Source organism: Rahnella sp. BCC 1045 (assembly GCF_019049615.1).
In the GTDB taxonomy this organism is placed as follows: Bacteria; Pseudomonadota; Gammaproteobacteria; order Enterobacterales; family Enterobacteriaceae; genus Rahnella; species Rahnella contaminans.
In genome coordinates this window covers 1-53018 of record NZ_JAFMOZ010000108.1, presented here as the reverse complement: position 1 = coordinate 53018, position 53018 = coordinate 1, and the positions used below count along the sequence as shown (strand labels likewise).

General features: G+C 51.9%; 52 protein-coding genes. 26 read left to right on the top strand and 26 right to left on the bottom strand.

The genetic code is table 11. The features are described 5' to 3' along the window. Positions 1-52: 52 nt before the first annotated feature. The 5 genes from J1782_RS06215 to galU all read right to left on the bottom strand — a co-directional run bounded on the left by J1782_RS06215 (position 53) and on the right by galU (position 5516). Positions 53-820 carry an ABC transporter permease gene (locus J1782_RS06215; RefSeq protein WP_217152669.1) on the bottom strand — a complete coding sequence of 256 codons (768 nt, stop codon included), beginning with the start codon at positions 818-820 and terminating at the stop codon, positions 53-55. A 112-nt stretch (positions 821-932) separates the two neighbouring features. After that, a complete protein-coding gene (locus J1782_RS06210) occupies positions 933-1853 on the bottom strand; it encodes an NAD-dependent epimerase/dehydratase family protein (RefSeq protein WP_217152668.1) in 921 nt (306 codons plus the stop codon). A 354-nt stretch (positions 1854-2207) separates the two neighbouring features. Beyond that, a complete protein-coding gene (gene rfbA / locus J1782_RS06205) occupies positions 2208-3077 on the bottom strand; it encodes a glucose-1-phosphate thymidylyltransferase RfbA (protein WP_217152667.1) in 870 nt (289 codons plus the stop codon). 17 nt (positions 3078-3094) lie between these two features. Beyond that, the gene (gene rfbB / locus J1782_RS06200; protein WP_217152666.1) at positions 3095-4159 is read right to left on the bottom strand and encodes a dTDP-glucose 4,6-dehydratase; all 1065 of its coding nucleotides are present in this window, start codon (positions 4157-4159) and stop codon (positions 3095-3097) included. Between the two features lie 469 nt (positions 4160-4628). Next, positions 4629-5516 carry a UTP--glucose-1-phosphate uridylyltransferase GalU gene (gene galU, locus J1782_RS06195; protein WP_217152665.1) on the bottom strand — a complete coding sequence of 296 codons (888 nt, stop codon included), beginning with the start codon at positions 5514-5516 and terminating at the stop codon, positions 4629-4631. Positions 5517-5979: 463 nt separating this feature from the next. Between galU and J1782_RS06190 the strand changes: the two genes are divergently transcribed. Beyond that, positions 5980-7566 carry a TerC family protein gene (locus J1782_RS06190; protein ID WP_152325833.1) on the top strand — a complete coding sequence of 529 codons (1587 nt, stop codon included), beginning with the start codon at positions 5980-5982 and terminating at the stop codon, positions 7564-7566. 75 nt (positions 7567-7641) lie between these two features. Here J1782_RS06190 and asmA read toward each other — a convergent pair whose 3' ends face one another. The 4 genes from asmA to apbC form a co-directional block, all read right to left on the bottom strand. Next, entirely contained in the window at positions 7642-9492 is a 1851-nt protein-coding gene (gene asmA / locus J1782_RS06185) for an outer membrane assembly protein AsmA (protein WP_217152664.1), read from the bottom strand. 44 nt (positions 9493-9536) lie between these two features. Further along, positions 9537-10118 (bottom strand): dCTP deaminase, encoded by a 582-nt coding sequence (gene dcd, locus J1782_RS06180; RefSeq protein WP_152325831.1) that lies wholly within the window; start codon positions 10116-10118, stop codon positions 9537-9539. Between the two features lie 38 nt (positions 10119-10156). After that, positions 10157-10798 (bottom strand): uridine kinase, encoded by a 642-nt coding sequence (udk, locus tag J1782_RS06175; protein WP_120506638.1) that lies wholly within the window; start codon positions 10796-10798, stop codon positions 10157-10159. A 145-nt stretch (positions 10799-10943) separates the two neighbouring features. Then, positions 10944-12056, bottom strand: coding sequence for an iron-sulfur cluster carrier protein ApbC (apbC, locus tag J1782_RS06170; protein ID WP_152325830.1), 1113 nt, complete (start codon positions 12054-12056; stop codon positions 10944-10946). A 152-nt stretch (positions 12057-12208) separates the two neighbouring features. Here apbC and metG point away from each other — a divergent pair, with 152 nt between their 5' ends. Then, the gene (metG, locus tag J1782_RS06165) at positions 12209-14239 is read left to right on the top strand and encodes a methionine--tRNA ligase (RefSeq protein WP_208950267.1); all 2031 of its coding nucleotides are present in this window, start codon (positions 12209-12211) and stop codon (positions 14237-14239) included. A gap of 64 nt (positions 14240-14303) precedes the next feature. Continuing rightward, positions 14304-15458 (top strand): iron-containing alcohol dehydrogenase, encoded by a 1155-nt coding sequence (locus J1782_RS06160; protein WP_152325828.1) that lies wholly within the window; start codon positions 14304-14306, stop codon positions 15456-15458. Between the two features lie 65 nt (positions 15459-15523). Here the strand turns inward: J1782_RS06160 and J1782_RS06155 are convergent, their stop codons facing one another. Further along, entirely contained in the window at positions 15524-15787 is a 264-nt protein-coding gene (locus J1782_RS06155; RefSeq protein ID WP_217152663.1) for a DUF1127 domain-containing protein, read from the bottom strand. A gap of 168 nt (positions 15788-15955) precedes the next feature. On the opposite strand from J1782_RS06155, the gene J1782_RS06150 reads away from it, so the two are divergent. Next, entirely contained in the window at positions 15956-17374 is a 1419-nt protein-coding gene (locus tag J1782_RS06150) for a PLP-dependent aminotransferase family protein (RefSeq protein WP_152325826.1), read from the top strand. Positions 17375-17398: 24 nt separating this feature from the next. Beyond that, a complete protein-coding gene (locus J1782_RS06145) occupies positions 17399-18289 on the top strand; it encodes a LysR substrate-binding domain-containing protein (protein WP_217152662.1) in 891 nt (296 codons plus the stop codon). A gap of 56 nt (positions 18290-18345) precedes the next feature. On the opposite strand, the gene J1782_RS06140 is transcribed toward J1782_RS06145, so the two are convergent. Then, positions 18346-18621, bottom strand: a complete 276-nt coding sequence (locus J1782_RS06140; protein ID WP_152325824.1) for a cyclic nucleotide-binding protein — start codon at positions 18619-18621, stop codon at positions 18346-18348. Positions 18622-18839: 218 nt separating this feature from the next. Here J1782_RS06140 and J1782_RS06135 point away from each other — a divergent pair, with 218 nt between their 5' ends. The 5 genes from J1782_RS06135 to J1782_RS06115 are packed head-to-tail and all read left to right on the top strand — an operon-like array spanning position 18840 to position 25874. After that, positions 18840-20423 (top strand): ABC transporter substrate-binding protein, encoded by a 1584-nt coding sequence (locus J1782_RS06135; protein WP_217152661.1) that lies wholly within the window; start codon positions 18840-18842, stop codon positions 20421-20423. After that, on the top strand, positions 20423-21370 hold the full coding sequence (locus J1782_RS06130; RefSeq protein ID WP_152326341.1) for an ABC transporter permease: 948 nt from the start codon (positions 20423-20425) through the stop codon (positions 21368-21370). Before J1782_RS06135 ends, J1782_RS06130 begins: the two co-directional genes overlap by 1 nt. Before the next feature lie 12 nt (positions 21371-21382). Beyond that, positions 21383-22210 (top strand): ABC transporter permease, encoded by an 828-nt coding sequence (locus J1782_RS06125; RefSeq protein WP_208950264.1) that lies wholly within the window; start codon positions 21383-21385, stop codon positions 22208-22210. Continuing rightward, entirely contained in the window at positions 22207-23850 is a 1644-nt protein-coding gene (locus J1782_RS06120; protein ID WP_217152660.1) for an ABC transporter ATP-binding protein, read from the top strand. Before J1782_RS06125 ends, J1782_RS06120 begins: the two co-directional genes overlap by 4 nt. Further along, positions 23847-25874 (top strand): CocE/NonD family hydrolase, encoded by a 2028-nt coding sequence (locus tag J1782_RS06115; protein ID WP_217152659.1) that lies wholly within the window; start codon positions 23847-23849, stop codon positions 25872-25874. The genes J1782_RS06120 and J1782_RS06115 overlap by 4 nt, the downstream gene beginning before the upstream one ends. A 46-nt stretch (positions 25875-25920) precedes the next feature. Here J1782_RS06115 and J1782_RS06110 read toward each other — a convergent pair whose 3' ends face one another. Next, complete coding sequence (locus tag J1782_RS06110) at positions 25921-26367, bottom strand: helix-turn-helix domain-containing protein (protein WP_208950262.1); 447 nt, start codon at positions 26365-26367, stop codon at positions 25921-25923. A gap of 112 nt (positions 26368-26479) precedes the next feature. On the opposite strand from J1782_RS06110, the gene J1782_RS06105 reads away from it, so the two are divergent. Beyond that, entirely contained in the window at positions 26480-27274 is a 795-nt protein-coding gene (locus J1782_RS06105) for an SDR family oxidoreductase (RefSeq protein ID WP_217152658.1), read from the top strand. Positions 27275-27366: 92 nt separating this feature from the next. After that, entirely contained in the window at positions 27367-28056 is a 690-nt protein-coding gene (locus J1782_RS06100) for a fumarylacetoacetate hydrolase family protein (protein ID WP_208950261.1), read from the top strand. A gap of 28 nt (positions 28057-28084) precedes the next feature. Here the strand turns inward: J1782_RS06100 and J1782_RS06095 are convergent, their stop codons facing one another. The 8 genes from J1782_RS06095 to J1782_RS06060 all read right to left on the bottom strand — a co-directional run bounded on the left by J1782_RS06095 (position 28085) and on the right by J1782_RS06060 (position 37953). Next, on the bottom strand, positions 28085-28891 hold the full coding sequence (locus J1782_RS06095) for a hypothetical protein (protein WP_152325816.1): 807 nt from the start codon (positions 28889-28891) through the stop codon (positions 28085-28087). Beyond that, positions 28891-29088: a hypothetical protein gene (locus tag J1782_RS06090; protein ID WP_152325815.1), complete on the bottom strand. Its 198-nt coding sequence runs from the start codon at positions 29086-29088 to the stop codon at positions 28891-28893. The genes J1782_RS06095 and J1782_RS06090 overlap by 1 nt, the downstream gene beginning before the upstream one ends. Positions 29089-29238: 150 nt before the next feature. Further along, complete coding sequence (gene ansP / locus J1782_RS06085; RefSeq protein ID WP_152325814.1) at positions 29239-30720, bottom strand: L-asparagine permease; 1482 nt, start codon at positions 30718-30720, stop codon at positions 29239-29241. A gap of 232 nt (positions 30721-30952) precedes the next feature. Beyond that, positions 30953-31801, bottom strand: coding sequence for a transcriptional antiterminator BglG (bglG, locus tag J1782_RS06080; RefSeq protein ID WP_152325813.1), 849 nt, complete (start codon positions 31799-31801; stop codon positions 30953-30955). 166 nt (positions 31802-31967) lie between these two features. Then, positions 31968-33338 (bottom strand): carbohydrate porin, encoded by a 1371-nt coding sequence (locus tag J1782_RS06075; RefSeq protein ID WP_165058659.1) that lies wholly within the window; start codon positions 33336-33338, stop codon positions 31968-31970. 211 nt (positions 33339-33549) lie between these two features. Beyond that, complete coding sequence (locus tag J1782_RS06070) at positions 33550-34947, bottom strand: glycoside hydrolase family 1 protein (RefSeq protein ID WP_217152657.1); 1398 nt, start codon at positions 34945-34947, stop codon at positions 33550-33552. Positions 34948-34969: 22 nt separating this feature from the next. Continuing rightward, positions 34970-36847, bottom strand: coding sequence for a PTS beta-glucoside transporter subunit IIABC (bglF, locus tag J1782_RS06065; protein WP_217152656.1), 1878 nt, complete (start codon positions 36845-36847; stop codon positions 34970-34972). Positions 36848-37143: 296 nt separating this feature from the next. Next, a complete protein-coding gene (locus tag J1782_RS06060; RefSeq protein WP_217152655.1) occupies positions 37144-37953 on the bottom strand; it encodes an SDR family NAD(P)-dependent oxidoreductase in 810 nt (269 codons plus the stop codon). Between the two features lie 115 nt (positions 37954-38068). On the opposite strand from J1782_RS06060, the gene J1782_RS06055 reads away from it, so the two are divergent. The 4 genes from J1782_RS06055 to J1782_RS06040 all read left to right on the top strand — a co-directional run bounded on the left by J1782_RS06055 (position 38069) and on the right by J1782_RS06040 (position 40353). After that, positions 38069-38974: a LysR family transcriptional regulator gene (locus J1782_RS06055; protein ID WP_206738741.1), complete on the top strand. Its 906-nt coding sequence runs from the start codon at positions 38069-38071 to the stop codon at positions 38972-38974. A gap of 178 nt (positions 38975-39152) precedes the next feature. Further along, complete coding sequence (locus J1782_RS26460) at positions 39153-39323, top strand: ash family protein (protein ID WP_256443880.1); 171 nt, start codon at positions 39153-39155, stop codon at positions 39321-39323. 73 nt (positions 39324-39396) lie between these two features. Then, positions 39397-39663 carry a helix-turn-helix transcriptional regulator gene (locus tag J1782_RS06045; protein ID WP_152325807.1) on the top strand — a complete coding sequence of 89 codons (267 nt, stop codon included), beginning with the start codon at positions 39397-39399 and terminating at the stop codon, positions 39661-39663. A 291-nt stretch (positions 39664-39954) separates the two neighbouring features. Beyond that, complete coding sequence (locus tag J1782_RS06040) at positions 39955-40353, top strand: fibronectin type III-like domain-contianing protein (RefSeq protein ID WP_254302943.1); 399 nt, start codon at positions 39955-39957, stop codon at positions 40351-40353. A gap of 77 nt (positions 40354-40430) precedes the next feature. Here J1782_RS06040 and ruvB read toward each other — a convergent pair whose 3' ends face one another. The 6 genes from ruvB to aspS form a co-directional block, all read right to left on the bottom strand. Continuing rightward, positions 40431-41438, bottom strand: a complete 1008-nt coding sequence (ruvB, locus tag J1782_RS06035; RefSeq protein WP_015696866.1) for a Holliday junction branch migration DNA helicase RuvB — start codon at positions 41436-41438, stop codon at positions 40431-40433. A gap of 8 nt (positions 41439-41446) precedes the next feature. Beyond that, positions 41447-42061 carry a Holliday junction branch migration protein RuvA gene (gene ruvA, locus J1782_RS06030; protein ID WP_152325805.1) on the bottom strand — a complete coding sequence of 205 codons (615 nt, stop codon included), beginning with the start codon at positions 42059-42061 and terminating at the stop codon, positions 41447-41449. A gap of 87 nt (positions 42062-42148) precedes the next feature. Beyond that, positions 42149-42670 carry a crossover junction endodeoxyribonuclease RuvC gene (ruvC, locus tag J1782_RS06025; protein ID WP_015696865.1) on the bottom strand — a complete coding sequence of 174 codons (522 nt, stop codon included), beginning with the start codon at positions 42668-42670 and terminating at the stop codon, positions 42149-42151. Positions 42671-42779: 109 nt separating this feature from the next. Further along, the gene (locus J1782_RS06020; protein ID WP_152325803.1) at positions 42780-43523 is read right to left on the bottom strand and encodes a YebC/PmpR family DNA-binding transcriptional regulator; all 744 of its coding nucleotides are present in this window, start codon (positions 43521-43523) and stop codon (positions 42780-42782) included. A 25-nt stretch (positions 43524-43548) separates the two neighbouring features. After that, positions 43549-43995 (bottom strand): dihydroneopterin triphosphate diphosphatase, encoded by a 447-nt coding sequence (gene nudB, locus J1782_RS06015; protein ID WP_152325802.1) that lies wholly within the window; start codon positions 43993-43995, stop codon positions 43549-43551. Continuing rightward, complete coding sequence (aspS, locus tag J1782_RS06010) at positions 43995-45791, bottom strand: aspartate--tRNA ligase (RefSeq protein WP_217152654.1); 1797 nt, start codon at positions 45789-45791, stop codon at positions 43995-43997. The genes nudB and aspS overlap by 1 nt, the downstream gene beginning before the upstream one ends. A gap of 338 nt (positions 45792-46129) precedes the next feature. Here aspS and J1782_RS06005 point away from each other — a divergent pair, with 338 nt between their 5' ends. The 10 genes from J1782_RS06005 to J1782_RS05960 all read left to right on the top strand — a co-directional run bounded on the left by J1782_RS06005 (position 46130) and on the right by J1782_RS05960 (position 52803). Beyond that, positions 46130-46705: a hydrolase gene (locus J1782_RS06005; RefSeq protein ID WP_217152653.1), complete on the top strand. Its 576-nt coding sequence runs from the start codon at positions 46130-46132 to the stop codon at positions 46703-46705. Between the two features lie 74 nt (positions 46706-46779). Beyond that, a complete protein-coding gene (locus tag J1782_RS06000) occupies positions 46780-47598 on the top strand; it encodes a DUF72 domain-containing protein (RefSeq protein ID WP_217152652.1) in 819 nt (272 codons plus the stop codon). Positions 47599-47707: 109 nt separating this feature from the next. Beyond that, positions 47708-48103: an MAPEG family protein gene (locus tag J1782_RS05995; protein WP_152325798.1), complete on the top strand. Its 396-nt coding sequence runs from the start codon at positions 47708-47710 to the stop codon at positions 48101-48103. A gap of 115 nt (positions 48104-48218) precedes the next feature. After that, positions 48219-48962 carry a carboxy-S-adenosyl-L-methionine synthase CmoA gene (gene cmoA, locus J1782_RS05990; RefSeq protein ID WP_152325797.1) on the top strand — a complete coding sequence of 248 codons (744 nt, stop codon included), beginning with the start codon at positions 48219-48221 and terminating at the stop codon, positions 48960-48962. Beyond that, positions 48959-49930, top strand: coding sequence for a tRNA 5-methoxyuridine(34)/uridine 5-oxyacetic acid(34) synthase CmoB (cmoB, locus tag J1782_RS05985; RefSeq protein WP_217152651.1), 972 nt, complete (start codon positions 48959-48961; stop codon positions 49928-49930). The genes cmoA and cmoB overlap by 4 nt, the downstream gene beginning before the upstream one ends. Positions 49931-50096: 166 nt before the next feature. Beyond that, a complete protein-coding gene (locus tag J1782_RS05980; RefSeq protein WP_104922452.1) occupies positions 50097-50300 on the top strand; it encodes a hypothetical protein in 204 nt (67 codons plus the stop codon). 427 nt (positions 50301-50727) lie between these two features. Beyond that, a complete protein-coding gene (locus tag J1782_RS05975) occupies positions 50728-50970 on the top strand; it encodes a hypothetical protein (protein WP_152325795.1) in 243 nt (80 codons plus the stop codon). Positions 50971-51168: 198 nt separating this feature from the next. Beyond that, entirely contained in the window at positions 51169-52272 is a 1104-nt protein-coding gene (locus tag J1782_RS05970) for a site-specific integrase (protein WP_217152650.1), read from the top strand. Positions 52273-52314: 42 nt separating this feature from the next. Continuing rightward, entirely contained in the window at positions 52315-52557 is a 243-nt protein-coding gene (locus J1782_RS05965; protein WP_217152649.1) for a DinI-like family protein, read from the top strand. A 9-nt stretch (positions 52558-52566) separates the two neighbouring features. Further along, positions 52567-52803, top strand: coding sequence for a DinI-like family protein (locus tag J1782_RS05960; protein ID WP_217152648.1), 237 nt, complete (start codon positions 52567-52569; stop codon positions 52801-52803). The last annotated feature ends 215 nt before the right edge of the window (positions 52804-53018 follow it).

The following is a 53018-nucleotide window of genomic DNA, read 5'->3' as shown; positions in this document are numbered from 1 at the left end:
TGATAGAGTGGATATCTCTTTGTGACATTATCAAATTCAATAACAGTATTCATTATAAAATCTCTGCAAAACGATATTTCAATTTATTAAATATGGCGCTACCAATTAAAATTGAAATTATTCCGTAGCCATATAATTTCGCAATATCATTATAGTTAACAGTATTGTTCATGAATAAATCCCTCCAGCTAAGTATCATGTTAGCTAAAGGATTATAATCAATTAACCAGCGATACTGTTCAGGTATCATATCTCCCGAATAAAGAATCGGGGTACAGTAGAAAAGTAACATAATACCAAGAGTGATGAATCTTTCTAGATCACGGAAGAAAAGATTGAGGGTTGATAAAGTCAATGCAACACCTAGCATTAATAAAATCTGAGCAAAACCTATCAGAGGGATCCCCCATATCCACTCCCATGAAGGATACATATTATATATATAGAGAAAGACAATAATAACGGGGATTGTGCAAAGAAAGTGCAGGCATTCCATTAGTACATTGCTCATTGGTATCACTGAGCGTGGAAAGACCGTTTTTTTTATAATTTGAGCATTCGCCAGGAATGAAAATAATGAGTTTGACGTTGAACTAGCGAACCATTGCCATGGAAAGAGGCCTGTAATAATAAATACCGTATAATTTGGTATCTGCACCCTCATAATTAACTTAAATATAAAATAATAAATCATCGCAAATAAGAGTGGATTTGCTATGGACCATAGATACCCAAAAAAACTACTCTTATAGCGTACTTTAAGCTCTTTTTCGGTGATTACAGTTGCTAAATCAAATAAATAACCCAGGCTGTACTTCATACAAATCTCTGATTGATAGTGACGCATTAATATTTATTTCACAAAAAGCACGCGGCTAAAACATTAGTGAAATTCCGACAGCTAAAAATATAGTTATATAAAGCGGTTTACTTTAGTCTGAGTGTGTGATTTTGCAGACATAATCGTACATATCTCGCATTCCTGTTTCAACGGAGATAAATTCATACTTATTGATGTCATTTTTCATCTTATCAATATCAAGTATATTGTACGAAACGTCTCCTGTCTTTTGATCAAAATACTTAATTGAAAGACTTTTACCTACTATTAATTGTGCATATTTCAAAATATCTTTCGTACTCGTACCAACCCCAGAGCCAATATTGTAAACTTCGTTCCATTTTGAAGATTTAATTAATTTTTCTGTGATCTCGCAAAAATCGTCGATATGTATGTAATCCTTTTGAGTATGAATATCTCCATAGATATTCATAGGATTACCTTGAATTGCATTAAATAATGCAACACCGATAATTCTTTCTATTTTTTGATATTTTCCGTAAACGTTCGCTGGTCGAAGAATAAGATAATTAAATTTAGGTTCTAATCTTGCAGCAAATTCTAGATATCGCTCACATGCTTCTTTCATCCATCCATAGAAACTAACTGGCGATATCTCATGCGTTTCTTTTATAGGTGCATCAGCGATACCATATATCGCCCCCCCAGAAGAAATATAAACTAATTTATTGACATTATGTTTTTTAGCTAAGTTAACCAGATCAATGAAAGCGGAAAGATTCGTGGAGAGTAGACCCTGACACGAATCAATAGTATCCATGACAGTAAAACTTGTAAGTGAGTGTATGACCACATCAATCTTATAGGTTTCAAAGATACTATTCAGGGCAGTTATATCCTTACAATCACCGCAAACATTAATGATGTTTTCATGTTTAATTTTAGTTGGAGACCTACTGAAATTAATTATTTTTATGTCTTTCTGGCTAAAGTATTCACTCAGATTAGCTCCTATAAACCCTGAACCACCCAAAATAAGAATAGTATTCATTTTTTTCCTCTTGAAGCTTGCAATCATTAATCAACATTTATTTTATTTTATTTTTTGACTAAAGATTATATATAGGCATTCTATTATTAAACATACATTAAACCACATTAGCCTCAATTAAATTCTTGACGTTTAACGGTTTGGATTATTGTCTTTTTGGCAATAAAAAATATCACGCTACCGCCCTTGGCTTAACAGCTACCAATGTACTGAATTGTCACTAAAGCCGCTTGTGAACTATCGAAAAATCCGTGTCTTACACGTTAATACATTACTAATAACTACTAGTTATTCAGAGTTGCTCATGTACATACACACCCGAGCAACTCAAATTAAGATATAAAATTTGTTGAATTAGTCTTCTATAAGCAACTTTTTAAGGTACTGTCCGTACGGAGTCTTCTCCATCGACTTTGCCTGAACCTCTACTTGATCACGATTTAACCAACCCTTTCTGTATGCAATTTCTTCAAGGCATGCGACTTTAAAGCCTTGTCGCTTTTCAATCGTATGAATAAATTGTGATGCTTCAATCAAGCTGTCATGTGTACCTGTATCTAACCATGCAAATCCACGGCCCAACAATTCAACCTTTAACTTTCCTTTTTTGAGATACATCTCATTCAAGGTGGTGATTTCTAACTCACCTCGTTCCGAAGGTTTAACTTGCTTTGCCATTTCAACGATATCGCTATCATAAAAGTAGAGCCCGGTTACTGCCCACTGAGATTTGGGCTTAGCAGGTTTCTCTTCTATGGATAATGCGTTGAAATTCTCGTCAAAATGCACAACTCCAAAACGTTCTGGATCAAGCACCTGATAGCCAAAGACAGTTGCACCTTCATCCCGGGAAGCAACGTCTTCCAATTTTTTCCCAAAACCTTGCCCAAAATAAATATTGTCACCGAGAACTAAAGCGCAACGTTCTCCGTTAATAAATTCTTCTCCAATAATGAAGGCTTGAGCTAAGCCATCAGGTGAGGGTTGTTCAGCATATTGAAGCTTAATACCGAATTGAGAACCATCTCCCAGCAATCGCTTAAACGACGGCAGATCATCTGGAGTAGAAATCAGCAAAATATCATTAATTCCTGCTAACATTAAAACTGAAAGAGGGTAATAAATCATAGGCTTATCATAGACAGGTAGTAACTGTTTCGATATCCCAAGAGTGATGGGATGCAAACGTGTGCCCGCACCTCCAGCTAAAACTATACCTTTCATTTACGGAAATCCTATTTTTAGTCTTTTAAACCAAGACGTTCACCCGCATATGATCCATCCTGAACCCTACGCCACCAGTTCTCATTTCCCAGATACCATTTGACCGTTTTTAAAATCCCACTTTCAAATGTCTCTAACGGTTTCCAGCCTAGTTCACGTTCAATTTTGCTGGCATCAATGGCATAGCGCATATCATGACCAGGTCGGTCAGTAACATAAGTGATCAATTCGTTAAAATGAGTAATCCCGGCTGGTTTAGCATCCACTAGCTGATCTAAAATCGCACAGATAGTTTTTACAACATCAAGGTTCTTTCTCTCATTATGACCACCAATGTTGTAAGTTTCCCCAACAACACCCTTAGTTACTACCTGATATAAAGCACGAGCATGATCTTCGACAAACAACCAATCTCGAACTTGTGCGCCATTGCCATAGACAGGTAACGCCTTCCCGCTAATTGCGTTCAAAATAACCAGTGGAATCAGCTTCTCAGGAAAATGATATGGACCATAGTTATTAGAACAATTCGTCACCAACGTTGGGAAGCCATAAGTACGGTTCCAGGCTCGAACAAGGTGATCACTGGCAGCTTTGGTTGCAGAATACGGACTGCTAGGAGCGTATGACGTCGTCTCGGTGAACAGATCATCAGTGCCATGTAGGTCGCCATAGACTTCATCAGTGGAAATATGATGGAATCTAAAATTGTTTTTATATGACTCTTCAAGACCAGACCAATACTGACGAGCAGCTTCCAGAAGCGTATATGTACCAACAATATTTGTTTCGATAAATGCAGCAGGGCCATCGATCGATCGATCAACATGACTCTCGGCAGCCAAATGCATAACTGCATCCGGTTTGAACTCAGAAAACAATGCGTCGAGTGAGGGTCTGTCGCAGATATCCACTTTGGCAAAGTGATAACGCGAATCATTTTCAACAGATTTCAATGACTCAAGATTGCCAGCATAGGTTAAGCAATCAACCACAAGTACATTATCAGTAGTTTCCGAAATAATGTGACGGACGACGGCAGAACCGATAAAACCTGCCCCGCCTGTAATCAGTATATTCATTTATAAACGTTCTCAAGTGATTAACTATTCTCATGTGCCTGAACTGACAGGCCAAGAACTGCAGCATAAGTTCTCAAATAGAAGCAAAACGCTAAAAAATATAATTAATCTATATTTTTCAAGAAGATACTTTCAATCTAGGATGAGTATATACAGCATTCAATGAGCATATAATATCATATACCTGCTTTGATGAACCGCTGCCTTTTCGACAGTGTTTTAAATCCAAAAATCAATAGTCATTTTTTAACCTGATCTTTACTATCTGTTTAAAATAGCACGCTAAATAACGGCTAAGCTTTAGCCAGGCCATATTCCAACATTCACACTATGTTATTAATATAGTTAGGTTAATGTTAGCACCATAGCAGATTAGTCTCACTTGCATTTTTTTAAGAAAATTGATCCCATTAACTAAAATTTCAAAAAAAAACACCGACGCATCGGTGTTTTTTAAGCAAAAAAAAATTTACTCGATCGAAAACTCTTTCAACCACGCCTTGAACGCTTCACCTTGTGAGTTATGGCGAATGCCATACTCAACAAACGCTTTCATATAACCGAGTTTGTCACCACAGTCGTGTGAACGGCCAGTCATGGAGAAAGCTTCTACAGTTTGTTTTTTCATCAGCATAGCAATGGCATCCGTCAACTGGATTTCATTACCTGCACCGTATGGCGTTACTGCCAGCAGTGGCCAGATAGCTTCGGAAAGAACATAACGCCCCACAACCGCGAGGTTAGATGGCGCATCTTTCAATTCAGGTTTTTCAACGATGGCAGTCATTGGCGCACTTTCGCCCGGCTCAACTTCCGCACCATTACAGTTCACGATACCGTATTTGGACACGTCTTTTTCAGGCACTTCTTCAACCATAACCTGGCTGTTGCCGGTCTCTTTGAAACGGCGAAGCATTGCTGCAAGGTTGTCTTTACGCAGATCGCTGGTTGAATCATCCATCAGAACGTCTGGAAGGATAACCGCAAAAGGTGAGTTACCAATCAAAGGTTTAGCACACAGAACGGCATGTCCAAGGCCTTTAGACTGCCCCTGACGCACGTTCATGATAGTCACGCCTTTCGGACAGATTGACTGCACTTCTTCCAGCAACTGACGCTTAACGCGGGTTTCCAGCATGCTTTCCAGTTCGAATGAAGTATCGAAGTGGTTTTCGATGGCATTTTTGGAAGAATGCGTGACGAGAATGATCTCTTTGATGCCCGCCGCCGCACATTCATTAACGATGTACTGGATTAAAGGCTTGTCGACGATAGGCAACATTTCTTTTGGAATGGCTTTCGTCGCTGGCAACATACGTGTGCCCAGACCGGCAACAGGGATAACAGCTTTTAACATTGTAGAAGATACTCCTTGAAACCTATTGGTGTGTAAATTCAGTCAGTTGGGGAGCCAAACATGTCAGGGCATTCACTGAACTGAAATTGTATAAACAAATTAATTTCCCAGCACGATATTTTCTTCCCTGAGTATAGTCCCTGTGATTTCGTTTAGGGAGACTATACTGCTGACTTTAGGACTCCAGCACCATTCTGTGTATGCCATTACGATACCAGCAAGCAGCACATAACGGTAAGCTAAAGACTTAAAATTAGGAATGTTGAACCTGTTCGCTGATTTTCTGCACACAATTTGCTGCTTTCCAAAACATCCCGTTAAACTTTACCGCACAGCAACCGCACCTGTTTCATTTCCATCACGCTATGCGGTAGCACGCTGATTTAGATTTGAAATTTCGCCCTCTGACGCCCATTATTCAACGTGCGACAATCGTCGTGTAACTAAAGGTGAAACAAGCAATATGGAATGGATCGCCGATCCGTCAATCTGGGCCGGGCTGGCTACCCTGGTAATCCTTGAAATTGTCTTAGGGATAGACAACCTGATTTTCATCGCCATTTTGGCAGAAAAGCTTCCCCGCCGGCAGCGCGACAAAGCCCGCGTCACAGGGTTAATGCTGGCATTAGTGATGCGCCTGTTGTTACTGGCGTCAATTTCCTGGCTGTCGACCCTCACCCGCCCTCTCATCACTTTACTCGGGCATCCGTTCAGCGCCCGAGACATGATTATGCTGACCGGCGGCGTGTTCCTGCTGTTTAAAGCCACCATGGAGCTCAATGAGCGCCTGGAAGGTAAAGATGAAGAGCAGAGCCATCAGCAAAGCGGTGCCAGATTCTGGCCTGTCGTGGCGCAGATCGTGGTGCTCGATGCGGTATTTTCCCTCGACTCGGTGATTACCGCCGTTGGTATGGTGGATCATCTGGCCGTTATGATGGCGGCAGTCTGTATCGCCATCGGGCTGATGCTCCTGGCCAGCAAGCCGCTGACTAAGTTTGTGAACGCGCATCCCACCATCGTTATTTTATGTCTGAGTTTCCTGCTGATGATCGGCTTCAGTCTGGTCGCCGAAGGCTTTGGCTACGCGATTCCTAAAGGCTATTTGTACGCGGCTATCGGTTTCTCGGTGATCATCGAAGCGCTCAATCAGCTGGCACAATTTAACCGCAAACGCTTCCTGTCATCGCGTCGTTCTTTGCGTGAACGCACGGCGGAGACGGTTCTGCGCGTTTTACGCGGCAAGCATGAAGAGGCTGAACTGGATGCCCATTCGTCCAGCATGATTGCGGATAGCACTGAAGAAGACGCCATTTTCAACCAGCAGGAACGCAACATGATTGAACGCGTTCTGGGGCTGGGGCAGCGCACGGTCAGCAGCGTAATGACCTCGCGTCATGACGTCGATAATCTCGAACTGAATGACCCCATTGATGTCCTGAGAAATCAGATTGCCGAGAATCAGCACACGCGCATTCTGGTGACGGAAGACAGCTCGACCGACGAGCCGCTGGGTGTTGTTCATGTTGTTGACTTGCTTAAACAGCAGCTGCTGCAAAATGAGTTAGATCTTAAGGCACTGATCCGCCAACCCTTGATCTTCCCGGAGCAGCTTTCATTGCTGATGGCGCTTGAACAGTTCCGTCAGGCGAAAACGCACTTTGCTTTTGTCGTGGATGAGTTTGGTTCTGTCGAAGGCATCGTGACGCTGACTGACGTGATGGAAACCATTGCCGGGAATCTGCCGGAATCTGATGAGTTGCCGGATGCACGCCACGATATCCAGCAGCAGGAAGACGGAAGCTGGATTGCGAATGGCTATATGCCGCTCGAGGATCTGGCAATGTACATCCCCCTGCCGCTCGATGATAAGCGCGAATACCACACGCTGGCCGGTTTACTGATGGAATATACCCAGAGCATTCCGCAGGTCGGCGCACAGATAAAAATTAACGATTATTTGTACGAACCACTGGAAGTCAGCAGTCACCGGATTTTAAAAGTGAAGATCACCCCGCTCAATCCGCCGGTGTCCGACGATTACGAAGTCTGATTTCTTCGCGGTAAGCGTGACCAAAAAAACGGGGTGCCATTGAGCACCCCGTTTTTATTCCCGGCTAATCCGATGTTACTTCTTCAATATCTTCTGAACTTCATCACCGGCTTTACTGTCTTTGCGTTTATCAATCCAGTTCTGGATAGCGCTGCGGGCGCTCTGCTCCAGTGACTGACGCAATATCTGGTCAACCTGCAACTGATAATGCATCTGCGACCACGGCCCGTACACCCGCAGCGGAATATCGGTCGTTTTCAGCGTATTGATCAGATTACTGTCGCCCTTCCAGCCGCCGGTTACGCGGATCAGCAGATTCAAATCCACCTGCTGTGCAGCCATATTAATGGTGCCGTCACCTTTGCCGGTGACCATCGGCGACACTCCTTCCATATTGCTCAGCGTCAGCGTGCCATCGGCAAGATGACCTTTCGCATTCAGCGTATCAATCTGGCTGTAGTGCTCGTAACGGTCGAGGCCCTGAACTTTATCGCTGTTTCTCGCAATAGCCTGCTGGATAAGCTGCTGAATATTCATGCCATTCAGACGCGCATTATCCATTGAAATCTGGCCATCGCCCTGCCAGTGCCGCGCGAAATCAGCGGCTGAAAGGCCTTCACCGCTCACATTACCCTTCAGCGAGAAGTTGCCGGTCAGCGCCTTAGGCAACTCATATGCCGAAAGCAAATCGCCCAGCTCAATCTTGTTGACGTCAGGCACCAACTGAACCTGAATTTTCTTGCCCGTCACATCCATTTTGCCTGGCAGTGAGAAATTGCCGGTACCCATGTTGCCGCTGAACGTCGACAGCGAAACCTGCCCTTGCTGATTATCAGCTTCGAGCGCCAGGTTCTGAATTTTCATTCCACGGTAAGTAAGATCAGCCACTTTCAGCGCCAGGTGCGCATTGAATGTCTGAAGTTCACTCAGCCCGTTGGGTTGTTCATCTATGTCGCGCGCAATAACCGGCGCCGACGTAATGGCCTGAGAAGTCGTGGCTGTCTCTTCCGTTGTTTTCGGCTGCCAGCCGGAAAGCGCATCCAGATCGAGTTTTTCCGCGTTCAGGTTCAGCTGATAATTCGGTTCATCGCCCAGCGTGGCCGAAGCCGTACCGGAGATCTGATTATCATTGGCGGTCAGCGCCATCTGGCTGAGCGTCACAGCATTAGTCTCCCGCTGATAACTCGCCTGCATCGAACCGTTGCCCTGAATGCCTTTAACCGGAATATCCGCGCCGCTCAGCTGATAGGTAAATTTGCTGATGTTGGCAGCAAAGGCCTGCGGATAATGCTGCATATCCAGTTCCGCATTCATCGTGAAGGCTAAATCACGCTGATTACGATTGATGCGGCTGGAAAGCTGGACAGAGGCCTGCCGGTTGTCGTCTTTATCAATTTCGAGATTAATGTCGCGCACATTGATTTGTTCATCGTCGCCACGCTGCCAGATAAGCAAACTGTCAGCGATGCTGATTTTATCAATGTCGAACTTCCAGCCAGCGTCCAGCTCAGACGCACCGGGCGCCACAGGAACCGGAGAAGATGGAGCAACCGGCGCATCGGGCTGATTCTCTTCGGTATCCGGCGTTAACCGGATAATCGCATTTTTAAACAAAACTTGCTTTACGGCGAGCTGATGAGAAATGAGAGGCCAGAGTTTGACATCCAGTCGCATATTTTCAGCACTGACCACCGGTTCTTTCGCACTCGGCGCGGTGAGCGATGTCTGCCCGGCAATAATGCTCAGCTGCGGCCAGACGTGCCAGCGCAGCGAACCATTAATGGCCAGCTTGTAACCGCTTTTCACCTCAACCCTTTCCACCATGTACTGACGGAAATCGTTCGGGTTGATCAGAAATACCAGCGAAGTCATGCCGGCAATGATAACCACCAGTAAAATCACCAGTGTTGTCAGTAGTCTTCTCATGCCTTCCTCACGTTTTCATCCGCTCACGCCGATAAAAAACAGAATCAGTCTTTATCAATACGACTGGCAATTGCACTTTGCTGGTCGCGGTATTTCGCATCCTGACGGCTGTTATAAGGGCGTGCAGCTGAACCGGACAACGGTTCAAAGCTTAACGCGCCAATCAGCATACCCGGGCGAAGCGCCAGAGGCAGTTTACCGGAATTGTAGAACTCAAGGACGATGCGACCTTTCCAGCCCGGATCGATGCGGTGTGCCGTGACGTGTACCATCAGGCCCAGACGCGCCAGTGAAGAACGGCCATCGAGCCAGCCCACCAGATCATCCGGAATAGTGACGGATTCAAAAGTGACCGCCAGCGCCAGTTCGCCGGGATGCAGGAAGAAAGCTTCACCTTCCGGCAGAACGATTTCGTCGCTCATCACTTTGTCCAGCGCCGCGCTTACTTCGTCTTTCGGGCCACTCAGATCGATAAAGCCAGCGTTATGGCCGAGGAAAACGCGAAAACCGTTACCCAGACGCACATCTACCGTTGCACCGTTAATCCGCTCAACCGGCGGACGGGGTGAAATGCCTAATTTGCCGCTGTCCAGCCAGGCTTCTATGTCTCGATCGCAAAGTCTCATCGTATCTCCGGTGTGGTTTTCTACGGATTGTTCCGCGATTAGTTGAAGAACTGGCTGATTTTCGCCTTAAGAATATCAATCGCAATCCGGTTTTTACCGCCACGCGGCACAATGATGTCTGCGTATTGTTTTGAAGGTTCGATAAATTGCAGGAACATTGGACGGACAGTTTTCTGGTATTGCGCCATCACGGAATCCATAGAGCGGCCACGCTCGTTGACATCGCGCTTCATGCGGCGCATCAGGCAGATATCCAGCGGTGTATCCACGAAGATAGAGAAATTCATTTCCTGACGCAGACGCACGTCGGTCAGTAACAGGATCCCTTCCAGAATAATGACTTTCTTAGGCTTGAGCGTCACGGTCTCAGCCAGACGGGTATGTTCGATAAAACTGTAACTCGGTAATTCGATAGCCTGACCTGACTTCATTGCCTGCAAATGCTGGAACAGCAAATTGTGATCCATGGCACTGGGATGGTCATAGTTGGTTTTGACCCGTTCTTCCATGGTCATATGGCTTTGGTCTTTATAGTAGCAATCTTCCGGGATCACCCCGATATGCTCATCACCTACCTGATCACGAAGTTCACGGTATAACGTACTGGCGATGAGGCTTTTTCCCGAAGCAGATGCGCCAGCGATACCCACGATGACACACTGATGGAATTTGTCAGACATAAAATTAAAGACCTGATTTGGAAGTTGGAAGGCAAGCACAGCGTGTGCTTTGAACGCGCCAATTATAAGTACAACACACTACCCGATGCCAGCGTTAAGGCGGTGTAATCGCTGACATCGGGCAATAATTCGCAGAGTTGGGAGATTAAACCGCCCGGAAAGCGATTTCTGTCGGAATCGCGTCGCCTTTCCAGAACAGCTGCGACGCTACTTTTGACGCAAGTTCGCGATAAATCGTCGTGAACTCGCTTTCAGGATTAGAGACAACGGTCGGTTCGCCGCGATCCAAATCCTCGCGCAGCGAAATATGCAGCGGTAACTGAGCCAGTAATTCGCAACGGTATTTTTCGGCCAGACGTTGTGCGCCGCCGGTGCCGAAAATCGGTTCATGATGCCCGCAGTTGCTGCACACATGCATGCTCATATTTTCGATAATGCCTAACACCGGCACATGTACTTTCTCAAACATCACAATGCCTTTCATAGCGTCGAGCAGCGCGATGTCCTGCGGCGTGGTCACCACGAGCGCGCCCGTCACCGGAATATTTTGCGACAGCGTCAGCTGGATATCGCCGGTGCCCGGCGGCAGGTCAATCACCAGATAATCGAGATCCGGCCACAGCGTATCCTGCAACATCTGCATCAGCGCTTTGCTGGCCATCGGGCCGCGCCACACCATCGCATTTTCGTCGGTGACCAGATAACCAATGGAGTTAGTCGCCAGTCCGTGCGCCATAATCGGCGACATATGTACACCATCCGGTGATGTCGGACGCTCTTCTTCCGTGCCCAGCATGTTCGGCACCGACGGGCCATAGATATCCGCGTCCAGAATACCGACTTTTCCGCCTTCCGCGGCCAGCGCCAGCGCCAGATTCACCGCCGTGGTGGATTTACCCACGCCGCCTTTGCCTGAGCTGACCGCCAGAATATTGCGTACGCCTTTAATGCCGGGCTGATCATTGGCACGTTTCATCGTGGCGATATCGTGACGCAGGTTCCACTGAATGGCCGAAGCGCCGGTAACCCGCAGCAATTCACCGCTGGTTTCATCTTTAAGCACCTCGAAACCGCTGTTCCAGGCAAACGGCAGCGTCAGATCGATATGCAGAACTTCGTCCATCAGCACGCAATGATGCACCGCTTTTATCGCAGCTAAATCTTTTTGAAGTGTTGAATGGCGGAAGGTGGCCAGTACGCCGGTCACGAGTGCGCGCAGCCCTGCGGGTGTGGTCTGCTGTGGGGATTGAGATGTCATCCCGGCTCCTTGAAAACTGGTTATCAGACTAGTTATTTACCCTAAGCATAACAGAACACACGTAAGGAGATCCCCCCGTTTGTTTACGCGGGGCGGCGCTTTCGGTTAACATCAATGCCCCTGATTTCAACAACAGAAAGCAAGCTCTTACTATGGCTCAAGTCGCGAAAAAAATTTTGGTAACCTGTGCACTTCCGTACGCCAACGGATCCATCCACCTCGGTCACATGCTCGAGCATATCCAGGCTGACGTCTGGGTTCGTTTCCAGCGAATGCGTGGCAATGAAGTGCACTTCATCTGTGCGGACGATGCGCACGGCACACCGATCATGCTGAAAGCACAGCAACTCGGTATCAAGCCGGAAGAGATGATTGCCGAAATGAGCCAGGAGCATCAGAAAGACTTCGCCGGCTTCGGCATCAGCTACGACAACTATCACTCCACGCACAGTGACGAAAACCGTGAACTGTCGGAGCTGATTTATGGTCGTCTGAAAGAAAACGGTTTCATCAAGAATCGCACCATTTCTCAGCTGTACGATCCGGAGAAAGGCATGTTCCTGCCTGACCGTTTCGTTAAAGGCACCTGCCCGAAATGTAAATCGCCAGACCAGTACGGCGATAACTGTGAAGTGTGTGGTGCAACCTACAGCCCGACCGAACTGATCGAGCCGAAATCTGTGGTCTCCGGCGCGACGCCTGTGCTGCGTGATTCCGAGCATTACTTCTTTGATTTGCCTGAATTCAGCGCGATGTTGCAGGCGTGGACCCGTTCCGGTGCGTTGCAGGAGCAGGTCGCGAACAAAATGCAGGAATGGTTTGAATCCGGCCTGCAACAGTGGGATATCTCCCGCGACGCGCCGTACTTCGGTTTCGAAATTCCTGATGCGCCGGGCAAATATTTTTACGTCTGGCTGGACGCGCCAATCGGCTACATGGGTTCATTCAAAAACCTGTGTGACCGCCGCAGCGACCTGAACTTCGACGAGTTCTGGAAGAAAGATTCCACCACCGAGTTGTATCACTTCATCGGTAAAGACATCGTCTATTTCCACAGCCTGTTCTGGCCGGCAATGCTTGAAGGCAGCAATTTCCGCAAGCCAACCAACCTGTTCGTTCACGGTTATGTGACGGTGAACGGCGCGAAGATGTCTAAATCACGCGGCACCTTCATCAAGGCCAGCACTTATCTGAACCATCTGGATGCAGACTGCCTGCGTTATTACTACACCGCGAAACTGTCTTCCCGTATCGACGATATCGACCTGAATCTGGAAGATTTCGTGCAGCGCGTTAACGCAGACATCGTGAACAAAGTGGTCAACCTGGCTTCACGTAACGCCGGTTTCCTCGCCAAACGTTTTGACGGCAAACTGGCGGATAAACTGGCGGATGAAGCGCTGTACAAAACCTTCACGGATGCCGCTGAAAGTATTGCGCAGGCGTATGACAGCCGCGAATCAGGCCGTGCAATCCGTGAAATCATGGCGCTGGCTGACCTGGCTAACCGTTATGTAGACGAACAGGCGCCGTGGGTTGTGGCAAAACAGGAAGGCCGCGACGCGGACCTGCAGGCGATTTGCTCAATGGGCATCAACCTGTTCCGCGTTCTGATGACATACCTGAAACCGGTTCTGCCTTCACTGTCTGAACGCACAGAAGCTTTCCTGAACACCACGCTTGAGTGGGATGCGATTGCACAACCGCTGCTTTCTCATCAAGTGAATCCGTTCAAGGCGCTGTTTAACCGTATCGAACTGGATAAAGTGACCGCCATGGTTGATGCATCGAAAGAAGACATTGCGGCAGCGAAAGCCCCAGCAACCGGCCCGCTGGCGGATGATCCGATTCAGGAAACCATCACCTTTGATGACTTCGCAAAAGTCGACATGCGTATCGCGCTGATCAAAAGCGCTGATTTCGTGGAAGGTTCCGACAAACTGCTGCGTCTGCAACTGGATCTGGGCGGCGAAACCCGTCAGATCTTCTCCGGTATCCGCTCTGCCTATCCGGATCCGAAAGCGCTGGAAGGCCGTCTGACCATCATGGTCGCGAACCTTGCGCCGCGTAAAATGCGCTTTGGCATTTCTGAAGGCATGGTGATGGCCGCAGGCCCTGGCGGAAAAGACATCTTCCTGCTCAGCCCGGATTCCGGCGCACAACCTGGCATGCAGGTGAAATAAGCCACTGCGTTTCTCAGTAAGCCCCTCCCCTCATCCCCGGGGGGAGGTTCAAGGAGTTCCTGCTATGTTTAACTTCGATTACTACAATCCCACCCGCGTTCTTTTTGGTACACAGCGTATTGCCGATATCGGCCAGTACATTCCGGCCAACGCCCGCGTCCTGATTACCTACGGCGGCGGCAGCGCAAAAAAATTCGGTACGATTGATGAAGCGCGCAAAGCTCTCGGTGACCGCGAAATTTTCGAATTTGGCGGCATTGAGGTTAACCCGCATTTCGAAACCCTGATGATTGCCGTTGAGCTGGTTAAAGAGAAAAAAATCGACTTCCTGCTGGCCGTTGGCGGCGGTTCTGTCGTGGATGCCACCAAATTTATCGCCGCCGCCGTCCTGTACGAGGGCGACGTCTGGAATATGTGGTCGAAACGCCTGCCGCTGGAAAAAGCCATGCCGCTCGGTTGCATCATGACGTTACCGGCGACCGGTTCGGAAATGAACCCGACAGCCGTGGTCACTAACGTCGCACTGGGCGCAAAAATGGGTTTCAGCGACGCGCATCTGTACCCGCAGTTTGCCGTGCTGGATCCGCGAAAAACCTACACGCTGCCGGTTAAACAAGTGTCCAACGGCGTGGTTGACGCCTTTGTACATGTGATTGAGCAATACCTGACGTATCCGGTTTACGGCAAAGTGCAGGATCGTTTTGCCGAGGGCCTGCTGCTGACGCTTATCGAAGAAGGCCCGAAAGCGCTGACCGATCCGGAAAATTACGATGTGCGCTCAACCGTCACCTGGTCGGCAACGCTGGCACTGAATGGTCTGATTGGCGTCGGCGTGCCGCAGGACTGGGCAACGCACCGCATCGGCCACCAGCTCACCGCGCTCTATCATCTGGATCACGCTGAAACGCTGGCCGTTCTGCTGCCTTCGCTGCTTCAGGTACAACGTGAAACTAAACGCCTCAAACTGCTGCAATACGCAGAGCGCGTCTGGGGGCTGACCGACGGTGATGAAGAAACCCGTATCACCGCGGCCATCGATAAAACCCGCGATTTCTTTGATGATATGGGCGTGAAAACGCGCATCAGCGCGTACGGCGTGCCGGAAAAAGTCATTGAAGAAGTGCTGGAGAATCTGACCCGCTTCAACCTGCTGCCGATGGGCGAACACAAAGATATCGATCGGGTGGCTGCCCGCCGCATTCTCAGCCTGAGCTACTAAAAGCCGCAGCTGAAGAAATCGAAGGGGAAACGCGACACCGTTTCCCCTTTTTTATAACGTCTCATTTATTTCGGCCAGTTCGGCCAGACGCTTCGTGGATACTCTTTATCGATATCCGATCTTGCCAGCCCGATATCTTTCAGTTGCTCCGGGCTCAGCGCATGCAGAAGTTTGCGGCTGACGCGGCGCTCATTCCAGGCATGTAAAACACTGAACACCTGTTTTACCCATCCGCCCTGCTTAACCGGCATCTGTACCGGTGCAACACTTTCGGCACTACGCACTGACTCACAAGCGGCAAACTGCCGTTCTTCAATGGTATTTTTCATTTTCTGCTCCTGTTAACGACCTGTGATCAGGATCTAACATCCGGCAAAAACATTACAGATTCAGTTATTTTGTATTTCAACCATACAGATCTGGATCCAATGACAGATTCAGCGTTAGATTAGACGCATCTGTACTGCTCTTATTGCGCAGACGTTGAGGGAATGAAAATGAACCGTTACGAAAATCTGGCGAATGTACTGAGCGAACGCATCGAACAAGGGCTGTACCCGGCGGGGATCCGCCTGCCGTCGGTGCGCGTCTTAAGCAGCGAGCACGGCGTCAGCGTCAGTACCGTTCAGCAGGCGTACCGCGTCCTGGAAGAAAAACAGCTGGTGGAAGCACGTCCGAAATCCGGTTACTTCGTCAGGGAAGCCCGGTTGCAGGCGGCGCTGCCGAGCGGGTGTCGTCCGACGCAGCGCCCGGTGGAAATTTCCCAGTGGGATCAGGTTCTGGAGCTGATCACCTCGCCGCACCTTCCCGGTTTTGTTCAGCTGGGGCGCGGTTCACCGGACGTCACCGCCGCCACGCTCAAACCGCTCAGCCGTCTGATGGGCCGCGCCGGACAACATCAGAACCTCAATGCCTTTCACTACGACAGCATTTACGGCTCCGAAGATCTGCGCGAACAGATTGCGCGCCTGATGATCGACAGCGGCAGCCATATGGATGCCAGCAATATATTGATCACCACCGGCTGTCACGAAGCGCTGTCTATCGCCATTCGTTCCGTTTGCGAACACGGCGATATTGTGGCGGTAGATTCCCCGAGTTTTCACGGCGCGATGCAAACCCTGAAAGGCTTTGGCATGAAAGCACTGGAAATTCCGACAGACCCGGTCACCGGCATCAGCCTGGAAGCACTGGAAATGGCGCTGGAACAGTGGCCCATCAAAGCTATCCAGCTCACACCAAACTGTAACAATCCCCTCGGCTACAACATGCCGGATGACCGCAAGAAAGCGCTGCTGAGGCTGGCGCAGCGTTACGATATCGCCATTATCGAGGACGATGTTTACGGCGAACTGGCCTATCAGTATCCGCGCCCGGCGACCATTACTTCGTTTGACGACGACGGCCGCGTATTGCTTTGCAGCTCATTTTCAAAAACGCTCGCGCCCGGTCTGCGCGTCGGCTGGATTGCACCGGGCCGATATCACGACCGCGCACTGCACATGAAATACATCACCACCGGCGCGTCGGCCACGCTGCCGCAAATCGCCATCGCGGATTTCATCAAACAGGGCCATTACCTTCAGCATCTGCGCAGAATGCGTAATCAGTACCAGCGCAATCTGTGCACCATGACCGACTGGGTGATGAAATATTTTCCGTGTGGCACGCGGGTCAGCCGCCCTCAGGGTGGTTTCCTGCTGTGGATTGAGCTGGACGAACGCGTTGATACGCAGCGCCTGAACCGGCTGCTGGAAGAACATTTTGTGCAAATTGCGATCGGTTCGATATTTTCCGCTTCAGGGAAATACCGCAACTGTCTGCGTATTAACTATGCTCAGCCTCTGGCGGCCAAAACTGAACGCGCCGTTCAGCAGGTCGGGCAGATGGTTTCATACATGCTGGAAAGCTGCTAAACGCATCCCGGAGAACTCATCACTGTGCAGATAGAACCGTTACCACCGCTCAACACCCTGGTGGCCTTCGAATGTGTGGCGCGTTATTGCAGTTTTTCCCGGGCAGCCGACGAGCTGAACCTCACACAAAGCGCCATCAGCCGCCAGATTATTCAGCTTGAGGAAATGCTCGGCTGCAAACTTTTCCAGCGGGCGCAGCGTAAAACCACGCTCACACCGCGCGGTGAAACTTACGCGCATCAGGTCCGGAAACTGCTCGGCGATATCTCGCTTTCGACGGCCGAAGTCATGGGCTGGAACGGTTTACCGCAGGTGACGCTGGCCTGTACCAGCGCCATGAGCGGCCTGTGGCTGTCATCGCGCCTGTCTTCTTTACGCCAGCTGATGCCGGATCTGCAAATCCAGATGAAAATTTCCGACAGCTTTTCTGAACTGAAGTCATCAGAATTTGATCTGGCTATTTTCTATCTGCGCGAACCGCCGCCCGGCTATCACGTGCAGGCACTGTTTGATGAAGTCTGTTATCCGATGTGCTCGCCGGAATTGTTCAACCGTTTGCCCGCCCGTGCCAGCGCGGCGGATTTGCTGGAACAAACACTGCTGATTCAGGACGATCCGCAACGGGAATGGACCGGCTGGCGCGACTGGTTCGCCTCACAGGATGTCACTTTCGTCACCCCGCGCCGGACATGGCGCGCCAACAACTACCCGTTTCTGGTGCAGTCAGCGGTGCTGGGCGATGGCGTTCTTCTGGGCTGGGAAGGTCTGGTACAGGATTACATCAACAGCGGACAACTGGTCGCCGCGCATCCGGGTAAACTGGCTGCTGCCGGAAAATGCTACATGCTGACGCCACAAGACCGGTTCCTGAAACCGGTGGTGCATAAAGTAATTAACTGGCTGAAACAGCCTTAAAAAACTCCTCCCCCTTCGCACGGGGAGGAGAAAATAATAATAATCTTATATGTTATTTATATATCAGCGGGCGGGATTTTATTTTTCTCCAGAACTCTGCGTTTTCTTGCAGAATTCATCCCGATTAATGTAAACAACAGCCAGCATGACTGTGAAATACAGGATGCAAGATTAAAATCATGGCTTAACGAATACAGGCCAAACACACCGCCGATTATATTAAGATAGGCGTAACTGTTAGCATCAACCGCTAGCCTGCGCATCTGAACCAGCGCATAGGCAAGAAGGTAGCAAAATACCCCAATTAAACCGACAACCGTATGCATCTCCACCGGCCACTTCCCTTTCCTGTCATTGATAGCTCAGAAAAATAAAGCTTTTCAGGGTGTTCTGCCGCGCATTTTTCGCATACCCTCATGATAAATTCTCATGCAAGTTCAACAGGGGGTTTTGATATAAATCATCAGGGCAATCCATTGCGCCAATTAGATACACCCGGGGTATTTCGCCTGCACCTATAAAATTCCAGCACGTACTATGGAGAAAATTAATGAAAGATAATAATTCCCCTTTGACGAAATTAATGCAGGATGCACAACTTAGCCGTCGCGGCTTTATTACCAGCGCTTCCGCTGTGGGTATTACCAGTGCCTTAGGTTTTTCACCCTTCTCTGCTTTCGCTGCTGAACCCAAAAAAGGCGGCGTATTAAAACTGGGTATGTCAGGCGGAAATACCAGTGATACGCTCGACCCGACGTTATTCAGCGACTGGGTGCCGCTCAACCTGGCATATATGCTGATGAATGGCCTGATTGAAATTGATGAAAATAACAAAGCCACGCCTGAACTGTTCTCTGCGTGGGAAGCCAAACCGGGCGCAGCCGAATGGGTGTTTACCGTCCGTGATGGCGTCACCTTCCACAACGGCAAAAAGCTGGACGCCGACGATATTCTTTACTCCATCAACCTGCACCGCGGCGACAAATCCAAAAGCGCCATCAAAACGCAGCTGGCACCGATTACCGGCCTGACCAAACAGGGCGACAACCAGATTCTGATTACTCTCGACAGCGGCAACGCCGACCTGCCGTACCTGCTGGCAGATTACCATCTGGTGGTCGTGCCCGCGGGCTTCACCGACTGGTCGCACCCGATTGGCACCGGCGGTTTTATCTTTGATCAGTACGAACCGGGCGTACGCTCGCTGTTCAAACGTAACCCGAATTACTGGAAGCCGGATCGCGCCTTTGTTGACGCCGTGGAAGTGCTGGTGATCAACGACCCGACCGCGCGCACCAACGCCCTGATTTCCGGTCAGGTTCACGCGATCAACCGCGTCGATTTCAAAACCGTCGATTTCCTCAAACGCAGCCCGGCCCTGAACATTATCCGTTCCTCCGGCGGCCAGCACTTTACATTCCTGATGGATTGCAGCGTCGCGCCGTATAACAACAACGATGTGCGCATGGCGATTAAACACGGCATCGACCGCCAGAAAATTCTTGATACCGTACTGCGCGGCTACGGCTCGCTGGGCAACGATCACCCGATCCCGAAAACCGACCGTTTCTTCAACCACAGTCTCGAGCAGCGTGTATACGATCCGGACAAATCAAAGTTCTACCTGAAAAAAGCCGGATTAACCGACCTGAAAGTCGAGCTGTCTTCGTCTGACGCCGCCTTTGCCGGGGCGCTCGACGCCGCCGCATTGTTCCAGGGTCAGGCACAGAAAGGCGGCATTCAGGTCAACATCAAGCGCCAGCCTGCCGACAGCTACTGGGACGATGTGTGGATGAAGGCCCCGTTCAGCATGGGTTACTGGGGCGGACGCCCGACGGCTGACCAGATGTTTTCAACCGCGTACCAGTCCACCGCCAAATGGAACGACACGCACTGGAAAGATGAGAAGTTTGACGCCCTGCTGCTTCAGGCGCGTTCACTGCTCGATGAAGCCAAACGCGCAGAAATTTATGGCGAGCTGCAAAGCATCGTGCGCGACAACGGCGGTGCGATGATCCCGCTGTTTGGTGATTATCTCGATGCCGCCAGCAAAAAAGTCGGCGGGATCAAACCGCATCCGATGTTCAACTTCATGGGTGGTCGTCTGGCCGAGCGCGTCTGGCTGGAGGCATGATGAAAAAACGGATTTTACAGCGGGTCCTGTTGGGCATTATCACGCTGTGGCTGGTCTCTGTGCTGATTTTTATTGGCACAGAAATGCTGCCCGGCGACGTCGCTACCGCGATTTTAGGGCAAAGCGCGACGCCGGAAACCGTGGCGGCTCTGCGGCTGCAACTGGGTCTGGATGAACCGTCGGTGCTGCGCTATCTGCACTGGCTGGCAGGGATTCTGCACGGCGATTTAGGTCATTCACTGGCGAACGGTCGCGCCATCAGCGACGAACTTTTGCCGCGTCTGGCGAACACGCTGTTTCTGGCCGGATACGCCGCCGTGATCGCCATTCCGCTGGCGGTCGGTCTGGGTATCGCTTCCGCCATCTGGCGCGGTTCCGTGTTTGACCGGCTGGCAAATACCCTCACGCTCATCAGCATTTCCGTGCCGGAGTTTTTTGTCGGCTACATTCTGGTGATCGCCTTTGCTATCCGCCTGACGTGGTTCCCGAGTCTGGCGATGGTTGACAGTTCATCTTCGTTCGCCGACCGGCTTTACGTCTGCACCCTGCCGATGCTCACGCTGACGCTGGTCGTGCTGGCGCATATGTTGCGCATGACGCGTGCATCGGTGACGGCGGTGATGTCCAGCCCGTACATCGAAAGCGCGGTGCTTAAAGGCATTCCGCGCTGGCGTATTGTGGTTTCGCACGCGCTGCCCAACGCTCTTGCGCCCATCATCAACGTCGTGGCGTTCAATCTGGCGTATCTGGTGGTTGGCGTCATTCTGGTGGAAGTAGTGTTCGTCTATCCGGGCATTGGCCAGTACATGGTGGACGCTGTCACCAAGCGAGACCTGCCGGTCGTTCAGGCCTGCGGTCTGCTGTTTGGCGGCACCTACATTTTTCTTAATACCACCGCCGATTTACTGGCGATCTGGTGTAATCCACGCCTGCGCCATGCGCGCTAAAAGAGGGACAGCATGAACCGGTATTTCATTAACATCCCGCTGTCGGCCTGGATTGGCATTGTGATTATTGCGGTGAATCTCTTCGCCGCCATTTTCGCGCCGTGGCTTGCGCCTCACAGCGAAACCGAACAGGTTGGCGATATCTGGCTGCTGCCGTCTTCCGCCACGCCGTTTGGTACCGACAGCCTCGGGCGCGACATGCTTTCGCGCATTTTATTTGGCGCGCGCACGACAATTGCCATCGCCCTGACCATCACCTTCAGCTCATTTATCATCGGCATCGTCACCGGTTTCACCGCCGCGATTTACGGCAAATGGGTGGATACCGTGCTTTCGCGCATCGTCGATACCGTGATGTCGATTCCGGTGCTGATTTTCGCGCTGATCGTATTATCCGTAATGGGCACCTCGATTCCGGTTCTGGTGCTGACCATCGCCCTGCTCGACGCCACCCGCGTGTTCCGTCTGGCACGCCTGGTCGCCCAGGCGATTGTCTGTCAGGAATATGTCGAAGCGGCGCGTCTGCGTGGTGAAGGGTTGCGCTGGGTGCTGTTCAAAGAAATTTTGCCTAACGCCCTGCCGCCGCTGCTGGCAGAGTTTGGTATGCGCTTTTGCTTTACCTTCCTGTTTATTGCGGGTCTGAGCTTCTTAGGATTAGGCATTCAGCCGCCATATGCTGACTGGGGAAGCATGGTGCGTGACAACGCGCAGGCGATTAACTTTGGTCAGTTTGCGCCGCTCTATCCGGCGGCGGCGATTGCACTGCTGACGATTGGCGTCAATCTGGTGGTTGACTGGCTGCTGGCCCGTAACAGCCTGCCGCAGGGAGATGAAGCATGACACGCACGATTTTAGAAATGCGCGGCCTGCGCATTGAAACCCTCGACGGTTCGCCGCTGGTGCAGGATATTTCGCTGAAACTGGCGGCGGGCGAAGTGCTCGGCCTGATTGGTGAATCCGGCGCAGGCAAATCCACCATCGGGCTGGCGGCGCTGGGCTATGCACGTCAGGGCTGCCGGATTGCGGGCGGCGAGGTGATCCTCGACGGCACCAACATTGTTTCACAGCCTTCGCGCGTTAAACGCGAGTGGCGCGGCAAACGCGTGGCCTATGTCGCGCAAAGCGCCGCCGCCTCGTTTAACCCGGCGCTGACCATCGAAAAACAGGTATGCGAAGGCCCGATCCGCCACGGTTTGATGAACAAAGAAGAAAGCCGCCAGTGGGCGATTTCCCTGTTCCGCTCACTGGATTTGCCGGATCCGGAAAACATCGGCAAGCGTTATCCGCATCAGCTTTCCGGCGGACAGCTTCAGCGCGCAATGGCCGCGATGGCGATGTCCTGTAAACCGGATTTGCTGATCATGGATGAACCGACCACGGCGCTGGACGTCACCACGCAAATTGAAGTGCTGGTGATGCTGCGCAAACTGGTGCGTGAGTTCAACACCGCCGCGCTGTATATCACGCACGATCTGGCCGTTGTCGCGCAGCTCGCCGACCGCATTATGGTGCTGCGTCACGGCAAGGAAGTGGAAACCGGCAGCACGCAAACCATTCTGGAAAACCCGCAGCAGGATTACACCCGCAGGCTGGTCGCGGAGCGTGAACACGCGCTGGCGCCACTGACCGGCGGCCATGAATCGTCCGGCCAGCCGCTGCTGACCATGAAGAAACTCAGCACCGGTTATAACGGCAAACGCGTGGTGCATGATGTCAGTCTGCAACTCCCTCGCGGCAAAACGCTGGCGATTATCGGTGAATCCGGCAGCGGAAAAAGTACGCTGGCGCGGGCGCTGGTGGGTCTGCTACCGGACACCGAAGGCTCTGTGGACTTCGACGGCACGGCGCTTTCGCATAATTACCAGAAGCGCAACAAAGAAACCCTGCGCCGGATGCAGATGATTTATCAGCTTCCCGACGTGGCGCTCAACCCACGCCAGACGCTGCTGGATATCATTGGCCGCCCGCTGAGTTTCTATTTCGGGATGAACAAAAAGCAGGTTCGCGAGCGCGTGGAAGAGTTACTGCGCCTGACGGAGCTGCCGGTAAAGCTGATCGACCGTCGTCCCGGCGAGCTTTCTGGCGGGCAGAAACAGCGCGTCTGTATAGCCCGTGCGCTGTCTGCGCAGCCGGAACTGATTATCTGTGACGAAGCCACCTCCGCGCTCGATCCGCTGGTCGCTGAGGAAGTACTGAATCTGCTGCGCCGCTTACAGGAACAGCTCGGGCTGTCTTACCTGTTTATCACCCACGACCTGGGCACCGTGAAACGTATCGCCCATCAGGTTGCGGTGATGTATCAGGGCCAGGTGGTCGCCAGTGGCGATACCGGCGTGGTATTCAGCGCGCCTATGCACAGCTACACCGAAAAACTGCTGACGTCCGTACCGGAAATGCGCACCCGCTGGCTGGACGACGTTCTCGCCCTGCGCAACGTTCCGCTTCCGGCTACAGCCATTCCTTCGACAGGAGTCTTATGAATACCAAACGCATCGTGACCGAATTCCCCCACGCCGTCACCGTGACTGAACATTTGTGGATACCGCTGAGCGATGGCACGCGCCTCGCCGCCCGCCTCTGGCTGCCGGACGACGCCGCAAGCCAGCCGGTTCCGGCGCTCCTCGAATACATTCCTTACCGCAAGCGCGACGGAACCCGCACCCGCGATGAACCGATGCACGGATTCTTTGCCGGCAACGGTTATGCAGTGGTGCGTGTGGACATGCGCGGCAGCGGCGAATCCGACGGATTGCTGGCCGACGAATACCTGTTGCAGGAACAGGACGACGCGCTCGAAGTCATCGAATGGATCACGCAGCAAAACTGGTGCAGCGGCAACGTCGGCATGATGGGCAAATCCTGGGGCGGATTTAACGGATTGCAGGTCGCCGCCCGTCGTCCTGCGGCGCTGAAAGCCATCATCACCGTATGCTCAACCGACGACCGCTACCGCGATGACATCCACTACAAAGGCGGCTGCCTGCTTAACGATAACCTCTGGTGGGGCGGCATTATGCTGGCGTACCAGAGCCGTCCGTCCGATCCGGCGCTGGTCGGTGAAAGCTGGTACAAAGACTGGCTGAACCGTCTGGAAAACATGCCGTTCTTCCCGGCGTTGTGGATGGAGCATCCGCTGCGTGACGAATACTGGCAGCACGGCTCGGTGTGCGAAGACTGGTCAGCCATTGAATGTCCGGTGCTGGCGATCGGCGGCTGGGCAGATGCCTACAGCAATGCCGTTTTCCGCCTGATGGACAATTTACAGGTTCCGCGCCGCGCCATTCTCGGCCCGTGGGCGCATATTTATCCGCAGGACGGCACGCCGGAACCGGCGATCGGTTTCCTGCAGGAAGCGGTTCGCTGGTGGGATCACTGGCTGAAGGGCGAACAAAACGGCGCGATGGAAGGCCCGATGATTCAGACATGGTTGCAGGACAGCCAGCCGCCTTCGGCGATGCGTCCGGTCAGCAAAGGCGAATGGGTGGGATTTGATCGCGGCACCGCCAGCAATATTAATTACATGCCCCGCTGGCTTTCGCGCGGCCAGCTGAATACTCAGCCGGATGCCGGCGCGGGCGTCATCAATATCTGTTCGCCTCAGAATCACGGGCTGATGGCCGGGGAATGGATGGGCGCTGGCGTGCCCGGTGAAATGCCGCCGGATCAGCGCGTTGACGACGGCATGGCGGAAATCTTTGACGGCGAACCGCTGGCCGAGCCGCTGTCCATCTTCGGTTTTCCGGAATTCACTGTGGAGCTGAGCAGTGATAAACCGGCGGCGATGCTTTACGTGCGCCTTTCCGACGTTTCACCGGAAGGTGCGGTCAACCGTGTCACCCACGGCTGGCTGAATCTGGCGCATCTGCACGGCCACGATAAATCTGTACCGCTCGTACCGGGGCAAAAAGTCAAAGTACCGGTACAGCTGGATGGCATCGCTCACCGCTTTGCCGCCGGACATCGCCTGCGGCTCTCGCTGGCAACCACGTTCTGGCCGATGATCTGGCCGATGGCAGAAGCCGCGACGCTGACGGTAGATTTGCACAGCGCGCAGCTCAGTCTGCCGGTTTGCGAACAGCCGGTACCGGTTGATGGCCCGATCGCCGAACCACAAAGCGCCCCGCTTACCCCGCAGACCGTGCTGTCACCGGGACGCGTTGATCGCAACATCACCTATGATTTCCTCACCGACAGCTGGGCCAGCGTGACCCACGGCGTGGGTGGCGTATTCGGTGAAGGCGTTTACCGTTTCGATGATATCGATACGACCGTCGATCACGGTCTACGCCGCGAGCTGACGGTCAGTAACAGTGACCCGCTTTCCGCGCGCTATCTGCTGACGCAAACCATGAAAATGGGGCGAGAAGGCTGGTGGATGGAGGCGGAAATTACGCTCGAGCTGCGTAGTGATCTGACCCACTTTATCGTCAGCGGCGACATGGTGGTGAGTCTGAACGGCGAAGAAGAATTCACGAAATACTGGCACGAGAGAATTGCGCGGTAACTTTGCTTATCCCCCTTCGCTGAGGTGGAGCGGATTGGGATTTGAATCAAACTTCAGGAATTATCGCCGTAATGTCCTGACTCTCCAGCACCCGCCCGTCCTGCGCACGTATTTCGAGTTTGCGCAGCGGCTGGCGGTTTTTGTTATCAACCAGCAGCGTGCAGGCTTCGCCTTCTTCAAACAGGTATTCACTTCCCCACTGCCCCAGCGCGACCAGCACCGGTTGCAGCGCCAGCCCTTTTTCTGTCAACACATAATCCTGATACGCCGAGCCATCCGCCGCCGGTTCAACCTTCAAAATACCTTCCGCCACCAGCGCTTTCAGTCTCGTGCTGAGAATGTTTTTAGCCGCGCCCAGGCTTCGCTGGAATTCACTGAAACGCGAAATTCCACGCATGGCATCACGGACAATCAGCAGCGTCCACCAGTCACCAATTAAATCCAGCGCACGGCCTGCCGGACAAGGCGTATTTTCCAGACGGGTTCGTTTCATGGCACTTCCTGCTCAATGCGGTTTAAATAATCTGGTTGCATTATAAAACCACTGGTGCTAAAAATCATCTGGTTTCATAATTAAACCACTTATTCAAACCCGAGGTTCTACTATGTCAGATTCTATTCGCTCCAAATCTGTTGCTTTGATCACAGGGGCATCCACCGGTATTGGCGCAACCTATGCCGATCGCCTGGCAAAGCGTGGTTACGATTTAATTCTGGTTGCCCGTGACGTTGAACGTCTTAATGCGCTGTCCGATCGCCTGCAACAAGAGTCAGGCGTAAATATCACCGTGCTGCCTGCTGACCTGACCCGCAGCGAAGATCTCGCCCGTGTCGAAGACTTCATCCGCGCCGCGCCGCAGATTTCCCTGCTGATCAATAACGCCGGGGCTTCACTGAAAGCCGGTTTTGAGAACAGTGACGCCGGGGCTATCGAGAATCTGATCACCCTGAATGTCACCTCAGTGGCACGTCTTTCCCGTGTCGCTTTCGACGGTCTGATTAAACATAAAGACGGCGCAATTATTAATATCGCTTCAGTGATGGCGCTGACGCCGGAGCTGCAATCGGCGGTGTATTCCGCGACTAAGGCTTTTGTGCTGACTTTCAGCCAGACGCTGCAATTTGAAATGGCAGAACGCGGCCTGTACGTTCAGGCCGTGTTACCGGCCGCAACGCGTACCGAAATCTGGGCGCGTTCGGGCAAAAATATCGATGAAGTACCGGGAGTCATGGAAGTCGGTGAACTGGTAGATGCCGCGCTGCTGGGCTTTGACCGCAAAGAAAAAGTCACCATTCCGCCGTTGCAGGACGAAAAACAGTGGGACGATTTTGACGCCCTGCGTTCTGCGATGGTGCCGAACTTCCTGCAATCTCACGCCGCGCCGCGTTACAAAGCCTGACAGTGAGACATTGACCAGTAACATAAATTTACTGGTCAATGTTGATTTGCTTTGCAAATATGTTAATTCGCCAACTTTGTGAAGTGAATACGATGACTGAATATGTAATTGCTACACCTGAAGTTTCCTCTCTTGCCGTCGAAGGCCAGAGCGCCCGTTTTCCGATACGCCGTGTGTACTGCGTCGGACGCAACTATTCCGAGCACGCCCGCGAAATGGGGCATGATCCGGATCGTGAACCGCCATTTTTCTTTGGTAAGCCGGCTGATGCGGTTATTCCTGCCCGCGGTAACGTGCCGTATCCGACACTGACCGAAGATCTGCATTACGAAGTGGAACTGGTGGTAGCAATCGCCGAGGGCGGTAAAAACATCGCCGCCGGAGACGCGCTTTCGCATGTCTGGGGTTATACCGTCGGCGTGGATTTAACCCGTCGCGACATCCAGGCGCAGGCCAAAAAGCAGGGGCGTCCGTGGGATTTCGCCAAAGGCTTTGATGATTCCGCACCCGCGAATCCGCTGCTGCCGGTCAGCCAGACCGGACATCCTGCCGCCGGTAAAATCTGGCTGGATGTGAACGGCGAAAAACGTCAGCGCGGCGATTTAAGTGATCAGATCTGGCAGGTGGCGGATGTGATCAGTTATCTGTCACAGGCCGTTGAGCTTAAGCCCGGTGACCTGATTTACACCGGTACGCCTGCGGGCGTCGGCCCGGTTGTGCGCGGTGATGTGATCACCGGCGGGATCGAAGGGCTGAGCGAATTCAGCTTTACTATCGTTTAAGCGTCTATCCCTGCTGCGACGCCTGATTTCAGGCGTCCTTTTCTCCCGCCTTTCTTTCAGCCTCTTCCGTAACGAGCGGGATCAGCTTCTCAAATGCACAAGCGCTGGACGGATCAAACAGTGACAGCGTTTCTATCTGGCTGAGCAAAATCACCTTTCTGAAATTCAGTGCATTCACCGGCTGGGAAACAGGCGTCACGCCGTGTTCCTGATAATACCGGGCATAGTTGTGCTCAACGCGCAGCTCCAGTGTGTCTTTGTCGCGGTAGCCGCTGACCATCGGGATCACCACGACGTTATCTGATGATGAGGTTTCACAGCGCGCCGTGTGCACCATCCCGATATACACACGCCGTGACTGGAGCGTGATAAACACCATATCGCCCTGCTCCATGCACTGGTACAAAAGGCCTTCGACGCCGTTGGCCCGGGTGAGCTGTTTGTACAGTTGCTTGCGTCCGGCGGTATTGAGCCGCAAGCCCGGCGACCAGGTGGTGCGCACCAGACAAAGCATCACCGAAATACCGAGCATGATGACAACCGGTGCCTGAATCCCTAAGAAACTCCAGTTGATAAAATCGCGGTGGTAATGAACGTTTTGATGCGCATAAACCGTGGCCGGAATGGCGTTCACGATTTCTGAAATGCCCCACAGCGCCATATACCCCAGCGCAATCATCAGCACGCCTTGCAGGACAAAAATGCAGCCGTAGAGCGCCACCAGAAAATAGACATCCCAGCCAAATGTCCGTTTGAGTTTGAAACGTGATGAGATGTCGCGGGTGGTGTACCAGTAACCGCAGACCATTAACACCATGAAAACCGCCGTCGCCATTACAGCACACCCATGCGTTTGACGTGCCGGGCGAAATCTTCCTGCATGTCCTGATTCGCCGGATTGACTGAGGCAGTACCGTTTTCATCAATCAAAATACGCTCCCCCTCCTCCAGCGTATTCTCAATATCCTTCGCACTGAACAGCCCCAGAAATTGCTCTGGGCTGGAAAAAATTTGAAGCAGATTCTTTAGCATAGGTTTCTCTCACAGCAAAAGAACAAGCCTAGTCAACGAAGGGCAATGCGGTGAAAAATCAGGAGAGTTTAGGAATGTTTACTTTCTGAAAGGCAAAAAAAAGGCCGCCCCGCAGGACGACCTTCTTTCACGGCAAACATTCTGCCCGGTTTACTTCGTTTCCACGCTTTCGTGATGCGCTTCTTCGTGCGCTGCCTGTTCGGCATGCACTTCCGCCGCGCGCTTACGCAAGCCAATCCAGCCCAGAACCAGCAGAATGATCAGCACCGGAATAGTGGAAACCGTGAAGGTTCCGTTCGGGTAATCAAACGCCATCAGAATCAGTACGCCCGCCAGGAAGGCCAGCGTCAGCCATGAAGTAAACGGCGCCCACGGCATTTTGAAGGAGACGTCTTTCGCCCGACCTTCTTTGATGGCGGTACGCAGTTTCATCTGACACACGATGATGAATGCCCATGAGCTGAGGATGCCCAGTGACGCAACGTTCAGGACAATCTCAAAGACCTGCGAAGGCACGTAATAGTTGAGGATGACGCCTATTACGTAAATACCGACGGTCACCAGAATGCCCGCGTAAGGCACCTGCTGCGCGCTCATCTTCGACATGAATTTCGGCGCAGAGCCGCCCATCGACAGAGAACGCAGAATACGACCGGTGGAATACAGGCCAGAGTTCAGGCTCGACAGCGCGGCGGTCAGCACCACGATATTCATGATTGTCCCGATGTACGGCACGCCGAGCTTGCTGAAGAAGGTCACAAACGGGCTCTGGCCCGCCTGATACGCATTCCACGGCAGCAGCAGAACCAGCAGCACGACGGAGCCGACGTAGAACAAAGCAATACGCCAGATCACGCTGTTGATGGCTTTCGGCAGCACTTTTTCAGGATTTTTCGTTTCGCCCGCTGCGGTACCGACCAGTTCGATCGCCGCAAAGGCGAAGACCACGCCCTGCACTAAAACCAGCGCCGGTAACAGGCCGTGCGGGAAGATACCGCCGTTGTCGGTGATCAGGTGCAGACCGGTGGTATTGCCGTCGAGCTGTTTGCCTGTGCCGAGGAACACCACGCCGACCACCAGGAAGATTGCGATAGCCGCGACTTTGATCAGCGCAAACCAGAATTCCATTTCAGCGAACCACTTCACGCCGATCATATTCATGGTCGCCACAATCGCCAGCGCACCGAGGGCAAACATCCATTGCGGGACATCACCGAAGGTTCCCCAGTAGTGCATGTACAGAGCCACTGCGGTGATATCGACAATGCCGGTCATCGCCCAGTTCAGGAAGTACATCCAGCCCGCCACATAGGAGGCCTTTTCGCCCAGAAACTCACGGGCATAAGAGACGAAACTGCCGCTGGTCGGACGGTGTAAAACCAGTTCACCCAGCGCACGCAGAATAAAGAACGAGAAAATACCACATACCGCATACACGATAGCCAGCGCCGGGCCTGCCATCTGTAAACGCGCACCCGCACCAAGGAATAAACCGGTACCGATAGAACCCCCAATAGCAATCATCTGAACCTGACGATTGCCCATGCTCTTGTGGTAACCGCTTTCGTGCGAATCCAGCCAGCGCCGTTTGGCGGCGTGTTTTGCCTCTGCCGATTTCTTATGAGACTTCATTATGACTTGTTCTCCAAAATAACCTTCACCTGACGCCGGTGCAGCAAGCAAACGATTGCAAGCCACGACGTTTACGTGGTTAACCCACTGTAGTTTTTTTAGCCGGAACTGTTTTTGATGCAATAACGGCGAAGGATGCTACCTGTTCTCATTAACCGAGGCAAAAAAAACCGTACTTAAAAATTGTGATAAGACATATTTCGCGGCGTGAATTGCGCATGCAACGACAGTTTTATGCATGATCTTGTGGTTTGCTCTCTTTGCGCACCCGCTCAATATTGATCGACAGGTACATGATTTCTTCCGTCGTCAGCCCGCGCTGGTACTGCGCCGTCAGGTATTCCCCGATCTTTTCTGCACACTGCCACGCCTGCGGGTAATTCTCTTTTACCGCCACATGCAGCGTCATATCGTCATCGGCGACCACGGTCCGGTTCAGCATCCGCTGGGCGAAAAATTTCAGGTGGGTAACGAACCGCTGATAACTCAGCGACTCTTCGTCATATTCCAGACGCAGCTGGTATTTCACCAGATTGAGGATTTCCTGCATCACGCGGGTAATGCGCGCCACTTCCGGCATTTCGCCGTTCAGCTGCGCGTTGACCAGATGCAGGGCAATAAAACCGGCTTCATCCACCGGCAACCGCACGCCCAGACGGGCATCAATAATGTCCAGCGCTTCCACGCCCAGCGCATACTCTTTGGGATACAGACGTCGCGTTTCCCACAGCAACGCATTGCTGATGGGCACACCTTTTTTCTGCCGTTCAATGGCAAAGTTGCAGTGATCGGTCAGCGCGATATACAGATTTTCCTGCAACTTTCCCAGCCGGGTTCGTGCCAGCGAAATGATCTGGTCGCAGGTCGTCATCACTTCCATCGGAATATGCGAGAGCAGTTCCGTCAGATGCGCGACCAGTTCGTCGTTTTGTAAGGCGAAGATTTTCTCGATTTTACTGTCATCAAGTTCATCTCCCGTTTTTTTCATAAACGCCAGACCACGGCCCATGACGACCTGTTCCCGCTGCTGATCGTTGACGACAACCACCACGTTATTATTTAAAATTTTGGCGATTTTCATTGTGATTCCCTGAAAAGAAAAACCCGATCGTCAGTGAAGAAGATCAGGTTTTGTCTGCCGCAGCATTGCGTATCTGCCTGATAATTCTAGCAGGTTAGATTAGCCACTCAATGCACATTACTGAAAAAGCGTGATAACGATCCCGGCTCTCCGGCCATGCCCGCACTCAGAAAGTGACAATGGCTTTCAGCCCTGTCACCCAGGCGTCCTGCGTTTCTTTCACGCCACCCGGACGGTACCAGTATTGCAAATCAGGTTGCAGGATAAGCCATGAACGCACTTTGATCTGATAGTACAAATCGGCATTCACCGAATGCCCGGACAGCGGCGTGTACAACGGATTGCCGTAATCATCCACCTGATAAATGGCGTTCAGGTTTTCCTGATTCTGCCGGTAGTGGTCGCTCATTTTAATGTACGTCATACCAAAACCCAGCCAGTCGTCAGGGCGCGCATCGAACAGACCGCGATAACGCATGGACGCCGCCTGCGTGTAATGCATGGCGTTGCTGCGCGGGTCGGCCAGACCGAGACTGTATGACACGCTCATGCCGCGGTTCGGATCATCGCCACGCTGCGTCACCTGCTGGTTGAAACCGGTGTACATAAACCAGGTGCTGCTGTGGGAACGATAACCTTCCGGGTCGCTGGCGCCGACGCTTTGCGTTTTCCCCTCTGAAAGATCCTTCTGCGGCGAGTTGGTGTACAGCAGTCCGAAGTTATAAATGCCCGGCAAACCGTTGACCTTGGTTTTCAGTTCGGCTTCCATCGGCAGCAAAATCCCGCGAGCGCCTTTCAGCGAACCGCTCCAGGCGTATTTTCTATCTGACGCGTCCGGGTTTTGTTCCATGATGCCGGTTTTCAGCGTCAGGCTGTCCGTCAGTTTGTACTGGAATGTGGTGCCCCAGTAATGTTTGTTCCAGTTGTACCAGGTCATCGAGTTAGCAGATTTGCCGCCGCACTGACTGAGCAACTGGAAATCGCACGGGATAATCTGATCGAAATCCTGATTCTTGTTCATCATGCCGATGCGCCAGTGCAGTTTGCGGTCATCAAAACTGCGACTGAAGGTCAGCCAGCCCAGACGCGTAATCGACTGCCCTCCCCAGCTTTCCTGCGCGATATCGTTAAAACCCACACGCGGATCTTGCGTACGTTCGGACGTCAGGTTGTCATCATGGTTACGGTTAACAATGTTCCCTTCAATCGCCGCATCCGGAATGCCGGTGTACATTTCCAGATCCTGCGTAAACGTCAGCGAGAACTGGTCGATGTACGCCAGTTTTTTATCGTGGTTATAACCGCCGCCCGCGTTGTAGGAAGATTCGCTCAGGTAACCGAGCTGATAATGGAAACCGTGGTCTTCAAGAATGGGCCGGATCCCCAGCATGTCGCCGAGCATCCCTTCGCCGGGTGCCTCAAAACCGAGCACGGTTCCGTTCCAGTCGCTGGCGGCCAGTGCCGGTTGGATCCCTGCGCCCGCCAGACAAACGGCCAGCGCGAAATATTTATGATATGAACGAACTGCGGGTCGCATTTTATACCCGGAATCATTATGTGCAGGTAATACAGAAATCTGAGAAAATTTCATCATTACATTCCCTTCGAATTATTGATTATCTTTTTATTGTTATTCGAATTCCTTCCCGCAGGCACAGATTGCCCTGCGGGTGAAATTTCGCATTATTAATTGAGGTTCGGTATGAAGTGGCCTGCTCATTCAGGCCACCGGATTACGGTTTGTTTATTTACGCTTTTAAAGAAGCACCGTGAGTTTTAATCACGTCGGCATACCAGAAGAAGCTTTTCTTGCGGCGGCGTTCCAGCGTGCCATTGCCCTGGTCGTCGCGGTCAACATAGATATAACCGTAGCGTTTGGAGAATTCGGCTTTCGATGCGCTGACCAGGTCGATAGGCCCCCAGCTGGTGTAGCCCATGACTTCCACACCGTCTTCAATGGCTTCGCGCACCTGCACCAGATGGTCATTGATATACTCAATGCGGTAATCATCATTAATGCTGCCATCCGCTTCGACTTTATCGCGGGCACCCAGACCATTCTCAACAATAAATAACGGCTTCTGGTAGCGGTCATATAATTCATTCATTAAGAACCTCAAACCTTCCGGATCAATCTGCCAGCCCCATTCGGAACTTTTCAGATGCGGATTCGGCACCATATTTAATATATTGGCACGTGCTTTAATATTTTGTTCTGCATCCGTGGTTACACAACCGGTCATGTAATAACTGAAGGAAATAAAGTCGACCGTGTCTTTCAGCGCTATTTTGTCTTCAGCAGTAATGTTTATTTCCATACCGCGATCTTTAAAGAAACGTTTCATATACGCCGGATACGCGCCACGTACCTGAACGTCACCAAAGAATAACCAGTCGCGGTTTTGTTGCAGCGTTTCCATCATATCAGCCGGTTTGCAGGTCAGCGGATAGAGCATTCCGCCCAGCAGCATGTTACCGATTTTGCCGTCAGGAATGATTTCATGACAGGCTTTCACCGCTTTGGCACTCGCCACCAGCTGATGATGAATGGCCTGATAAATCGCCTGTTTGCTGCTGCCTTCCGGCAATCCGACACCGGTAAACGGCGCGTGCAGCGACATGTTGATTTCGTTGAACGTCAGCCAGTGTTTCACTTTATCTTTGTAACGCGTGAACACGGTGCGGGCGTAATTCTCGAAGAAACCGATGGTATCCCGGCTGCCCCAGCCGCCGTGTTTTTTCACGATGCCGTACGGCATTTCGTAATGGGAAAGCGTCACCAGCGGCGTGATGCCGTATTTTGCCATTTCATCAAACAGGCGGTCGTAGAACGCCAGACCGGCTTCGTTCGGGTGCAGTTCGTCGCCTTCCGGGAAAATACGTGTCCAGGCAATAGAAGTTCGCAGCACGGTGAATCCCATTTCGGCGAACAGTTTCATGTCTTCCGGATAACGATGGTAAAAATCAATCGCCACATCTTTGATGCCAAAATCGCCTTCCACGCGCTCCTGCACCGGGCCGAAAACGCCCTGCGGTTGCAGGTCAGAGGTGGACAATCCTTTACCGTCGGTCAGGTACGCGCCTTCAACCTGATTAGCTGCGACTGCGCCGCCCCATAAGAATTCCTTCGGGAATTGCTTGCTCATGTGAATCTCCTGGTTCTGACTGTTATCGTAAAAGGGTAAGTAATAGAGCTTGTTCGCCGACGTCCTGACCCGTGCTGGCCGGAATGACGTCGAGATAATCGTCGCTGTTGGTGATAAGTACAGGCGTAGTCAGGTCGTAACCGGCATCGGCAATGCCCTGGGTGTCGAACTCCAGCAGCAAATCACCCTGCTTCACGACGGTGTCTGCTGCCACGTGCGGCGTGAAGAATTTGCCATCAAGCTTCACGGTATCGATACCGACGTGGATCAGGATTTCCGCGCCGTCTTCTGATTCAATTCCGATAGCGTGATGGGTTTTGAACAGGGAAACCACGGTGCCGTTGACCGGCGAAACGACACGGCCCGCGGACGGAATAATCGCTACACCTTTACCCAGCAAACCGCTGGCAAATGTCGGATCTTTCACATCTTCAAGCGCCACGCAGATACCGGCAATCGGGCTGGTCACCAGGGTTTTGCCACGCGGCGCCTGGACGGAAGCCGGCGAGACGCTATCGGCCGTTTCACCCGCTTTCGCTTCTTCATTCATCCCGAAGAAGAACGTTGCCAGAGCGGCAAACGCGAGGGCAAAAACGGTGCCGGCGATCGCGGCGGTAACCGTCTGGTCAAAACCCGTCGGTGGAATGATCTGCGTGAAAGTGAAGATGTTAGCGAAGCCGAACGAGTACGCGGTAGTCTGGAAATAACCGAGGATTGCCGCGCCCAGCGCGCCGCCGACGCAGCCGAAAATAAACGGACGGCGGCGTGGCAGGTTAATGCCGTAAACCGCCGGTTCTGTGATACCGAAAATCCCGGCGCTGACCGCTGAACCCGCCAGTGCTTTGGTACGCGCGTCTTTAGCACGCAACATCACGCCGATTACAGCGCCAACCTGCCCCATCACGGCCGGTAATAACAGCGGCAGCATGGTGTCGTGGCCCAGAATGCTGAAGTTGTTGATCATCAGCGGCACCAGCCCCCAGTGCAGACCGAAGATCACACAGACTTGCCACAGGCCACCCATAAAGGCCCCCGCGATGGCCGGGCTGATGTGATAGATAAACTGATAGCCGTTAGCAAGTTGCTGGCTGGCCCAGGTCGCGACCGGCCCGATGAGGAGGAAGGTCAGCGGGACAATTACCATCAGGCAGATAAGCGGCGTAATGAAATTGCGCAGGGAACCCGGCAGTAGTTTCATCAGACGTTTTTCCATCCAGCTGGAGGCCCACGCGGCAAGGATCACCGGAATAACCGATGAGGCGTAGTTGATGAAAACCAGCGGTATGCCAAAGAAATGTTCAGACGGTACGCCCGGCTGCTGAGCGTTAAATGCCGCCGTCATCAGCGGATGCACCATCGCGCCGCCAATCATCATCGTTACAAACGGATTGCCGCCGAATTTTTTCCCGGCGGTATAGCCGATCACCAGCGGGAAGAAGTAAAACATGGCGTCGCTGGCGGCGAACCAGACTTTATACGTGCCGCTTTCCGGATTCAGCCAGCCGCAGGCCAGCGCCAGTGACAGAAACCCTTTCAGGATCCCTGACGCGGCCATGATGCCGATAAACGGGGTGAAAATACCGGAAATGACGTCAATGGCGCGGGCGAACAGATTGCCTTTATCCTGCCCCTCTTCTTCATCACCGCTTTCCGAAAGTGCGCTGCCGCGCACTAAAGCGTCATAGACCGCGCCGACGTGGTTGCCGATCACGACCTGAAACTGGCCACCGCTTTCCACCACCATAATGACGCCGGGGTTCTTTTTTAATCCTTCGGCATCCGCTTTACTGATGTTTTTAAGCTTGAACCGTAAACGGGTGGCGCAATGCACCACGCTGTTCACGTTTTCCTTTCCGCCCACTCCGCGGAGAATTTCGTCGGCTAATGTTTTGTATTCCATGGTGTTATCTCATCAGAGTAATGGCGTCGTGCACGACATTGCCGTTGTATTTCAAAGGGGCGGCCGGCCCCTGAATTCAGGCCAAAAAAAAACCTAAACGTCCGGTCTCTTCGCGGCATGCGAAGAAACGAGAAGTTTAGGTTTTGCCTGTCAGACAGTAACAATCCTGCTTTCTGCAACGGATTCTCGGGCGAATCGTTGACAGAAACAAGTCGTAATATCAGCCGTGTGACGAAACTGTGATCGGCTTCAGACTTTGTGCTGAAGGAGGCTCGTCCCTGAGCATCTCCGGCAAACTAGCGCAGACCGGCGATGGTGAATCCGCCGTCTACCAGCAGATTTTGCCCGGTGACAAACCGCGCTTCGTCGCTGCACAGCCACGCAACAACGTCGCCCACGTCGTCGGATTCGCCCACGCGCCCTGCCGGTGTCAGCTGAACAAACGGCCTGAGCATCTCTTCATTCGCGCCCATCCGTCGTGCCATCGGCGTATCGATAATGCCTGGATTCACGTTGTTGATACGGATTTTATGCGCGCCGGTTTCCAGCGCAATGGCGCGGATCATGGCATCCAGACCGCCCTTGCTGGCGGAATAAGCCGCAGACCCGAAACTCGCACCGTGCGCCAGCCACGAGGACGTATTCACAATCGCGCCGCCGTGACCTGCGGCCACCATCGCCTCCAGTTCATATTTCACGGACAGCCAGACGCCTTTCAGATTGATGGCGATCACGCGGTCGAATTCGGCTTCCGTCATTTCGCTGACCGGCGCAAAACCTTCGACACCGGCATTATTAAACGCCGCGTCCAGACGCCCGAAATGCGCCAGCGTTTCCGCAATCATATGTTGAACCTGCGCGCTGTCTGAAACGTCTGCCGGCACCGCCAGCGCGTCGCCGCCCTGTTCATGGATCAGCGCAACGGTTTGCAAAAGTTCCGCCTCACGACGCCCGGCGACCACCACTTTTGCGCCGTCGCGTGATAAAGCCAGCGCCGCGGCACGGCCAATTCCGCTTCCTCCGCCAGTGACCAGCGCCACGCGGTTATGCAGACGAAGGGGCTGAATATGAAGATGTGATCCCTGAAGATGTAATTGTTGTGACATAGAAACCTCTGAGAAATATGTTGACCAGAACCTGACTATAAGAGGATTAATTGTTGTGGATAAGCCGTCTTATATCGCATGATTTACTGGTTCATATTCATCAATGAGAAAAGAAATGCGGACTAACGAACTGGGTGAACTGACCGCCTTTGTCGCCGTGGCAGAAGAAAAAAGCTTCCGTAAGGCGGCGGCGCGGCTGAATTTAACCCCATCCACCCTCAGCCATTCTTTACGCGCGCTGGAAGAACGGCTGGGCGTACGGTTACTGAACCGCACCACGCGTACCGTTTCGCCGACCGAAGCGGGGATTGCGCTGCTGGCCGAAATTGCGCCTGCGTTTGCGGCGATTGCCGGTGCAGTTGAGAAAGTGAATACCTTCAGGGAAACTCCGCAAGGCACGGTGCGCATCAATACGCCGCGCATTGCGGCAGATCTCGTTTTTATGCCGCAGCTGAAGCAATTTAATCTGGATTTCCCGGACATCCGGCTGGAACTGGCCACCAACGACGGTTTCGTGGATATCGTTACTGAAGGATTTGATGCCGGAGTGCGTATCCGCGGCGACGTTCAGCAGGATATGAGTGCGGTTCGCCTGACGTCCGATTTTCATTCGGCGGTTTACGGCTCGCCTGAATATTTCGCGCGGCATGCGAAACCGCTCTCACCCCCCGATTTGCAACATCACGCCTGCATCGGGCGACGGGAAATTACCGGCGGTGCGTTGTATCGATGGGAATTTGAAAAAGAAGGTAAACAAATTGCGGTGCCGGTCCGCGGCCCGCTGATTGTCGACAGCGTAACGATGATGACTCGCCTCGCTCTCGACGGGATCGGGTTGGTCTACACAGCCCGCAGCCCGGAACATGACGCGCTGGTCGCACAGGGTTTGCTTATCCGCGTGCTCGAAGACTGGTCGGTCACGTTTCCCGGTTTCTTTCTCTATTATCCCGGTCACCGCCAGCTTTCTGCGGCGTTAAAAGCCGTGATCAGCAGCTTTCGTTTACCGCTGCGGGATCACTAATTCGCTCATTTAACGTCAAGAATTTAAAGGCACTCCTAATGCGGTGTTGGTACACGTAAGCCGTTACGTTATAATTCCCCCGTTACGGCAAAATCCGTAACCAGGATTCTCAACCTGAATGTTTACTGGCGACATGGAGTGCATAAGTGCATTTCACGTTTGAGTCTGCGCATGCCTATTGCCTGTACAAACAACAAGCAATATCTCAATGGTGGCTCAGGCGGGGCTGACTACGGTCAGGCCGGTATCCAGTAGAACCGGTGTTGAGAACCCCGTCAGGGCTACCACCAGTGAGATTCTCAACTCCGGTGGTCGCTGTAACATTAAACTACTGGACAATGAACCATGAACGACAAGCCAAGGCAGGCATTACTTCCTCCCCCACTGTTGGTTTATGCTCCCGTTTGTTACGGAGAGAGCATATGAAGAACACCCGTGAAGACTGGCATCCCGCCGATATTATCGCTGCAATTCGCAAAAAAGGCTCAACGCTGACGGCACTCTCGCGTGATTCCGGACTGGGCGCATCAACCCTGTCCAATACGCTGTCGCGACGCTGGCCCAAAGGTGAGTTGATTATTGCGGCAATGATCGGCGTTCCGGCGTGGGAAATCTGGCCAAGCCGTTATTACAATGCCAACGGGGAGTTGGTTGTTCCTAAATTGCGGAACCCTAAAGCGGAGAGTTAATCCGTAACAGCGGTGGGAGCCTGGCTTTCACCGCATTTTGAAGAGTCTCAGACCGGCGAATTTTTAAATATTCATGCCGTTACCGCAAAGGTTTCCATCCATTCGCAAGAGACCGCATACCGTTCGCTGCGGGCTTTTGCCGGCCAGGCCTCATTCTGTTTGATCCCGTTCACAAATAAAAAAAACAAAATCAAAAAAACGTAAAGTGGCGGGACGCCGATTGCATTCCATTTCGGCGCGAAATACCCGTTTGGTTACGGGCTGAGCGGCACCACGTTCCGGTATCACGATTTGCAGCTAAATCAGCAGCCAGTCGTCATCGAAAACGGCGAAATTTCCGTACAGATTCAGATAACCAATAGCGGTTCGCGAGCAGGCAGCGAAGTGGTTCAGGTTTATCTGCGCGACTGCGTGGCTTCTCTGGTGCGGCCGGTGCACGAACTGAAAGCATTCCAGCGCGTTGAACTGAACGTCGGAGAAACCGCCACGCTGAATTTCAGTATTCCAACCGACATGCTGAATTTCACCAACGCCGCGCACAAACGCATCGTTGAGCCGGGCTTTATTGACGTTCAGGTCGGGGCTTCCAGCGCTGATATTCGCGCTAACGGTAAGGTGACACTGGCCGGAAAAGTGCGGGAATTGCCACGTAACAGGCGGATGGTCAGCCGGTGTGAGGTGAATCAGTAAAGGCTACTCGCAGATCACAAAATCAGAAAGCAAAACGGACGCTTCAGCGTCCGTTTTTACAGGGTTCAGATAGGCTGTTATTCAGTTTCCCGCGTAATGCCGAAATGCTTATACGCGTGGTTGGTTGCCATACGTCCGCGCGGCGTTCGCTGGATAAAGCCCTGTTGGATCAGGAACGGTTCGATCACGTCTTCAATCGTTTCACGTTCTTCGCCAATTGCGGCAGCTAAGTTATCCAGCCCTACCGGCCCGCCGGTGAATTTATCGATAATCGCCAGCAGCAGTTTGCGGTCCATATAATCGAAACCTTCCGCATCAACGTCCAGCATGTCCAGCGCGCCATTTGCTACATCACCGTTGATCGTACCGTCGCCTTTCACTTCGGCAAAATCACGCACGCGGCGCAGCAGGCGGTTGGCAATACGCGGCGTGCCACGCGAGCGGCGGGCAATCTGATGCGCCCCTTCTTCCGACAATTCCAGCCCGAGGCAGGACGCACTGCGCCCGACGATATGCTGCAAATCGGCGACCTGATAAAATTCCAGACGCTGCACAATACCGAAACGGTCACGCAGCGGAGACGTCAGGGAACCGGCGCGCGTCGTGGCACCAATCAGAGTGAACGGGGGTAAATCAAGCTTGATGGAACGCGCCGCCGGGCCTTCGCCAATCATGATATCCAGCTGATAATCTTCCATCGCCGGATACAGAATTTCTTCGACAACCGGCGAGAGGCGGTGGATTTCATCGATAAACAGTACGTCGTGAGGTTCGAGATTGGTCAGCATCGCGGCCAGATCACCGGCTTTTTCCAGCACCGGTCCGGAAGTCGTGCGCAGATTCACGCCCATTTCGTTGGCAACAATGTTCGCCAGCGTGGTTTTACCCAGCCCCGGCGGCCCGAAAATCAGCAGGTGATCGAGTGCATCTTTGCGTTGCTTTGCCGCCTGAATAAAGATTTCCATCTGCGAGCGCACGTGGGGCTGCCCGACATATTCGTTAAGCAGCTTCGGGCGGATCGCACGGTCAATGACCTCTTCTTCACTAAACACTTCAGAAGAAATCAGGCGGTCAGCTTCAATCATCGTTTACCTCACAGCGCCGCGCGCAGCGCTTCTCTAATCAACGTTTCGGATTCTGCACCCGGTTTCGCCACTTTACTGATCATGCGGCTGGCTTCCGGCGGTTTGTATCCGAGGGATATCAGGGCGGCTACTGCTTCACCTTCGGCATCAGATTCTTTCGCTTTCGACGCCGATGCAGGTAGCGTGATATCAGTATGATTGTTAAATAGATCACCGTTTAATCCTTTAAACCGGTCTTTCATTTCGACGACCAGGCGTTCTGCGGTTTTCTTACCGACGCCAGGTAACTTAATTAAGGCAGTGATTTCTTCCTTTTCCACTGCGCTGACGAACTGCTGTGCCGACATGCCTGAGAGGATTGCCAGCGCCAGCTTTGGCCCAACGCCGTTCACTTTGATCAGTTCCCGGAACAGCGCGCGCTCTTGTTTATCATTGAACCCGTAAAGCAGTTGGGCATCTTCGCGAACGATAAATTGCGTGAAGAGGATGGCTTCCTGACCCAGTTCGGGCAATTCGTAAAAACAGGTCATCGGCATATGCACTTCATAGCCCACGCCGTTGGTTTCCAGCAGCACCAGAGGTGGCTGTTTTTCCAGAATAATGCCTCGAAGTCTGCCTATCACGTTCGTTTTCCTTATCAGGTCAAAAGCTGCAGTGTTTATATCATAAAAAAGGCTGGATGAATATCCAGCCTAATGGACTTGCGGCGTCTATCGCATACGTCCGCGCGCCATCTGCAATTTATCAGAACTCAGCCGGATCGCATTCTGGCTCATATGACAATGCGTAATCGCAATCGCCAGTGCATCGGCGGCATCGGCCTGCGGATTGGCGGGCAGTTTCAGGATAGAACGCACCATGTGCTGCACCTGCGATTTTTCGGCAGCACCTGTACCGACAACTGTTTGTTTCACCTGCCGCGCGGCGTATTCGAACACCGGCAAATCCTGATTCACTGCGGCTACAATCGCTGCGCCACGCGCCTGCCCGAGCTTTAACGCGGAGTCAGCATTCTTCGCCATGAATACGGATTCGATGGCAAAAAAGTCAGGCTGGAACTGCGTAATAATTTCCGATACGCCGGCGTAAATTAATTTCAAACGCCCCGGCATATCGTCAACGACGGTACGGATGCAGCCGCTGCCCAGATAACTCAGCTGACGCCCTGTCTGGCGGATAATGCCATAGCCGGTGATGCGTGAACCGGGGTCGATCCCCAGAATAATAGCCATAGCAGCTCAACGCCTTGTGTTGTCGTTTTTTTGCGAAAGTTGGAGACAGTATAAACTGCTGAGGGATTTGAGAATAGCCAGCCGGTGGAGACCACCGGCTGCGGTGAGATTACAGAGTTTCTGCGATCTCGTCGGAGATTTCACCGTTGTGGTAAACCTCTTGTACGTCGTCACAATCTTCCAGCATGTCGATGAGGCGCAACAGTTTTGGTGCAGTTTCTGCATCCATGTCGGCTTTGGTCGATGGGATCATGGTGACTTCTGCGGAATCTGCTTTGAAACCGGCAGCTTCCAGTGCGTCTTTCACTTCGCCCAGATTTTCCCAGGCTGTGAACACATCGATGGCGCCATCGTCGTAAGACTGGATATCTTCTGCGCCCGCTTCCAGTGCGGCTTCCATCAGCACATCTTCATCCAGACCTGGTGCGAAAGAAATCACGCCTTTCTTGGAGAACAGGTACGCAACGGAACCGTCAGTGCCCAGATTACCGCCGGTTTTGGTGAAGGCATGACGCACTTCAGCCACGGTACGGTTGCGGTTGTCACTCAGACATTCGACCATGATTGCAGAACCACCCGGGCCGTAACCTTCATAAATGATGGTTTCCATGTTGGTGTCTTCGTCACCACCGACGCCACGCGCAATGGCACGGTTCAGGGTATCGCGGGTCATGTTGTTGGACAGTGCTTTATCAATTGCAGCACGCAGACGTGGGTTTGAACCCGCATCGCCGCCGCCCAGACGTGCAGCGGTAACCAGCTCACGAATGATTTTGGTGAAGATTTTGCCACGTTTAGAATCTTGCGCCGCTTTGCGGTGCTTGGTGTTGGCCCACTTACTGTGACCTGCCATAAATATCTCCAAAAAGTCTAAAGTCTTAACAGACCGAATAGTTTACAAATTCTTCAATCGCCTGCTGGTTGCTCGGGGAGACGGTCAGCGCTGCCGCTTCCGCTTTTCCCAGCCACCGGAACGCATGATGTTCGGTAAGAACCACATCACGCTCGTCGGGTAACGCCAGACAGAACCAATGTTCTTTATTACGGGTTACGCCGGGAGCATAGCGATGGCGCAAATGCGCAAATATTTCAAAGTCCTCGCAACGGTCACAATCCTGAAGAGGCAGGTTTTCACCTGCGATGTCGATTCCGACCTCTTCCATCACTTCACGCTGCGCGGTTTGATTCGGGGATTCCCCGCCTTCCAGGCTACCGGTCACCGACTGCCAGAAATTCGGGTCATCCTTTCGTTGGAGCATCAGCACCCTGCCGGTGTTTCTGGCGTAGATGACGCACAGTATCGACTCAGGACGCTTATAGCTCATTAGTTATTCTCAGTATTTGTGTCTGGCGTCACTTCTTTTTTCGCAACAACCGCAATACCGAGTTCCAGTAAAGAGGCCGGATTCGCGAAGCTTGGTGCTTCGGTCATCAGACAGGCCGCTGCCGTGGTTTTCGGGAAAGCGATAACGTCACGGATGTTATCCGTACCGGTCAGAAGCATAACCAGACGATCCAGACCAAATGCCAGACCGGCATGTGGCGGTGTACCGTATTTCAGGGCGTCGAGCAGGAAGCCGAATTTCTCGCGCTGTTCATGTTCGTTAATGCCCAGAATGCTGAACACGGTCTGCTGCATTTCGCTGCGGTGAATACGCACAGAGCCGCCACCCACTTCGTAGCCGTTGATGACCATGTCGTAGGCATTCGCGATTGCGGAAACCGGGTTTGCCGCCAGTTCCTGCGCCGTCATCTCTTTCGGTGCTGTGAACGGGTGGTGCATGGCGCTCAGGCCGCCTTCGTCGGTGTCTTCAAACATCGGGAAGTCGATAACCCACAGCGGAGCCCACATGTCTTCGTTGGTGATTTTCAGATCGCGACCTACTTTCAGACGCAGTGCGCCGATTGCGTCGGTCACAATCTTCGCGCTGGCTGCGCCGAAGAAGATCATGTCACCGTCTTGCGCGCCGGTACGTTCGATCAGGGCGGACAGCAGTTCTTCATTCAGGAATTTGGCAACCGGGCTCTGAATACCTTCCAGACCTTTCGCCACTTCGTTGACTTTGATGTAAGCCAGGCCTTTCGCGCCGTAGATTTCGATGAATTTCGCGTACTCATCAATTTGCTTACGGCTCAGGGAGGCACCGCCCGGAACGCGTAATGCCGCTACACGGCCTTTCGGATCGTTAGCCGGATCAGCGAACACTTTGAACTCGATGTTTTTCATCAGTTCAGCAACATCAACCATTTCCATCGGGTTACGCAGGTCCGGTTTGTCTGAACCGAAACGACGCATGGCTTCTGCAAAGGTCATGACCGGGAAATCACCCAGATCCACGCCTTTGATTTCCTGCCACAGTTCGCGGGCCAGTTTCTCCATCACCTCGCGCACTTGCTCAGCGCTCATGAAAGAGGTTTCCACGTCAATCTGGGTGAATTCCGGCTGACGGTCAGCACGTAAATCTTCGTCACGGAAGCATTTAACAATCTGATAATAGCGATCAAAACCGGACATCATCAGCAGCTGTTTGAACAGCTGAGGAGACTGCGGCAAAGCGTAGAATTTGCCTTTATGCACACGGCTTGGCACCAGATAGTCACGCGCGCCTTCCGGTGTGGCTTTGGTCAGCATCGGGGTTTCAATGTCGAGGAAGTCATGGCTGTCCATGAAACGACGCACGAAACTGGTAATTTTTGCACGCGCTTTCAGGCGGTTAGCCATCTCGGGGCGACGCAGATCCAGATAGCGGTATTTCAGACGCGCTTCTTCAGTGTTGACGTGATTGGAGTCCAGCGGCAGCGCTTCTGAACGGTTGATGATGTTCAGCTGGTTAGCGAACACTTCCACTTCACCGGTCGCCATGTCTTTGTTGAACTGGCTTTCAGGACGTGCACGGACGGTACCGGTTAACTGGATACAAAACTCGTTACGCAGTTCAGAAGCCAGTTTGTAGGCTTCGGCCTGATCCGGGTCGAAGAAGACCTGAACGATACCTTCGCGGTCACGCATATCGATGAAAATCAAACCACCCAAATCGCGGCGACGGTTAACCCAGCCACACAATGTCACTTCCTGGCCCACATTGGACGCATTCAGTTTTCCACAATATACAGTACGCATAACGGTATCCTTTTGATCCCACTACCCGGCCTCATGGCGCACAGGTACAGAAACGGTTATTCACTCTGGTCGCCCGCCGCAAAACTGTGCAGCGCGCGGAATGGGTTTTATTCGGGTCGAAAAAAGGCGGCTATTATAAAGGAATTTCCGCCGCAGGATAAGTGCGAACGCATCAAGGCTGGCGCGGAAATTCACACATGTTGCTTGCTACACATAATTTAACAAAATTATCCCCATTATGACCCACGCGTTAGCATAGACTCCGGCTATCCCCTTTGTACACGCAGTTCATTATTCCTGCCTCTATTTACCCCTTTTGATAACCGGGAGCTAACACCATGAAACTCGACCCTAAAACCACTGCATTAGTGCTGATCGATTTACAGAAAGGCATTCTGCCGTTTGCCGGCGGCCCGCATACCGCGCAGCAGGTTCTGGATAACGCCACTGAACTGGCAAACCGTTTCCGTAAACTGGGCTCTCCGGTGATAATGGTGCGCGTGGGCTGGTCCGACTCTTTTGACGAAGCGCTGAAACAGCCGGTCGATGTCCCTGCGGCCGCGCCGGAAGGCGGCCTGCCAGCGAGCTGGTGGGAATTCCCGGAGCAACTGGGCGTCACCGACAAAGACTTGCTGGTGGTTAAACGCCAGTGGGGTGCCTTCTATGGTACAGATCTGGATTTACAACTGCGCCGCCGTGGCATTAAAAGCATTGTGCTGGCCGGCATTTCCACCAACATCGGTGTGGAATCCACAGCCCGTAACGCCTGGGAACACGGCTATGAGCTGGTGATCGCCGAAGATGCCTGCAGCGCGCACAACAACGACCATCATCAGTCCAGCGTGCAGTTTATCTTCCCGCGCATCAGCCGCGTACGTTCAACCGCCGAAGTGCTTGCCGCACTGCCACAGTAACGTTACCCTGCCGGATATCCCTGACGCCGCCTGCCGGGCGGCGTTTTTTATGGAAAAAACAGAGGAAGCGCGGCATGTATATTGGTTTACCGCAATGGCACCACAACGCCTGGGCCCGTATCGGGCTTCGCGATCTGGCTGATTACGCCCGGTATTTCAATTGTGTCGAAGGCAACACCACATTTTATGCGTTGCCGAAACAGGACGTAGTGATGCGCTGGCGCGATATGACGCCTGAATCCTTCCGTTTCTGTTTTAAATTCCCGTCATCCATCAGCCATAAAGCGGCACTGGCGAACTGTCAGGAAGATGTCGATACGTTTTACCGCACGCTGGAGCCGCTTGGCGAACGCATCGGGCAGCTCTGGTTACAGCTTCCGCCCACTTTTGCACCCGCGCATCTTGAGCGTTTATGGCATTTTCTTGATGCCCTGCCCGCCGGTTTTGATTACGGCGTTGAAGTACGCCATTCTGATTTCTTCGCCAAAGGCGATGCCGAGCGTGCGCTGAATCAGGGGTTACATCAGCGTGGGATCAACCGCACCATTCTCGACAGCCGTCCGGTTCACAGCTCGAAATCTCAAACTGAAGCGGTGCTTGACGCCAAACGAAAAAAACCTGTTCTGCCGCTGCATGCCGTTGTAACTGCGACGCGCCCAATCGTGCGTTTCATCGGCGGTGATATTCTTGACGATAACCGGCCGCTGTTCGCACAGTGGGCAGGCAAACTTGCGGCGTGGGAAACCCAGGGGCTTTCTCCTTATCTGTTTATCCACACGCCGGACTGCACCGACGCACCGCAACAGGCGCGCAGTCTGTGGCCCTTGCTGCGGGCTAAAATTCCGACCGTTCAGCCTGAACCTGACTGGCCGGAACAGGACGCACTGTTCTAAATTATTCGTGAATGTCTGACGACAGTTTTGCGTCTTGCCGCTATCATAATGGCGCAGTGAAGCGGGTCATTGCCCCACCGGATCACAGGGAATAACCAAGGAAGTCATCATGATTAGCGCGTTATATGTCGTGCTTGCCGCCATACTTTTGATCAAACTCTCTTTCGATGTCGTACGCCTGAGAATGCAGTACCGCATTGCCACCGGCGACGGCGGCTCCTACGAATTGCAAACCGCCATCCGCGTTCACGGCAACGCCGTCGAATACCTGCCAATCGGCTGTTTATTGCTGCTGTTTATGGAAATGAACGGTGCCGGCGTCTGGATGATTCATGCCTGCGGATTACTGCTGATTACCGGCCGGCTGTTCCATTATTACGGCTTAAAACACCGCGAATTCGCCTGGCGCCGCAGCGGCATGGCCGCCACTTATATCTCGCTGGTGTTAATGGTTATCGCGAATATCATCTATTTGCCGTGGTCCCAGTTTCTGGCATTCGATTAGCTTTTCCGCCGTTTTTTACGGGCAGCGCCGCGCACAGGTATCTGCCCGCCTCAGTATCTGCTAAAATTCGCCCTCAAAATTCTGTCCCTTCAATTTTTTGGTTCGACTCACCATTATGGCAAAGCACGATACGCTGTTTTCTGCACCGATAGATAAGCTGGGCGACTGGACGTTCGATGAACGCGTTGCTGAAGTTTTCCCCGATATGATCCAACGTTCTGTACCGGGTTATTCCAACATTATTTCGATGATTGGCATGCTCGCCGAGCGCTTTGTTAAGCCCGACACGAATGTCTATGATCTGGGATGCTCGCTTGGTGCGGCTACGCTGTCGATGCGCCGCAATATCAAGGTTTCGGGTTGCGAAATCATTGCGGTCGACAATTCCCCCGCCATGGTGGAACGCTGCCGACGCCACATCGACGCCTTCCGCGCCGATACGCCGGTTAACGTTATTGAAGCCGATATTCTGGATATCGAACTCAAAAATGCCTCGATGGTTGTGCTCAATTTCACCCTGCAATTTCTTGAACCGGACGATCGTCAGCGCCTGCTGAATCAGGTCTATCAGGGAATGCGCCCGGGCGCAGCGCTGGTGCTGTCAGAGAAATTCAGTTTCGCGGACAAAGACGTCGGCGAACTGCTCTTCAATATGCATCATGATTTCAAACGTGCGAACGGCTACAGCGAGCTGGAAATCAGCCAGAAACGCAGCATGCTGGAAAACGTGATGCTGACCGATTCTGTTGAAACCCACAAAGCGCGCCTGCATCAGGCTGGTTTCCAGCACACTGAACTCTGGTTCCAGTGCTTTAACTTTGGCTCGCTGATTGCCGTGAAAGCCGGGGAAGCAGAATGATTAATTTTGGTGATTTTTACCGCGTGATTGCCAAAGGCCCGCTGAGCCCGTGGCTCAATACGCTGCCTTCGCAACTGACCGCCTGGCAGAAAGAGTCGCTGCACGGTAAGTTCAAGCTGTGGTTTAACTCGGTTGACCGCCTGCCGCTGTTACAGCCTGAACGTCTGGATTTGCTGCACAGCGTTTCCGCCAATATGGAAATCCCGCTGCCCGCCGGTCAGCGCGAAGGAATTGAAAATCTGCTGCGTAATATGATGCCATGGCGCAAAGGGCCTTTTTCGCTGTATGACGTTGAAATCAATACCGAATGGCGTTCAGACTGGAAATGGGATCGCGTACTTCCGCACATCTCTTCTCTGGCAGGCCGTACAATTTTAGACGTCGGCTGCGGCAGCGGCTATCACATGTGGCGCATGATTGGCGCGGGCGCGCATCTGGCCGTCGGTATCGATCCGATGCAGCTTTTCCTCTGCCAGTTTGAAGCCGTACGTAAATTGCTGGGCGGCGATCAGCGTGCACATTTACTGCCGCTGGGCATTGAGCAGTTGCCTGAGCTGAACGCGTTTGACACTGTTTTCTCGATGGGCGTGCTTTATCACCGACGTTCACCGCTGGATCATCTTTATCAGCTGAAAAACCAGCTGGTCAGTGGCGGTGAACTGGTGCTGGAAACGCTGGTTGTCGAAGGTGACAGTCAGCAGATTCTGGTGCCAGGCGACCGTTACGCGCAGATGGGAAATATCTATTTCATTCCGTCTGCCGAAGCGCTGAAAGACTGGCTGATTAAATGCGGATTTTTAGATGTGCGTATCGCGGATGTCAGCGTCACTACAGTTGAGGAACAGCGCCGTACCGACTGGATGACCAGCGAATCACTGGCCGAATTCCTAGACCCGAACGATCCGACGAAAACTATTGAAGGTTATCCGGCACCGCGCCGCGCGTTGCTTATCGCCCGCAAACCTTAAACCTGTTTTCTCCGCCAGGCACACTGTCTGGCGGAAACCTTCTCCGCATTTATCTCCGGCTTTCTGCCCCCTCGCGCTGTACATCCGGGATTAAAAAGGTCTAACCTTTCGGAATGGCTATCTGTTTGTTCTGACAGAGATCGTGGTTAACGTTCTGGGAGGATGTATGAAATTCCCTAAAGGCAGTATCGTTCAACACAGATCCGGCGATATCAAAGGCACCGTGATGAATACGTTTGAATCTGATAAGGAAATCGTCTCATATTACGTTTCCTGGGAAGATGGCAGCAGCAGTCTGCATCAGGAAAACGAATTGCACTGGGCCAATATCGATGTCGCAATCAAAATTAAAAACTTCTACGAAAAGTAGCCAGCACACTTCTGACTGACATAAATCTTCCGAATTTATTCACCTTTTGCGGCCTTAAGATCAGGGCTGACGGCCTCTGTGCGCCAGGCCTTTGTAAAGCTTCCTGTTTTCATACTTTATCGTTGGATTGATTCATAGTGTTTCGTGTATAAATTCGGCCAAAGTTATTCATCAGAACGCGAACCTGTCGCGGAGATAAGTATGCGCCGGCGAATCCGATTCCTTTTTGATCGTGCAGTGATTGTTTTAGGCCTCTTTGTGATGTGTCTGGTGGTTAAAGCCGGCATGTTTGGCGTGGCTTACCTCACCTGGGGCTGACAATTTTCAGATTAAATGACAACATTTGTCCAATTTTCGATCTGATACCCTTTCCAAATGTAATGGAAATGCTAGTCTCCTACAACCATTCAAACCACAAGGTTATAAAGTGTCCGACTCACACGAAAACCCGGATGTTCTCCTGCGCACCGCTCAGGCACTGGAGGCTGCAATAGCATTCAGCATCGCTTCAATTTCGGTAAATCTTCCCGATGTAAAAACGGAAGTTGTTGAGTCTTTACGCCGTAACACGGCGAACAGCGATAAACAGGATCCCACAAAAGACGCCATCGAACATCTGGTGACGCTGATTGAAACCGCAGCAGGCTCTTCCGAAAAACACCGCGTTTAGCAGAGATATTAAGCATAAAAAAAGCCCCGCCAAAATGGCGGGGGCCCCGTCGGACAGTATAATTTTTTACTCTTTAAAATCAATGCTATATAGCTTCAACTGTATATTCATACTGTATATTATTGTCGATTATACAAACGTTTTAGGCTATTTTATTCTCCTCGGCACCCCCTACAGCACCCCCTGAGGCAGTTTGATATGGCCTATTATAGTATTGAGAAAAGACTCACCGCTTCAGGTGAATTGCGTTACCGCTGCACTGTCGGCGTTAAAGAAGATGGAGCTTACCTTCATCGTGAGAGGAAGACTTTCACCAAGCAGAGTTTAGCTAAAGCATGGGGAGTCAATCGTGTTGCTGATATCGAGCAGAACGGATTACCCCTATCGACCAAACCTTCAGAAAAAATACTGACATTAGGTGAATTGATTCAAAAGTATATGGATCATCCCCATGTAAAGTTTGGACGGTCAAAAAGAGAAACACTCAACTTGGTTCTAAGGTCTTATATTTCGTCCATCCCCTTAAACGAGCTAACCACAGCTTCTTATATTGATCATGCTGTTATGAGGCGTACAAGCGTACAGCCTTCTACTGCGGCGCATGATATCAATTACATTGGTAAGGCACTTAGTTCCGCAAAGCCACTTTTCAATATTTCCGTCGATTATGATGCTTTTGTTACCGCAAGAGAAACCATGCGCCAGATGGGGATCATCGGTGCAGGTAAAACTCGAAGCCGCCGACCTACCGGTATTGAGCTGGATATGATCATTGAGCGATTGAAAGAAAAAACGCTGACATCCTACTCAGGCGCACCCTTTGCCGACATTTTAATGTTCTCCGTACTTTCTTGTATGAGAATAGGCGAAGTTACACGCATTCAATGGTCTGATGTCGATAAGAAGAATAGAGCTGTTCTGGTTCGTGACAGGAAAGACCCACGGAAAAAAGAAGGTAATCACATGGTTGTTCCACTCCTCGGCCAAGCATGGGAAATACTGCAAAGACAGCCTGAGAACAGCGACTGCGTGTTTCCATATAAGGAGCGTTCTCTGACTCAAACGTTTCGGCAGGTCACTAAAGAACTGGGTGTAGAAGACCTTCATTACCATGACCTCCGCCGAGAAGGTGCAAGCCGATTGTTTGAGGCTGGGTTTAGCCTGGAGGAGGTAGCACAGGTTACTGGACATAAGTCATTAGATATTCTGTGGAAGGTTTATCGCGAAATATACCCTCAGTCACTCCATGATAAATTTGAAACGCTTAAACTGAAGTCATCGGTTGATCAGTTGAAAATTTAATTATACTGTACATACAGCCAGTATAATTAAATGAGGTGATTTATGTTTGTTGAGCTGATTTACGACAAAAGAAATATGGTAGGTGTGCCGAACGCCAATGCGCTGATTCTGGCTGAACTGACCAAGCGGGTGCATGGCACCTTTCCTGATGCTCACGTGAAGGTTAAGCCAATGGTGACGTTAAGCAGCATCAACACGGATGCCAGCAAAGCACAGAAAGCGATTCTGGCCGGGATAGTGGAAGAGATGTTTGATGATGCTAACGAATGGCTGGGTATTGAGTAAGGGGGTTTTATGCACGTTGAATTGCTGATCGATAAAACCAAGCAGCTGCCCGCCGGCGCGGTCGAGGCTTTCAAAGTTGAGTTTGAGCAAAGGCTGGAAAGAAATTACCCGGGCGCTACGTTCAGCGTTCGGCGGGCTCATAGCGATGGACTGTCTGTGATGGGAGGTACGGCGCGGGATAAAGAAGTGATCGACGTGATGTTGCAGAATACGTGGGAAAGCGCAGATGACTGGTTTCAGTCATAAATTTAGGTAAATCAGTATTGATTGACATACCTCGGACTTGTCTTAAAAAGACCAATCTTACTTCTTTCTATTGTGGTAGCTTATTAGATGACTTTAAAATTAGTACACATCTAAATCATAAAAGGCTCAAAAATGAGAAAACTAGCCAAATATATTTTTTCTCCATTTCTGAAAAGATTTGAAAATATTCATTACGGAATCAATGAAAATAAGTC

Coding starts and splice junctions, on each gene's coding strand:
- rfbB (WP_217152666.1), bottom strand. CDS start 4,159: ATGAATATACTGATTACAGGCGGGGCAGGTTTTATCGGTTCTGCCGTC.
- galU (WP_217152665.1), bottom strand. CDS start 5,516: ATGTTAAAAGCTGTTATCCCTGTTGCCGGTCTGGGCACACGTATGTTG.
- J1782_RS06215 (WP_217152669.1), bottom strand. CDS start 820: ATGAAGTACAGCCTGGGTTATTTATTTGATTTAGCAACTGTAATCACC.
- J1782_RS06060 (WP_217152655.1), bottom strand. CDS start 37,953: ATGTCACAACAATTACATCTTCAGGGATCACATCTTCATATTCAGCCC.
- J1782_RS06005 (WP_217152653.1), top strand. CDS start 46,130: ATGAAACTCGACCCTAAAACCACTGCATTAGTGCTGATCGATTTACAG.
- J1782_RS06150 (WP_152325826.1), top strand. CDS start 15,956: ATGAACCGTTACGAAAATCTGGCGAATGTACTGAGCGAACGCATCGAA.
- J1782_RS06070 (WP_217152657.1), bottom strand. CDS start 34,947: ATGAGCAAGCAATTCCCGAAGGAATTCTTATGGGGCGGCGCAGTCGCA.
- J1782_RS05965 (WP_217152649.1), top strand. CDS start 52,315: ATGTTTGTTGAGCTGATTTACGACAAAAGAAATATGGTAGGTGTGCCG.
- aspS (WP_217152654.1), bottom strand. CDS start 45,791: ATGCGTACTGTATATTGTGGAAAACTGAATGCGTCCAATGTGGGCCAG.
- J1782_RS06100 (WP_208950261.1), top strand. CDS start 27,367: ATGACTGAATATGTAATTGCTACACCTGAAGTTTCCTCTCTTGCCGTC.
- J1782_RS06095 (WP_152325816.1), bottom strand. CDS start 28,891: ATGGCGACGGCGGTTTTCATGGTGTTAATGGTCTGCGGTTACTGGTAC.
- bglG (WP_152325813.1), bottom strand. CDS start 31,801: ATGAAAATCGCCAAAATTTTAAATAATAACGTGGTGGTTGTCGTCAAC.
- ansP (WP_152325814.1), bottom strand. CDS start 30,720: ATGAAGTCTCATAAGAAATCGGCAGAGGCAAAACACGCCGCCAAACGG.
- J1782_RS06020 (WP_152325803.1), bottom strand. CDS start 43,523: ATGGCAGGTCACAGTAAGTGGGCCAACACCAAGCACCGCAAAGCGGCG.
- metG (WP_208950267.1), top strand. CDS start 12,209: ATGGCTCAAGTCGCGAAAAAAATTTTGGTAACCTGTGCACTTCCGTAC.
- J1782_RS05995 (WP_152325798.1), top strand. CDS start 47,708: ATGATTAGCGCGTTATATGTCGTGCTTGCCGCCATACTTTTGATCAAA.
- J1782_RS06055 (WP_206738741.1), top strand. CDS start 38,069: ATGCGGACTAACGAACTGGGTGAACTGACCGCCTTTGTCGCCGTGGCA.
- cmoA (WP_152325797.1), top strand. CDS start 48,219: ATGGCAAAGCACGATACGCTGTTTTCTGCACCGATAGATAAGCTGGGC.
- ruvC (WP_015696865.1), bottom strand. CDS start 42,670: ATGGCTATTATTCTGGGGATCGACCCCGGTTCACGCATCACCGGCTAT.
- J1782_RS05980 (WP_104922452.1), top strand. CDS start 50,097: ATGAAATTCCCTAAAGGCAGTATCGTTCAACACAGATCCGGCGATATC.
- J1782_RS06130 (WP_152326341.1), top strand. CDS start 20,423: ATGAAAAAACGGATTTTACAGCGGGTCCTGTTGGGCATTATCACGCTG.
- apbC (WP_152325830.1), bottom strand. CDS start 12,056: ATGACATCTCAATCCCCACAGCAGACCACACCCGCAGGGCTGCGCGCA.
- J1782_RS06000 (WP_217152652.1), top strand. CDS start 46,780: ATGTATATTGGTTTACCGCAATGGCACCACAACGCCTGGGCCCGTATC.
- J1782_RS06120 (WP_217152660.1), top strand. CDS start 22,207: ATGACACGCACGATTTTAGAAATGCGCGGCCTGCGCATTGAAACCCTC.
- J1782_RS06155 (WP_217152663.1), bottom strand. CDS start 15,787: ATGAAAAATACCATTGAAGAACGGCAGTTTGCCGCTTGTGAGTCAGTG.
- bglF (WP_217152656.1), bottom strand. CDS start 36,847: ATGGAATACAAAACATTAGCCGACGAAATTCTCCGCGGAGTGGGCGGA.
- nudB (WP_152325802.1), bottom strand. CDS start 43,995: ATGAGCTATAAGCGTCCTGAGTCGATACTGTGCGTCATCTACGCCAGA.
- asmA (WP_217152664.1), bottom strand. CDS start 9,492: ATGAGAAGACTACTGACAACACTGGTGATTTTACTGGTGGTTATCATT.
- J1782_RS06090 (WP_152325815.1), bottom strand. CDS start 29,088: ATGCTAAAGAATCTGCTTCAAATTTTTTCCAGCCCAGAGCAATTTCTG.
- dcd (WP_152325831.1), bottom strand. CDS start 10,118: ATGAGACTTTGCGATCGAGACATAGAAGCCTGGCTGGACAGCGGCAAA.
- J1782_RS05970 (WP_217152650.1), top strand. CDS start 51,169: ATGGCCTATTATAGTATTGAGAAAAGACTCACCGCTTCAGGTGAATTG.
- J1782_RS05960 (WP_217152648.1), top strand. CDS start 52,567: ATGCACGTTGAATTGCTGATCGATAAAACCAAGCAGCTGCCCGCCGGC.
- J1782_RS06190 (WP_152325833.1), top strand. CDS start 5,980: ATGGAATGGATCGCCGATCCGTCAATCTGGGCCGGGCTGGCTACCCTG.
- J1782_RS06075 (WP_165058659.1), bottom strand. CDS start 33,338: ATGCGACCCGCAGTTCGTTCATATCATAAATATTTCGCGCTGGCCGTT.
- J1782_RS06210 (WP_217152668.1), bottom strand. CDS start 1,853: ATGAATACTATTCTTATTTTGGGTGGTTCAGGGTTTATAGGAGCTAAT.
- J1782_RS06115 (WP_217152659.1), top strand. CDS start 23,847: ATGAATACCAAACGCATCGTGACCGAATTCCCCCACGCCGTCACCGTG.
- rfbA (WP_217152667.1), bottom strand. CDS start 3,077: ATGAAAGGTATAGTTTTAGCTGGAGGTGCGGGCACACGTTTGCATCCC.
- J1782_RS06135 (WP_217152661.1), top strand. CDS start 18,840: ATGAAAGATAATAATTCCCCTTTGACGAAATTAATGCAGGATGCACAA.
- J1782_RS06125 (WP_208950264.1), top strand. CDS start 21,383: ATGAACCGGTATTTCATTAACATCCCGCTGTCGGCCTGGATTGGCATT.
- J1782_RS06105 (WP_217152658.1), top strand. CDS start 26,480: ATGTCAGATTCTATTCGCTCCAAATCTGTTGCTTTGATCACAGGGGCA.
- cmoB (WP_217152651.1), top strand. CDS start 48,959: ATGATTAATTTTGGTGATTTTTACCGCGTGATTGCCAAAGGCCCGCTG.
- ruvB (WP_015696866.1), bottom strand. CDS start 41,438: ATGATTGAAGCTGACCGCCTGATTTCTTCTGAAGTGTTTAGTGAAGAA.
- udk (WP_120506638.1), bottom strand. CDS start 10,798: ATGTCTGACAAATTCCATCAGTGTGTCATCGTGGGTATCGCTGGCGCA.
- J1782_RS06160 (WP_152325828.1), top strand. CDS start 14,304: ATGTTTAACTTCGATTACTACAATCCCACCCGCGTTCTTTTTGGTACA.
- J1782_RS06110 (WP_208950262.1), bottom strand. CDS start 26,367: ATGAAACGAACCCGTCTGGAAAATACGCCTTGTCCGGCAGGCCGTGCG.
- J1782_RS06045 (WP_152325807.1), top strand. CDS start 39,397: ATGAAGAACACCCGTGAAGACTGGCATCCCGCCGATATTATCGCTGCA.